The organism is Kribbella sp. NPDC026596, from assembly GCF_040638415.1.
Lineage (GTDB): Bacteria > Actinomycetota > Actinomycetes > Propionibacteriales > Kribbellaceae > Kribbella.
In genome coordinates this window covers 56343-112934 of record NZ_JBEZYF010000005.1, presented here as the reverse complement: position 1 = coordinate 112934, position 56592 = coordinate 56343, and the positions used below count along the sequence as shown (strand labels likewise).

Annotated in this window: 50 protein-coding genes, 3 pseudogenes and 1 riboswitch (2 of these 54 running past the window's edge); of the genes and pseudogenes, 27 read left to right on the top strand and 26 right to left on the bottom strand. The window is 68.8% G+C overall.

From position 1 onward, the window contains the following. Window positions 1-417, top strand: the 3' portion of a protein-coding gene (locus tag AB0E63_RS05785) for a LacI family DNA-binding transcriptional regulator (protein ID WP_360361932.1). Its footprint begins 591 nt before the window's first position; the window shows 417 of its 1008 coding nt (coding positions 592-1008); the start codon falls outside the window, past its left edge; it ends in the stop codon at window positions 415-417. A gap of 57 nt (window positions 418-474) precedes the next feature. Beyond that, window positions 475-1860: a mannitol dehydrogenase family protein gene (locus AB0E63_RS05780; RefSeq protein WP_360361929.1), complete on the top strand. Its 1386-nt coding sequence runs from the start codon at window positions 475-477 to the stop codon at window positions 1858-1860. Here the strand turns inward: AB0E63_RS05780 and AB0E63_RS05775 are convergent. Both AB0E63_RS05775 and AB0E63_RS05770 read right to left on the bottom strand, forming a co-directional pair. Then, window positions 1832-3451, bottom strand: coding sequence for a right-handed parallel beta-helix repeat-containing protein (locus AB0E63_RS05775; RefSeq protein WP_360361926.1), 1620 nt, complete (start codon window positions 3449-3451; stop codon window positions 1832-1834). The two genes, AB0E63_RS05780 and AB0E63_RS05775, sit on opposite strands and share 29 nt — an antisense overlap. Before the next feature lie 133 nt (window positions 3452-3584). Continuing rightward, complete coding sequence (locus tag AB0E63_RS05770; RefSeq protein ID WP_360361924.1) at window positions 3585-5285, bottom strand: right-handed parallel beta-helix repeat-containing protein; 1701 nt, start codon at window positions 5283-5285, stop codon at window positions 3585-3587. 52 nt (window positions 5286-5337) lie between these two features. Here AB0E63_RS05770 and AB0E63_RS05765 point away from each other — a divergent pair, with 52 nt between their 5' ends. From AB0E63_RS05765 to AB0E63_RS05740, 6 genes are all read left to right on the top strand, one after another. Beyond that, a complete protein-coding gene (locus tag AB0E63_RS05765; RefSeq protein WP_360361922.1) occupies window positions 5338-6561 on the top strand; it encodes a glycosyltransferase family 4 protein in 1224 nt (407 codons plus the stop codon). Between the two features lie 100 nt (window positions 6562-6661). Continuing rightward, the gene (locus AB0E63_RS05760; protein ID WP_360361919.1) at window positions 6662-7087 is read left to right on the top strand and encodes an adenylyltransferase/cytidyltransferase family protein; all 426 of its coding nucleotides are present in this window, start codon (window positions 6662-6664) and stop codon (window positions 7085-7087) included. Continuing rightward, window positions 7084-7809: a CDP-alcohol phosphatidyltransferase family protein gene (locus tag AB0E63_RS05755; RefSeq protein ID WP_360361916.1), complete on the top strand. Its 726-nt coding sequence runs from the start codon at window positions 7084-7086 to the stop codon at window positions 7807-7809. Before AB0E63_RS05760 ends, AB0E63_RS05755 begins: the two co-directional genes overlap by 4 nt. Continuing rightward, on the top strand, window positions 7809-8225 hold the full coding sequence (locus AB0E63_RS05750) for an adenylyltransferase/cytidyltransferase family protein (RefSeq protein ID WP_360361913.1): 417 nt from the start codon (window positions 7809-7811) through the stop codon (window positions 8223-8225). The genes AB0E63_RS05755 and AB0E63_RS05750 overlap by 1 nt, the downstream gene beginning before the upstream one ends. Continuing rightward, a complete protein-coding gene (locus AB0E63_RS05745; RefSeq protein WP_360361910.1) occupies window positions 8225-9412 on the top strand; it encodes a glycosyltransferase in 1188 nt (395 codons plus the stop codon). Before AB0E63_RS05750 ends, AB0E63_RS05745 begins: the two co-directional genes overlap by 1 nt. 238 nt (window positions 9413-9650) lie before the next feature. Continuing rightward, the gene (locus tag AB0E63_RS05740; RefSeq protein ID WP_360361907.1) at window positions 9651-10592 is read left to right on the top strand and encodes a type IV toxin-antitoxin system AbiEi family antitoxin domain-containing protein; all 942 of its coding nucleotides are present in this window, start codon (window positions 9651-9653) and stop codon (window positions 10590-10592) included. A 198-nt stretch (window positions 10593-10790) separates the two neighbouring features. Here AB0E63_RS05740 and nadA read toward each other — a convergent pair whose 3' ends face one another. Then, window positions 10791-11972, bottom strand: a complete 1182-nt coding sequence (nadA, locus tag AB0E63_RS05735; protein WP_360361904.1) for a quinolinate synthase NadA — start codon at window positions 11970-11972, stop codon at window positions 10791-10793. 82 nt (window positions 11973-12054) lie between these two features. On the opposite strand from nadA, the gene AB0E63_RS05730 reads away from it, so the two are divergent. From AB0E63_RS05730 to AB0E63_RS05690, 9 genes are all read left to right on the top strand, one after another. Next, the gene (locus tag AB0E63_RS05730) at window positions 12055-12660 is read left to right on the top strand and encodes a nucleotidyltransferase family protein (RefSeq protein ID WP_360361902.1); all 606 of its coding nucleotides are present in this window, start codon (window positions 12055-12057) and stop codon (window positions 12658-12660) included. 38 nt (window positions 12661-12698) lie between these two features. Beyond that, window positions 12699-13574 carry a MoxR family ATPase gene (locus tag AB0E63_RS05725; RefSeq protein ID WP_360361899.1) on the top strand — a complete coding sequence of 292 codons (876 nt, stop codon included), beginning with the start codon at window positions 12699-12701 and terminating at the stop codon, window positions 13572-13574. Window positions 13575-13581: 7 nt separating this feature from the next. Then, window positions 13582-14673 carry a VWA domain-containing protein gene (locus tag AB0E63_RS05720; RefSeq protein ID WP_360361896.1) on the top strand — a complete coding sequence of 364 codons (1092 nt, stop codon included), beginning with the start codon at window positions 13582-13584 and terminating at the stop codon, window positions 14671-14673. Then, the gene (locus tag AB0E63_RS05715; protein WP_360361893.1) at window positions 14666-15787 is read left to right on the top strand and encodes an XdhC/CoxI family protein; all 1122 of its coding nucleotides are present in this window, start codon (window positions 14666-14668) and stop codon (window positions 15785-15787) included. Before AB0E63_RS05720 ends, AB0E63_RS05715 begins: the two co-directional genes overlap by 8 nt. A 101-nt stretch (window positions 15788-15888) precedes the next feature. Continuing rightward, window positions 15889-16359, top strand: coding sequence for a (2Fe-2S)-binding protein (locus tag AB0E63_RS05710; RefSeq protein WP_360361890.1), 471 nt, complete (start codon window positions 15889-15891; stop codon window positions 16357-16359). Then, entirely contained in the window at window positions 16356-18740 is a 2385-nt protein-coding gene (locus AB0E63_RS05705; protein WP_360361887.1) for a xanthine dehydrogenase family protein molybdopterin-binding subunit, read from the top strand. Before AB0E63_RS05710 ends, AB0E63_RS05705 begins: the two co-directional genes overlap by 4 nt. After that, window positions 18737-19591 carry a xanthine dehydrogenase family protein subunit M gene (locus AB0E63_RS05700; RefSeq protein ID WP_360361885.1) on the top strand — a complete coding sequence of 285 codons (855 nt, stop codon included), beginning with the start codon at window positions 18737-18739 and terminating at the stop codon, window positions 19589-19591. The genes AB0E63_RS05705 and AB0E63_RS05700 overlap by 4 nt, the downstream gene beginning before the upstream one ends. Further along, window positions 19588-20220 carry an SRPBCC family protein gene (locus tag AB0E63_RS05695; RefSeq protein ID WP_360361882.1) on the top strand — a complete coding sequence of 211 codons (633 nt, stop codon included), beginning with the start codon at window positions 19588-19590 and terminating at the stop codon, window positions 20218-20220. The genes AB0E63_RS05700 and AB0E63_RS05695 overlap by 4 nt, the downstream gene beginning before the upstream one ends. A 57-nt stretch (window positions 20221-20277) precedes the next feature. After that, window positions 20278-21708 carry a serine hydrolase gene (locus AB0E63_RS05690; RefSeq protein ID WP_360361879.1) on the top strand — a complete coding sequence of 477 codons (1431 nt, stop codon included), beginning with the start codon at window positions 20278-20280 and terminating at the stop codon, window positions 21706-21708. A 3-nt stretch (window positions 21709-21711) separates the two neighbouring features. Here the strand turns inward: AB0E63_RS05690 and AB0E63_RS05685 are convergent, their stop codons facing one another. Next, window positions 21712-22104: a VOC family protein gene (locus tag AB0E63_RS05685; RefSeq protein WP_360361876.1), complete on the bottom strand. Its 393-nt coding sequence runs from the start codon at window positions 22102-22104 to the stop codon at window positions 21712-21714. Between the two features lie 61 nt (window positions 22105-22165). Between AB0E63_RS05685 and AB0E63_RS05680 the strand changes: the two genes are divergently transcribed. Then, window positions 22166-23260, top strand: coding sequence for a glycerate kinase (locus tag AB0E63_RS05680; protein WP_360361873.1), 1095 nt, complete (start codon window positions 22166-22168; stop codon window positions 23258-23260). A 150-nt stretch (window positions 23261-23410) separates the two neighbouring features. Next, window positions 23411-23767, top strand: coding sequence for an iron-sulfur cluster insertion protein ErpA (gene erpA / locus AB0E63_RS05675; protein WP_360361870.1), 357 nt, complete (start codon window positions 23411-23413; stop codon window positions 23765-23767). Window positions 23768-23821: 54 nt separating this feature from the next. Here erpA and AB0E63_RS05670 read toward each other — a convergent pair. Next, a pseudogene (locus AB0E63_RS05670) lies at window positions 23822-25288 on the bottom strand (DHA2 family efflux MFS transporter permease subunit). A gap of 103 nt (window positions 25289-25391) precedes the next feature. On the opposite strand from AB0E63_RS05670, the gene AB0E63_RS05665 reads away from it, so the two are divergent. Continuing rightward, window positions 25392-26102 (top strand): TetR/AcrR family transcriptional regulator, encoded by a 711-nt coding sequence (locus tag AB0E63_RS05665; RefSeq protein ID WP_360361867.1) that lies wholly within the window; start codon window positions 25392-25394, stop codon window positions 26100-26102. Here AB0E63_RS05665 and AB0E63_RS05660 read toward each other — a convergent pair whose 3' ends face one another. From AB0E63_RS05660 to AB0E63_RS05645, 4 genes are all read right to left on the bottom strand, one after another. Beyond that, the gene (locus AB0E63_RS05660) at window positions 26103-27113 is read right to left on the bottom strand and encodes a MerR family transcriptional regulator (RefSeq protein WP_360361865.1); all 1011 of its coding nucleotides are present in this window, start codon (window positions 27111-27113) and stop codon (window positions 26103-26105) included. It lies immediately after the preceding gene. Between the two features lie 24 nt (window positions 27114-27137). Continuing rightward, entirely contained in the window at window positions 27138-28433 is a 1296-nt protein-coding gene (locus AB0E63_RS05655) for an amidase family protein (RefSeq protein ID WP_360361862.1), read from the bottom strand. A 163-nt stretch (window positions 28434-28596) separates the two neighbouring features. Continuing rightward, window positions 28597-29811: an amidohydrolase family protein gene (locus AB0E63_RS05650; protein WP_360361859.1), complete on the bottom strand. Its 1215-nt coding sequence runs from the start codon at window positions 29809-29811 to the stop codon at window positions 28597-28599. 102 nt (window positions 29812-29913) lie between these two features. Continuing rightward, on the bottom strand, window positions 29914-30123 hold the full coding sequence (locus tag AB0E63_RS05645) for an aldehyde dehydrogenase family protein (RefSeq protein WP_360361856.1): 210 nt from the start codon (window positions 30121-30123) through the stop codon (window positions 29914-29916). On the opposite strand from AB0E63_RS05645, the pseudogene AB0E63_RS05640 reads away from it, so the two are divergent. Beyond that, a pseudogene (locus AB0E63_RS05640) lies at window positions 30106-30177 on the top strand (hypothetical protein); the annotation flags it as partial. The gene AB0E63_RS05645 and the pseudogene AB0E63_RS05640 overlap by 18 nt on opposite strands. An 83-nt stretch (window positions 30178-30260) precedes the next feature. Here AB0E63_RS05640 and AB0E63_RS05635 read toward each other — a convergent pair. Both AB0E63_RS05635 and AB0E63_RS05630 read right to left on the bottom strand, forming a co-directional pair. Continuing rightward, window positions 30261-30911 (bottom strand): GntR family transcriptional regulator, encoded by a 651-nt coding sequence (locus AB0E63_RS05635; protein WP_360361853.1) that lies wholly within the window; start codon window positions 30909-30911, stop codon window positions 30261-30263. After that, a pseudogene (locus tag AB0E63_RS05630) lies at window positions 30908-31395 on the bottom strand (hypothetical protein). The gene AB0E63_RS05635 and the pseudogene AB0E63_RS05630 overlap by 4 nt, the downstream one beginning before the upstream one ends. Before the next feature lie 281 nt (window positions 31396-31676). Between AB0E63_RS05630 and AB0E63_RS05625 the strand changes: the two are divergent. Beyond that, the gene (locus tag AB0E63_RS05625; protein ID WP_360361850.1) at window positions 31677-34802 is read left to right on the top strand and encodes an FAD-binding and (Fe-S)-binding domain-containing protein; all 3126 of its coding nucleotides are present in this window, start codon (window positions 31677-31679) and stop codon (window positions 34800-34802) included. A 60-nt stretch (window positions 34803-34862) separates the two neighbouring features. Here AB0E63_RS05625 and AB0E63_RS05620 read toward each other — a convergent pair whose 3' ends face one another. Next, window positions 34863-35195, bottom strand: a complete 333-nt coding sequence (locus AB0E63_RS05620; protein WP_360361847.1) for a metalloregulator ArsR/SmtB family transcription factor — start codon at window positions 35193-35195, stop codon at window positions 34863-34865. Window positions 35196-35597: 402 nt separating this feature from the next. Between AB0E63_RS05620 and AB0E63_RS05615 the strand changes: the two genes are divergently transcribed. Further along, window positions 35598-36509 (top strand): cation diffusion facilitator family transporter, encoded by a 912-nt coding sequence (locus AB0E63_RS05615; RefSeq protein ID WP_360361845.1) that lies wholly within the window; start codon window positions 35598-35600, stop codon window positions 36507-36509. Between the two features lie 6 nt (window positions 36510-36515). Here AB0E63_RS05615 and AB0E63_RS05610 read toward each other — a convergent pair whose 3' ends face one another. From AB0E63_RS05610 to AB0E63_RS05570, 9 genes are all read right to left on the bottom strand, one after another. After that, complete coding sequence (locus AB0E63_RS05610) at window positions 36516-37781, bottom strand: M20 family metallopeptidase (protein ID WP_360361843.1); 1266 nt, start codon at window positions 37779-37781, stop codon at window positions 36516-36518. Window positions 37782-37820: 39 nt separating this feature from the next. Further along, on the bottom strand, window positions 37821-39533 hold the full coding sequence (gene atzF, locus AB0E63_RS05605; RefSeq protein WP_360361840.1) for an allophanate hydrolase: 1713 nt from the start codon (window positions 39531-39533) through the stop codon (window positions 37821-37823). Beyond that, window positions 39530-41482 (bottom strand): 5-oxoprolinase/urea amidolyase family protein, encoded by a 1953-nt coding sequence (locus AB0E63_RS05600; protein WP_360361837.1) that lies wholly within the window; start codon window positions 41480-41482, stop codon window positions 39530-39532. The genes atzF and AB0E63_RS05600 overlap by 4 nt, the downstream gene beginning before the upstream one ends. A gap of 2 nt (window positions 41483-41484) precedes the next feature. Continuing rightward, on the bottom strand, window positions 41485-42102 hold the full coding sequence (locus tag AB0E63_RS05595) for an urea amidolyase associated protein UAAP2 (RefSeq protein WP_360361835.1): 618 nt from the start codon (window positions 42100-42102) through the stop codon (window positions 41485-41487). Then, window positions 42099-42731 carry a DUF1989 domain-containing protein gene (locus tag AB0E63_RS05590; RefSeq protein WP_360361832.1) on the bottom strand — a complete coding sequence of 211 codons (633 nt, stop codon included), beginning with the start codon at window positions 42729-42731 and terminating at the stop codon, window positions 42099-42101. Before AB0E63_RS05590 ends, AB0E63_RS05595 begins: the two co-directional genes overlap by 4 nt. Next, window positions 42728-44296, bottom strand: coding sequence for an amino acid permease (locus AB0E63_RS05585; RefSeq protein WP_360361829.1), 1569 nt, complete (start codon window positions 44294-44296; stop codon window positions 42728-42730). The genes AB0E63_RS05590 and AB0E63_RS05585 overlap by 4 nt, the downstream gene beginning before the upstream one ends. Before the next feature lie 53 nt (window positions 44297-44349). Continuing rightward, window positions 44350-44458: riboswitch (guanidine-I (ykkC/yxkD leader) on the bottom strand. A 135-nt stretch (window positions 44459-44593) separates the two neighbouring features. Then, window positions 44594-45010, bottom strand: coding sequence for an aminotransferase class I/II-fold pyridoxal phosphate-dependent enzyme (locus AB0E63_RS05580; RefSeq protein WP_360361826.1), 417 nt, complete (start codon window positions 45008-45010; stop codon window positions 44594-44596). Further along, the gene (locus tag AB0E63_RS05575) at window positions 45007-45780 is read right to left on the bottom strand and encodes a PLP-dependent aminotransferase family protein (RefSeq protein WP_360361823.1); all 774 of its coding nucleotides are present in this window, start codon (window positions 45778-45780) and stop codon (window positions 45007-45009) included. The genes AB0E63_RS05580 and AB0E63_RS05575 overlap by 4 nt, the downstream gene beginning before the upstream one ends. Window positions 45781-45784: 4 nt before the next feature. Beyond that, a complete protein-coding gene (locus tag AB0E63_RS05570; protein WP_360361820.1) occupies window positions 45785-46051 on the bottom strand; it encodes a hypothetical protein in 267 nt (88 codons plus the stop codon). 501 nt (window positions 46052-46552) lie between these two features. Between AB0E63_RS05570 and AB0E63_RS05565 the strand changes: the two genes are divergently transcribed. Next, a complete protein-coding gene (locus AB0E63_RS05565; protein ID WP_360361818.1) occupies window positions 46553-47407 on the top strand; it encodes a D-2-hydroxyacid dehydrogenase in 855 nt (284 codons plus the stop codon). Continuing rightward, window positions 47404-48981: an amidase gene (locus AB0E63_RS05560; RefSeq protein WP_360361815.1), complete on the top strand. Its 1578-nt coding sequence runs from the start codon at window positions 47404-47406 to the stop codon at window positions 48979-48981. The genes AB0E63_RS05565 and AB0E63_RS05560 overlap by 4 nt, the downstream gene beginning before the upstream one ends. Before the next feature lie 140 nt (window positions 48982-49121). On the opposite strand, the gene AB0E63_RS05555 is transcribed toward AB0E63_RS05560, so the two are convergent. Together AB0E63_RS05555 and AB0E63_RS05550 are read right to left on the bottom strand one after the other, a co-directional pair. After that, window positions 49122-50060, bottom strand: a complete 939-nt coding sequence (locus AB0E63_RS05555; protein ID WP_360361813.1) for an NAD(P)-dependent oxidoreductase — start codon at window positions 50058-50060, stop codon at window positions 49122-49124. A 72-nt stretch (window positions 50061-50132) separates the two neighbouring features. After that, entirely contained in the window at window positions 50133-51539 is a 1407-nt protein-coding gene (locus AB0E63_RS05550; RefSeq protein WP_360361811.1) for a serine hydrolase, read from the bottom strand. 60 nt (window positions 51540-51599) lie between these two features. Between AB0E63_RS05550 and AB0E63_RS05545 the strand changes: the two genes are divergently transcribed. Further along, window positions 51600-52469, top strand: coding sequence for a diacylglycerol kinase family protein (locus AB0E63_RS05545; protein ID WP_360361809.1), 870 nt, complete (start codon window positions 51600-51602; stop codon window positions 52467-52469). Here the strand turns inward: AB0E63_RS05545 and sigJ are convergent. Beyond that, window positions 52443-53309, bottom strand: coding sequence for an RNA polymerase sigma factor SigJ (gene sigJ, locus AB0E63_RS05540; RefSeq protein ID WP_360361806.1), 867 nt, complete (start codon window positions 53307-53309; stop codon window positions 52443-52445). The two genes, AB0E63_RS05545 and sigJ, sit on opposite strands and share 27 nt — an antisense overlap. Before the next feature lie 78 nt (window positions 53310-53387). Here sigJ and AB0E63_RS05535 point away from each other — a divergent pair, with 78 nt between their 5' ends. After that, window positions 53388-53759: a DoxX family protein gene (locus AB0E63_RS05535; RefSeq protein WP_360361803.1), complete on the top strand. Its 372-nt coding sequence runs from the start codon at window positions 53388-53390 to the stop codon at window positions 53757-53759. A gap of 48 nt (window positions 53760-53807) precedes the next feature. Here the strand turns inward: AB0E63_RS05535 and AB0E63_RS05530 are convergent, their stop codons facing one another. Together AB0E63_RS05530 and pulA are read right to left on the bottom strand one after the other, a co-directional pair. Then, a complete protein-coding gene (locus tag AB0E63_RS05530; protein ID WP_360361800.1) occupies window positions 53808-55817 on the bottom strand; it encodes a M1 family aminopeptidase in 2010 nt (669 codons plus the stop codon). A 199-nt stretch (window positions 55818-56016) separates the two neighbouring features. Continuing rightward, on the bottom strand, window positions 56017-56592 hold the 3' portion of the coding sequence (pulA, locus tag AB0E63_RS05525) for a pullulanase-type alpha-1,6-glucosidase (protein ID WP_360361797.1). 5121 nt of this gene lie beyond the right edge of the window; only the last 576 of its 5697 coding nucleotides appear in the window; the start codon falls outside the window, past its right edge; the stop codon is at window positions 56017-56019.

Here is a 56592-nt window from a genome sequence, read left to right as displayed (position 1 = left end):
GCTGTCGAGAAACACGGCGCCACGTTGCGTCCGGTCGGCAACTTCGCGCCGACGTACGAAGGTGGCATGGCAGCGGCGGACCAGGTCGTCGCGACCGGCGCGACCGCCGTGGTCACCTACAACGACCTGGTCGCGATCGGGCTGCTGGCCCGGTTGCACGCCCGCGGCATCTCGGTGCCCGACGACCTCAGCGTGGTCGGTGTCGACGACATCGCCATGTCCCGGATGGCCCGGCCGGCCCTGACCACGGTCCGGCTGCCGAAACAGGAGGCCGGCCGGATCGCGGTCGAGCTCCTGCTGGCACTGCTCGACGATCCCGACAGCTCGGTCGACACCCGTGGCACCCTGCACGGCGAGCTGATCGTCCGCGACTCCACCGGCCCCGCACCCGACCTTCGCCCAGCACGAACCCGGTGACACAGGACGAAGCACGAACCAGGTGACCCAGAACGAACCAGTGAAAGGTGTCCGAGCTTGAGCAGGCTGAGTCTCACCAACCTCCCCGTCGCCCCCGAGGTCGACCCGCGCGCGTTGTCGGTCGGCATCGTCCACCTCGGGCTCGGTGCCTTCCACCGCGCCCATCAGGCCGTGGTCACCGAGCGGGCCGCGGTCGTCAGCGGCGAGACGCGGTGGGGGATCACCGGCGTGAGCCAGCGCTCCGCGACGGTCCGGGACCAGCTCGCACCCCAGGATGGTCTGTACTCCGTTCTGGAGCGCGGACTGGGTGATCCGTCGGTCCAGGTGATCGGGAGCATCCGTGAAGTCCTGACCGCACCGGACAACCCCGAAGCGGTGGTCGCCCGGATCGCGGATCCGGCGGTGTCCGTGGTCACGCTGACGGTGACGGAGAAGGGCTACCGCGCGACCGGGACCGGGCTCGATCTGAACGATCCGGAGATCCAGGCGGATCTGACCGGCCGGCCGCCGCGGACCGTTGTCGGTCAACTGGCCGCCGGCCTGGCCCGGCGGGTGGAACCGCTGACCATCGTGTCCTGCGACAACCTGGTTGCCAATGGCCCCTTCTTGCGCAAGCTGGTGACCGACTACTTCGAGGCCCTGGGCAAGGTCCCCGAGGTGTTCGAGGCGACCCGGTTCCCGGCCAGCATGGTGGACCGGATCGTGCCGGCGACGACCGAGGCCGACCGCGAGGAGGCTGCCCGGCTGCTCGGCGTACGCGATGAGGCCGTGGTGGTCGCGGAGCCGTTCCTGCAATGGGTGATCGAGGACGACTTCGCCGGTGACCGTCCGGCGTGGGAGCGCGCGGGTGCGGTGCTCACCGCGGACGTGGCGCCGTGGGAGCAGGCCAAGCTGCGGATGCTCAACGCCACGCACTCGATGCTCGCGTACCTCGGTGCGCTGCGTGGCTACGAGACCATCGCCGAGGCGGTCCGCGACGAGGAGTTGTCGGCCCTGGCCCGCGCGCTGATGACCGAGGACGTCGTACCGACTCTGACGCCGCCGGACGGCCTCGACCTGGCCGCGTACGGCGCGACCGTGCTGGAGCGGTTCGCCAACCCGGCGTTGAAGCATCGGACCACGCAGGTCGCGATGGACGGCTCGGTCAAGCTACCGGTCCGGATGCTCGGAACCGTCCGGGACCGCCTGGCGGCCGGCGCCGAACCGCGGGTCATCTCGCTCGCCGTCGCCGCGTGGATGGTCTACGTGCTGACGACACCGACCGTGGACGATCCCCAGGCGGACCGGCTCAAGGCCGCCCTCGCGGGGGCGACAGAGCCGGCCGCCGTGGTCGACGCGCTGCTGGCCGTGGATTCCGTCTTCACGCCGGAGCTGCGCGACTCAGCGGTCTTCCGCGACCTGCTGATCGAGCACGTCAGCGCACTCTCGTCAGCACGCCGGTAGCGTCGTCCAGGATCGCCTTCCCGATCGTGAAGGCGCTCGAGGTGTCCTGACCCGCCTGGCGCCACTGCTGGGCGGTGTACCGCTGACCGGCCTTCTGGAACCGCTCGGCGGCCAGGCTGTCCAGGATGTAGGTGTTGCCGTTCAGCGTGACCTCACCGGCGGGGATGACGGCGCCGGCGTTCTGCACCATGCCGGTCGCGGTGGTGCCGCCGCGCATCGTCACCTTGTTGCCGGAGACAACGATGTCGCGGAGTACGTTCGTCCCCCACGGGCCGGACCCGCGGGTGCGGGACTGGATCGAGATGCCGTTCACGTTGTTCGCGACCACGTTGTCACGGACCTGCACGTTCGACGACGTGTTGACGTTGATCCCGCCGCCGTCCCACAGCGACGTCCCCGAGCCGCGGCCGGTGCCGAAGCCGTTGTCGCTGATCACGTTGTCCTCGATCACGCCGTTGCGGCCGATCTCGTAGCGGATCCCGTCCGCCACGTTGTCGAGGATCTGGTTGCTGTTGAACGTGCGGCCGTCGTCGTACGCATCGCTCCACAGTCCGACACCGCGGTTGTACTGGATCAGGTTGCCGGTCACCCAGCCACCGCTCGACCACGTGGTCTTGATCCCGCCCGACTCCCAGTCCGCGATCCAGAAGCCGTCGGTGTTGTTGTAGCTGACCTCGTTCGCGGAGATGGTCCCCTTGAGCGTGCTGTACTGCCCGACTCCGAGTTGGCCGTTGGAGTGGATGTGATTCCTCTCGAGGACGGCGCCGTCCGCGTTCACGAGCATCGCGCCGACCGCGTGGTTCCAGCGGATGTCGTTGGCAATCACCTTCCAGCCCAGGCCGAGCACCACCGCACCGCCTTGCGGCGGGGTGGCGAAGTGCTCGATCGTCAGCCCGCGCACGGTCACGCCGGTCGCGCTGGACTCGATCGCGGTCGGCGTCTTCGACATCTCCACCGCGTGCCCGGCCGGGTTGCTGCCCAGGTAGATCGCGTTCGCCGCGTAGTCGGCGTAGAAGGTGCCGGGGGCAACCTTGTCGAGGGTTGCCACCCGGGTCAGGTGCTTGCTGTCCAGGAAGAGCTGCTCGGCCAGGTAGCAGAGGTTCGCCGTGTTGTCCTCGCACTGCCCGGTCTTCGCGTACGCCGGGGGCAGGGCTCCCGTGGTCACCCAGTCACCGTTGTTCGCCGACCACTTGGTCAGCCTGACCGACCCCGTGAGTACCGCGCCCTTGTCGCTGGCGAGCACCTGGTTCGCCTTCGGGCGGATGGTCTCGCTGATCCGGTGCCAGCCGCCGGTGAAGCAGAACGTCGTCCCGGCCGGCGCGTCCTCGACGACCTGGGCGGCGTCCTGGGCGGTCGTGATCGTGACGCCCGAGCAGGCCGGCGCCTGCGACGGACCGGACCGGAAGGTGCCGTCGGCCGGGGGAGGAGTGGTGGGGGCGGGTGGTTGTGGCGTCGTCGCCGGATCGTCGGCCAGGATGCCGGGGATCACGTCGTCGGCGGAGATCGGCGAGCCGTTCGCGGGTAAGGAGGTGACGGCAACGGTCAAGGTGCCGGTCGCAACGATCGCCAGAAACGCAGTAGCTGTCTTCATAGAGCGGAGCCTCCGGTGGCACAGGTGAGCCCTGAGCGCACCCCCCATGGCGCGGCTTTGCTCCGCAGACTACTACTACCTCACGTAGTCAAGGCAATACCTTCCGCACAATTATGTTGCGTTCGGCAAGCGATCAGTTCGCGAGGAAGCTGCCGATCGTGTCGAGCCCGGCCTCGCGCCAGCCGGCCGCGGTCAGCTTCGTGCCGGCCTTGGCGAACCGCTGCGCGCCGAGCGCGTCCAGCACGTACTTGTTGCCGCTGAAAACGACTTCACCGGCCGGGATCGGGGAGCCCGAGTTCTGCACCATGCCGGTGGCCTGGGTGCCGCCGGTCATCTCGATCGTGTTCCCGGTGACGCTGATGTCGCGCAGCAGGTAGGTACCCCACGGGCCGGTGCCGCGGGTGCGGGACTGGATCGTGACGCCGTTGACGTTGCCGGACACCTTGTTGCCGCGGACGGTGACCCCGGACGAGGTGTTGATGTTGATCCCGCCGCCGTCCCACAGCGACGTACCGGAGCCGCGGCCGGTGCCGAAGCCGTTGCCGCTGATCGTGTTGTTCTCGATCGTGCCGTTGCGGCTGATCTCGTAGCGGATCCCGTCCGCGGCGTTGTCGAGGATCTGGTTGGAGCTGATCACCCGGCCGTCGTCGGCGACGTCGGCCCACATCCCGATGCCCTTGTTGGCCTTGATCACGTTGCCGCTGACCGTGCCGGACGACCGGGTCGACTTGATGCCCCCGGACTCCCAGTCGGCGATCCAGAAGCCGTCGGTGTTGTTGGAGCTGATCACGTTGCGGGTCACGGCCGCCGCGGCCGAGCTGTACTGGCCGAGGCCGAGCTGGCCGTTGTGGTGGATCAGGTTCTTGTCCACCTTGGTGTTGTTCGCCTGGACCAGCATCACGCCGACGGCGTGGTTCCAGCGGACGTCGTTCGCGGTCACCTTCCAGCCCGGACCGGACACCAGAGCGCCGGCCTGCGGGGCGCTGGCGAAGTGCTCGATGGTGAGGCCGCGCACGACGACGCCGGTCGCGCCGGACTCGATCGCGGTCGCCGTCTTCGACATCTCCACCGCGTGCCCGGCCGGGTTGCTGCCCAGGTAGATCGCGTTCGCCGCGTAGTCGGCGTAGAAGGTGCCGGCCTTGACCGCGGAGGCGCTCGCGACCCGAGTCAGGTGCGCGCCGTCGAGGAAGACCTGCTCGCGCAGGTAGCAGATGTTCGCCTTGTTGTCCTCGCACTGCCCGCTCATCCCGTACGCGGCCGGCAGTGCGCCACGCGCCACCCAGAACGCACGGGATGCGGTCCAATCGGTCAGCGGAATCGATCCGGTCAGGACGGCGCGGTCCGCGCTGGCCAGGACCTGGTTCGCCTTCGGGCGGATGGTCTGGCCGATCCGGTGCACACCGGCGGCGAAGCAGAACGTCGTACCCGCGGGCTTGGCATTGACGATCGACTGGGCGTTGTCACCGGGCTTGATCACCACCCCGCTGCACGGACCGGCGACGGCCGGACCGGCCTCGTCGGAGTCGACGGTGGGGATGGTCGGTCCGGTCGGCGTGGGGGTGGTGGTCGGCGTCGGCTTCGGGGTGCTCGGCCGCGTCGTGGTGGGCTGCTTCGACGGGGCGGTGCGCGTGGCCTTCGGAGCTGTGGTCGCCGGCGGGGCGCCGGTCGTCTTGGGGACGCGGTGCGAGGGGAGCACACCGGACACGTCCCGATCGCTGACGGCGCGCGACCTGGCCGCGGTTGTCGCGTTGTTCTCATTCGCGATGACCGGGAGTGCGACCGTAACGACAGCGAGCGCAGCGGCGATAAGCGCTGCGAACCACAACTTCCTCAATGCACTGCTCCCTGAAACCAGGTGTAGCCGCCGCGAGACTTAAGGTAGTGCCATGCGGGTCGCCATGTTGCACAACCGTTACCGGACCGGTCAACCCAGTGGCGAGAACACCGTCGTCGCGCAAACGGTTGATTTACTGCGCAACTCAGGACATGAGGTCGACCTGTACGCGCGAAACAGCGACGATATCGCCGCGATGAGCCGAAAAGATCGCGCACTGTTACCGTTCCGCTCCGTCTGGTCATTTTCGGCGGAACGCGATTTAACACTTCTATTGCAGGAACAGCGGCCCGACGTGGTGCACATCCACAACACGTTCCCGCTGTTCAGCGCGTCGGTGCTGCGGGCGGCGCACCGGCTGGACCTGCCGGTGGTGGCGACGCTGCACAACTTCCGGCTGCTCTGTGCCAACGCTGTCCTGCAACGTGACGGCGGGCCGTGCGAGTCCTGTGTCGGCAAGCTTCCCTGGGCCGCGGTCCGGCACAGTTGCTACCGCGAGTCCCGCGTGCAGACGTTGCCGCTGGCCACCAGCATCGGCGTCCACAACACCCTGCACACCTGGCAGCGGTACGTCACCACGCTGGTCGTGCCGTCCGAGTTCGTCAAAGAGCGGTACGTCGCGGCCGGCTACGACCCGGAGTTGTTCGTGGTGAAGCCGCACGCGGTACCGCACTCCGGCGCGGTGCGGAGTGGCGCGGGGGAGGCTGTGGTCTTCCTCGGGCGACTGGAGGAGGACAAGGGGTTCGCCGATCTGTTGCAGGCTTGGGATTCGTCGCTCGGGAAGCTGGTCGTCGTCGGCGACGGCCCGCTGCGGGCGGACGCCGAGGAACGAGCCAGGAACGACTCGTCGATTCAGGTGCTTGGTCAACTACCGTGGGCGGCCGGTATGGACGTGCTGCGGTCCGCGCGCGCCGCCGTCGTACCCGCGCGTTCTTATGAGACCTTCGGTCTCGTGGTGGTGGAGGCGTTCGCGCACGGCGTTCCGGTGGTCGCGTCCCGGCTCGGTGCGCTCGCGGAACTGGTGGACGACGGGGAAACCGGTGCCCTGACCCAGCCTGGCGATCCGGAAGGCTTGCGGAAGGCAATCGGTTTGGTGGCTGATCCCCAGACTTCGATAACCTTCGGCGAGCGAGCCCGACAGGTCTATCTCGACCGCTTCACCCCGGAGCGTGACCTCGCGGCCACGGAGAGGATTTACAGCGATGCGATCGCCCGGCACGCGGACAGCGGCCGGACCCGGCGGGGACGGTGGGCGGGCCGTGCGCGAACGGTATAAAGTCGCCGCTGACGTGGGGGGCCGCGTCACCTCGGGCACATCGACACAGAGCTCTCCAAGAGGGCCGCAGGGGGCTGAGTTGTTTCTGGGGGATGGAAGCTTGTCGCGGATCGGATGTCTGGCCGGGGTCTTCGACCTGTTCCACGTCGGCCACGTCGACGTGCTGGAGCGGGCCCGCCGGGTCTGCGACCGGCTGGTGGTGGGTGTGCTGACCGACGAGTGGGCGATCGACGCCTGGGGTCAGCGGCCGTTCGTGCCGCTGGTCGAGCGGGTCCAGATCATCGAGCACCTGCGGTGCGTCGACGAGGTGGTCGTGGTGGACGGCGTGCGGCCGGAGTGGCTGACCGGCGTACTGGGGGCTCGGACGATGTTCGCTGCGAGCCGCCTGGACGGCGTGCTGGGAGTGGAGGAGCTCGACGGGATTCCGGCCGAGCTGATCACCGTCCTGCCGCTCGGCCGCGACTCCCGCAGCCCGATCCTGCGCGCCGCCATCGACCAGCGCCAGTCCCGTAGCTCCGTCGCATGAGTAGGTTGGGGGAGACGGTCGGGCAGCTGTCCCGGGCCCAGAAGCCGTCGGCGGGGACGCCGGCGTACTCGCGGTTCATCAACCGGCGGATCGGCCGGGTGTTCGCCGCGGCCGCGTTCCTCGGGCACCGGACGCCGAACCAGGTCAGCGTGGCGTCCGGCCTCTGTTCGTTGGCCGGTACCGTCCTGATCGCTCTGGTCCGTCCGTCGCTGACGCTCGCGCTGGCGGTGACCGCGCTGCTGGTGCTCGGGTACGGCCTCGACTCCGCGGACGGGCAGCTGGCCCGGTTGCGCGGTGGTGGGTCGCCGCTCGGCGAATGGCTGGACCACATGATCGACTCGATCAAGATCGTCCTGCTGCACAGCGCCGTACTGATCTCGTTCTTCCGCTTCGATGCCTTCAGCAACGAGGCGGTGCTGCTGATCCCGCTCGCCTACGTCTGCCTGTCGTCGGTGCTGTTCTTCGGGCTGATCCTGATCGACCAGCTGCGCCGGCGGCACGGCGGTACCCAGAAGCCCAACGAGCGCGGGGATTCCGTCGCCAAGTCGTTGTTCATCGCACCGACCGACTACGGGGTGCTGTGCCTGGTCTTCCTGACCTTCGGTACGCCGTCGCTGTTCGTCGTCCTGTACGGCGCTCTGCTCGCCGCCAACCTGCTGTTCCTGGCCGCGGCGATCGCGAAGTGGTACCGGGAGATGTCGGCTCTGGGGGTGCCTGCCTGATGGGGACCGTCGGCTACGCGCCCGGGGTCTACGACATGTTCCACATCGGTCACCTGAACATCCTGCGCCGGGCCCGGGAGCACTGCGACCACCTGATCGCCGGCGTCGTCCAGGACGACGTGGTGGCCCGGATCAAGGGCCGGCCGCCGGTGGTCCCGCACGACGAGCGGATGGACGTCGTCCGCGCGCTCGGCCTGGTCGACGAGGTGGTCAGCGACTGGTCCAGCGACAAATTCGAGATGTGGAAACAGCTCCGCTACGACATTCTCTTCAAAGGTGATGACTGGAAGGGCACCGAGAAGGGGATGAGACTGGAGAGGCTGCTCGGTGAGGTCGGTGCGCAGGTGCACTACTTCCCGTACACCGCCTCGACGTCCAGCACCGATCTGCGCAGGCTCCTGGAGGGAATGAGCTGATGTCGGCCCGGCCGAAGGTCTTGCTCAGCGCGTACGCCTGCCGGCCGCAGGGTGGCTCCGAGCCGGGGGCCGGCTGGGCCTGGGCGAAAGCTGCCGCGCGGGACCACGACGTGTGGCTGCTGACCCGCGGCAAGTTCGCGCACGAGATCGCCGAGGAGCTGGCGATCCGGCCGGTTCCGGCGCTGACCGTCGTACCGCTCGAGCTGCCGCGGTGGATTCTGCGCTTGCGTCGGCGGCCGTCGGACGTCTATTGGTACTACCCGCTCTGGCAGGGGCTGGCGCGTCGTACCGCCCGGCAGCTCCATGCGCAGCATTCGTTCGACGTCATCCACCACCTGACGTTCGCGGTCGACTGGATGGCGGCCGGCGTGGTCGAGGAGTCGTCGGCCAAGGTGATCTGGGGACCGGTCGGCGGGTCCACGACGGCGCCGCTCTCGATGGCGCACTGGCTCGGGCCGCGCGGGGTGGTGGCCGAGCTGGTACGGCGTACGTACACCGGGCTCCGGCGTCGCGTCACGGGCCGGAAGCTGGCCCGCAGCGCCGACCTGATGGTTGCTCAGAACAATGATGTGGCCGACGCGTTCCGCCCGTACGCGCGCGAGATCGTGGTGCAGCCGAACGTGGCGATCCGGCGGTTCACGGCGTCCGGGCCGTACGAGCCGTTCGGTGCCCCGGGCATCAAGACGGCGTTGTTCGTCGGCCGGCTGATCCCGTGGAAGGGCGTGCTGCTCGGGATCAGCGCACTCGCCCGCCCGGAAGCCTCGCACTGGGAACTACGCATCATCGGCGACGGCCCCGACTGGCGCCGCGCGGAGCGACTGGCCGAGGAGCTCGGCGTCCGCGACCGCGTCGAGTTCATGGGCCAGCTACCTCGCGACGACGTCCTCGCAGCCATGTTCCGCGCCGACGCCCTCCTGGCACCCGCCCTCCGCGAAGCCGCCGGCTGGGCCGTCACCGAGGCATTGGCCTCCGGCTGCCCCGTGGTCTGCGTAGACCGCGGCGGCCCCGCCGTCATCGTCGGCCCCGGCGAAGGCGTCACCGTCCCGTGGCGAGGCGACGTCGTCGGCGAACTCGCCAAAGGCCTAGCATCCCTCCGCGGCCGCATCACCCCGGTCGACCGCTGGGGCCCCGACCGCCTCCCCGACATCCTCGCCACCTGGTACACCCCAGCCCGCGTCTCGCAGTGACCTCACCGGGCCCCGTTTCAGGGGTCAACCCCTGATCGGGTGGGTTGCGGACCCAAAATCTCCTGGCGCAACCCACACGTTGAGGGGTCAGCCCCTGGGGTTGGGACGAGGCACTCGTTCTCGGTGGGGTACGACGTTGCCCGCCGGCCGACGTACGTGGGTCAGGGGTGGGCTGGGTTATCCACAGGCGCGGCGCCGGGCAGCAGTCAGTTCAGGCCATCCTGGGTGGGTGAATCCGATGCTGAAACTGGTTGCGGCCAGTCAGGGTGGAGTGTTCAGCCGGAGTCAGGCCTTGGCATCCGGGTACACACTGCATGAGTTTCGTGACCGTGTCCGGGCCGGCCGGTGGGAACGCATCCGCCACGGCCAGTATTCCGAGGTGGTCGACCTGTCCGCATTGCAGCCGTGGGACCGGCAGCTCTATCGACACCGGCGCCTCCTGCATGCGGCGATGAACTCGTTGCGGCCCGGATCGGTTGCCGTCAGCCACCAGTCGGCGCTCGTCCTGCACCAGTTGCCGCAGTGGGGACTCGACCTGTCCGAGGTCCAGCTCAGTCGACTGGACGAGCGCAGGCACAGCGGTCCGGTGGCAGGTGTCCGGTATCACCGCGGCAAGCTGTCGCCGACCGACCTCACCGAGCGCGACGGCCTGCCCGTCACCACGCTCGCCCGCGCTGTGCTGGAGACTGCCTGTACGACGTCTTTCGAGGCCGCTGTTGTCATCGTTGATGCCGCGTTGCGGGATCACGGCCTCGGCGGCGAAGAGTTGCTGAGGCTGCTGGGCCTGACAGAGTTCTGGCCGGGGAGTCCTACAGCGCGGTCAGCGATCGAGTTCGGCGACGCCCTGGCGGAGTCCGTCGGCGAGTCGCGACTGCGGGTGCTGATGTACAACCACGGCTTGCCGAGGCCGATGCTGCAGGCCGTCTACTACGACGAGGACGGATTCATCGCCCGGGTCGACTTCGACTTTCCGGAGTACGAGACGGTTGTCGAGTTCGACGGCATGTTCAAGTACGCCGGGGGATCGGCAGACGTGCTGACGCGGGAGAAGGCCCGTGAGGACAGGCTTCGTGCTCGGGGTCTGCAAGTCGTCCGGATCACCTGGTCCGACCTCGATCATCCGTCCCGGACCATATCTCGAATCCGGGCCGCCTTCGCTCGCTCACGCCGTACCGCCTGACACCCACCCACCCGCCCCGCCCCGCCCGCCCTCCGGCGCCGCCCGCCCGCGCCGCCTGCTGACCGTTGAGGGGTTGACCCCGGAAGTGGTGGGTTCGGCAGCCGAATTACGCGGGGCCTACCCACTCCTTCCGGGGTTGACCCCTGAAACGGCAGCCCGCCGGGTCGGTGGGTCGGCGGGGTCGGTGGGTCGGCGGGGTCAGTCGCGGGCTGTTTTGCCGGGGAGGGCGAGCATGCGGTCCAGGGCTAGTTTGGCGTACTTCTCGGTGTCGGGGTCGACCTTGATGGGGTTGACGACGTGGCCGGCGACCAGGTTTTCGAGGGCCCAGACGAAGTGCGGGAGGTCGATCCGGTTCATGGTGGCGCAGTAGCAGACGGCCTTGTCGAGGAACACGATGTTCTTGTCGGGGTGCTGCTTGGCGAGGCGCTGGACCAGGTTGAGTTCGGTGCCGACGGCCCACGACGTGCCGGGTTCGGCCGTCTCGAGGGTCTGGATGATGTACTCGGTCGAGCCGACCAGGTCCGCCTTCGTGACGACGTCGTGCCGGCACTCGGGGTGCACGATCACGTTGACGCCAGGGATGCGCGCGCGTACGTCGTCGACCGAGGCTGCCGTGAAACGGCCGTGCACCGAGCAGTGCCCGCGCCACAGGATCATCTTCGCCGCGGCCAACTGCTCACGGGTCAGACCGCCACCCGGCTTGTGCGGGTCGTACACGACGCACTCGTCGAGCGAGATGCCCATCTTCAGTACGGCGGTGTTGCGCCCGAGGTGCTGGTCCGGCAGGAAGAGCACCTTCTCGCCCTGCTCGAAGGCCCATTCCAACGCGGTGTCCGCGTTGCTCGACGTACACACCGCGCCGCCGTTGCGGCCGCAGAACGCCTTGATGTCGGCGCTGGAGTTCATGTACGTGACGGGCACGGTCACGTCCGCGACACCGGCGTCGGCGAGCGCGTCCCAGGCCGCCTCGACCTGCTGGATCCGCGCCATGTCCGCCATCGAGCACCCGGCCGCGAGGTCCGGCAGGATCACGGTCTGCTGGTCGTTGGTGAGGATGTCGGCGGACTCGGCCATGAAGTGCACACCGCAGAACACGATGTACGGCGCGTCCGGCCGGTTGGCCGCGTCCCGGGCGAGCTTGAACGAGTCACCGGTGACGTCCGCGAACTGGATCACCTCGTCGCGCTGGTAGTGGTGCCCGAGCACGAACACCTGGTCACCCAGCGCTGCCTTCGCCTTCAGGGCCCGCTCGACCAGGTCCGGGTCGGAGGCCGGCGGGAGCGCTCCTGGGCACTCGACACCGCGCTCGGAGTGCGGGTCGGTGTTCTGCCCCAGGAACAGCAACGGGAGGGACTTCGCGCCATCTGCGATCGTCGTCACGTCAGATATCGTGCCACGCCGAGCGTCCGCGACCGCGTGGTACACGTCACTGCCCAGACTGTGAAATCGGTACCCTCCGAGAGTGAAGATCGCAGGACTGGTGCTCGCCGCCGGGGCCGGCCGCCGGATGGGCGGCCCGAAAGCGCTCGTCCGCGACCCGGCCGGCGTCGCGTGGGTCGTCCGTGTCGTCCGCCTGCTCGTCGCCGCCGAATGCTCGCCGATCCTGGTCGTCGTCGGAGCCGCCGCCGACCAAGTGCGGGCCGAGCTCGCCGACGAGCCGGTCGAGGTTGTTGAGGCAACCAACTGGGCGGAAGGCATGGGAGCCTCGCTGCGCGCCGGGCTGACAACCCTGCGGTCCGCTGCCGGGCCGGAGGCCGCGGGTGTGGCCGGCGCCGACGCCGTACTGGTCGTCCCCGTCGATGTTCCTGGGCTGACAATCGAGGCCGTACGCCGGGTCGCGGCGGACGACTCCGGGTTGGCGCGAGCGGTGTACGACGGGCTCCCGGGACATCCGGTGCTGTTGGCAAAACAGCACTGGGACGGGGTGATCGCGACGGCTGAGGGGGATGCGGGGGCACGCGTGTACCTGCGGGAGCATCCAGTCGTGGAGATCGAGTGTGGGGATGTCGCGGAGGGGGCTGATGTGGATGCGGTCGACCAGTTGCCGGACGGGCATCGCGCGGGCTGAACCTTGGCAATGTCGGGCGCGCGGGTGATTCTGGTCAGATGAACGCCGTCGGTTCCGCGGGTGAGCTTGCCGAGCGTCTTCGTGGGACCGGGTATCTGGCCGGTGAGGGCCTGGCCACGGTCGGCTATCTCGCGCTCGCACTGCACCGCCCGCTGCTGCTCGAAGGCGAGCCCGGCACCGGCAAGACCTCGCTGGCCGGCGCGCTCGCGGAGGCGCTCGGCGTGCAGCTGATCCGCCTGCAGTGCTACGAGGGCATCGACGCGTCCCAAGCCCTCTACGACTGGGACTTCCCGCGCCAGATCCTGCACCTGCGCACCGTGGAGGCGACCAGTTCCGACGCGGTCGTCGAAGAGGTGGAGAAGAGCCTGTTCGACGAGCGGTTCCTGCTCGCCCGCCCGGTCCTGCGGGCCCTTCGCGAGAGTCCCGCCGTACTGCTCGTGGACGAGATCGACCGCGCCGACGACGAGTTCGAGGCGTTCCTGCTCGAGGTGCTCTCGACCAACGAGGTGACGATCCCGGAACTCGGCACGATCACCGCCGACGTGCCGCCGATCGTCGTCCTCACGTCCAACCGCACCCGGGAGATCCATGACGCGCTGAAACGGCGCTGCCTCTATCACTGGATCGACCACCCCGGTCTGGCCCGCGAGGTCGAGATCGTCCGGACCCGGCTGCCGGACGTGTCGCACCGGCTCGCCGAACAGGTCGCCCGGTCGGTGCAGCGGATGCGCGAGCTCGATCTGCTCAAGCCGCCCGGTGTTGCGGAGACCCTCGACTGGGCTCGCGCGCTCGACGCGCTCGGGACGGACATCCTCGACGTGGAGACCGCGGCCGCCACGCTCGGCGCGGTGCTCAAGTACCGCGAGGACACGGACCGGGTCCGCGCGTCGCTCGACCGGCTGCTGGGGAGCTGACGCAACGATGACCGCACCGGACCTCGCGTTGGCCGGCTTCGCGTCGGCCCTCCGGCACGCGGGTCTGCCGGTCACCGCCGACCGCGTCCACCTCTTCCTCCAAGCGGTCGCCACTCTCGACGCGGCGGTCACCGCCGACGTGTACTGGGCCGGCCGGGCCGCGCTGTGCGGTGGACCCGACGACCAAGCCCGGTACGACGAGGTGTTCGCGGCCTGGTTCTCCGGCGAGCGGACCGGCGGGACAGTCCGCCGTACGCCGCAAGCCTCGGTGCAGGCCGCGCTCGACGCCGACGACACCGCCGCGGGGGAGGATGGCGACCGGTCGATCAACGTGTTCGCGAGTACTACGGAGGTCCTCCGGCACCGCGACGTAGCTGAGTTGTCGCCGAGCGATCGGGCCGAGTTGGCGCGACTGTTCGGCACACTCCGGCCGCGGATCCCGGTACGACGGGCTGTCCGCCGGCGTCCGTCCCATCGCGGCGACATCGATCCCCGGCGGACGCTCCGCGCCCAGCTGCGACAGGTCGGCGAGCCGGCCCGCGTCCACTACCGCCGGCGCGGCTCGCGCCCGCGCCGGGTCGTAGTACTGATCGACGTCTCCGGTTCGATGCGCCCGTACGCCGACAGCCTGCTGCGGCTCGCGCACACCATGGTCCAGCAAGCCCCGCGATCGGTGGAGGTCTTCACCATCGGCACCCGGCTGACCCGGGTGACCCCGGCGCTGCGTCGCCGCGATGCGGAGGTCGCGTTGCGGTCCGCGGGGGACGTCGTACCGGATTGGTCGGGTGGCACTCGGCTTGGCGAGGTGCTGAAGGTGTTCCTGGATCGGTGGGGGCAGCGGGGGATGGCGCGACGTGCTGTCGTGGTGGTGTGCAGCGACGGGTGGGAGCGCGGTGACGCCGCGTTGCTCGGTGCGCAGTTGGGGCGGCTGGCCGGCCTGGCGCATCGTGTGGTCTGGCTGAATCCGCATCGGGGCAAGCCTGGGTACCTGCCGGTGCAGGCCGGGATCGTTGCCGTCCTGCCGCATGTCGACGAGCTCGTCGCCGGTCACAGCCTGGCCAGCTTCGCGGACCTTCTGGAGGTGGTCGCCGATGCGTGAGGTGCTCGAGCGGTTGATGACGTGGTGGACCGCGGGGGAGTCGGTTGCCGTAGGCACCGTTGTGGCGACCTTCGAGTCGGCGCCGCGACCGCCAGGAGCGGTGATGCTGGTCGGTCCCGGCCTCGAGGCGGTCGGCAGTGTGTCGGGCGGCTGCGTCGAGGGCGCGGTGTACCAACTCGGCGAGGAGATCCTCGAGTCCGGCGAGCCGATCCTGCAGCGGTACGGCGTGAGCGACGAGTCGGCGTTCGCGGTCGGGCTGACGTGTGGCGGCATCATCGACGTGTTCGTGGAGCGCGTCGACAGGACGTCGTACCCGGAGCTCGCCGAGGTGGCAGCGGACATCGCCGCGGGACGTCCGGTGGCGGTGGCGACTGTGGTCGCGCATCCGGATCCGGAGCGGGTCGGGCGACGGCTCGTGGTCAGACCGGAGGGCCGGCCGGCCGCCGGGAGTCTTGGCTCGGAGCGGGCCGACGACGCGGTGGTCGACGATGCCCGCGGGTTGCTGGCGAACGGGCGGACCGAGACCTTGGAGTACGGGCCGGACGGGCAGCGGCGGGGCGAGGGGATGCGGGTCTTCGTGTCGTCGTACGCGCCGGTGCCGCGGATGCTGGTGTTCGGCGCGATCGACTTCGCGGCGGCGGTGGCGCGGCTCGGGTCCTTCCTGGGATATCGCGTGACGGTCTGCGACGCGCGCGGCGTCTTCGCGACCGCTTCACGCTTCCCGTCGGCCGACGAGGTGATCGTCGACTGGCCGCATCGCTACCTGGGCGCCGAGGCCGCGGCCGGTCGGCTCGACGAGCGGACCGTCATCTGTGTGCTCACCCATGACCCGAAGTTCGACGTACCCCTGCTGGAGGTCGCACTCCGGTTGCCGGCCGTCGCGTACATCGGCGCGATGGGCTCGCGGCGTACGCACGACGACCGCTTGAAGCGCCTCCGCGAGGCCGGTCTCACCGATGCGGAACTGACCCGTCTCTCCAGCCCGATCGGCCTCGACCTCGGCGCCCGTACGCCGGAGGAGACCGCCGTCAGCATCGCCGCCGAGATCATCGCTCACCATTGGTCCGGCTCCGGCCACCCACTGTCGGCGAACTCCGGACCGATCCACCACTGACCCGCGCCGGCGTTGACGGAAGCAACTGCGATCTCTTGTGGTCGACATCACACCGGAGCACGATCGGGGTACGGCGGTTGCTGACCATCTGGAGGCGGGGCATGACCCGGATCACGGTGAAGGTCGATGGAAGCAGCTTCACGGACGATGTGGAGCCGCGCACGCTGCTCGTGCACTATCTGCGCGAGCAACTGGGAAAGACGGGAACCGTGGTCGGCTGCGATACCGGCAACTGCGGCGCCTGCACGGTCCACCTGGACGGGCGGAGCGTGAAGTCCTGTTCACTGTTCGCGGTCCAGGCCGACGGCCACGAGGTGACCACGATCGAGGGTCTCGCGACGAACGGGCAGCTGCACCCGATGCAGCAGGCCTTCCACGAGAACCACGCTCTGCAGTGCGGATACTGCACGCCGGGCATGATCATGCAATCCCTCGATCTGCTGGCCGACAATCCGAATCCGAGTGAGGACGACGTCCGGCTCGGGCTCGAAGGCAACCTCTGCCGCTGCACCGGCTACCAGAACATCGTCAAGGCTGTCCGTGCCGCGGCGGCTGCGGGAGGTGCCTCATGACCACCACCGAGGACCGCCCGGCCACCGAGGTCGGCGCGCCGCGCCGGCGCAAGGAGGACGCCCGGCTGATCACCGGCCGGACCCGCTGGACCGACAACATCGTCCTGCCCGGCATGCTGCACGTCGCAATGGTCCGCAGCCCGTTCGCGCACGCCCGGATCACCGCCATCGACACCGAGGCGGCCCGAGCGGCCACTGGTGTGGTCGCCGTCATCACCGGTGCGGACGTCGCCGACGAGCAGGGCGCCCTGCCGAACGCGTGGGCGGTGATCCCGGACCAGAAGGCGCCGGTGCACCCGTCGATGGCGGTCGACCATGTCGCGTTCGCGGGTGAGATCGTTGCGATGGTGGTCGCCCGGAACGCGGCCGAGGCGAACGACGCCGCCGACCTGGTCGACGTGGACTACGAGGAGCTCACACCCGCGCTCGACCTGCGGTCCGCGGCCGCGGACGAGGTGATCGCCCACCCGGACCTCGGGACGAACGTGTCGGCAGTCTGGTCCTACGACTCGGCCGAGGCCGGTACCGGTAGCGACGTGGACGCTGCGATCGCGGCGGCCCGCGACGGCGGGATCGTGATCGAGAAGGAGATCCGCCAGCAGCGGCTGATCCCGGCGTTCATGGAACCGCGCTCGATCGTCGTCGATCCGACCACCGAACAGATGACCGTCTGGTCGTCGACCCAGGTGCCGCACTTCGTGAAGATCTTCATCGCGCTGGTGCTGGGTATCCCGGAGAACAAGATCCGGGTGATCGCGCCGGACGTCGGCGGTGGTTTCGGCGGCAAGCTCCAGTTCACGCCGGAGGAAGTACTCACGGTCATCGCGGCCCGCCGGACCGGAAAGCCCTGTAAATACACCGAAACCAGGTCCGAGTCGCTGATGGCCGCGCACCACGGCCGGGACCAGTGGCAGAAGCTCACGCTGGCTGCGAACGCCGACGGCACGGTGACCGGGCTCAAGGTCGACCTGATCGCGGACATGGGCGCCTACCTCGGTCTCGTCACGTCGGCGATCCCGTTGCTCGGGGCGTTCATGTACAACGGCATCTACAAGTTCCCGTCGTACCGTCTCGGCATCACCAACGTCTTCACCAACAAGACCTGGACCGACGCCTACCGCGGCGCCGGCCGGCCGGAGGCGACGTACGCGATCGAGCGGCTGATGGACGAGCTCGCGGTCCGGGTCGGCGTCGACCCGCTGGAGATCCGCGAGCGGAACTGGATCAAGCACGAGGAGTTCCCGTTCGCGACGGTGTCCGGGTTGCGCTACGACTCCGGCAACTACGAGGCGGCGACCGCGAAGGCCAAGGAGCTCTTCGGGTACGACGAGCTGCGCGCGGAGCAACTGAAGCGGCGCGAGTCCGGCGACCCGGTCCAGCTCGGCATCGGGATCTCGACGTACACCGAGATGTGCGGACTGGCGCCGTCGCGCTGGCTCGGCTCGATGGGGTACGTCGGCGGCGGCTGGGAACACGCGGCGGTCCGGATGCTGCCGACCGGGAAGGTCGAGGTGATCACCGGGACGAGCCCGCACGGCCAGGGGCACGAGACGGCGTGGAGCCAGTTGGTCGCCGACCGGCTGGGCGTCGCCTTCGAGGATGTCGAAGTCCTGCACGGTGACACGCAGATCGCCGCGCGCGGACTCGACACGTACGGCTCTCGCTCGCTGTCCGTCGGTGGGATGGCCGTGCTCGCCGCGGCCGACAAGGTGATCGAGAAGGCGAAGCCGATCGCGGCCCACCTGCTCGAGGCGAATGTCGACGATCTCGACTTCTCGGCGGGCCGGTACGGCGTCCGCGGCACCGAGTCGGGGATGACGATGGCCGAGCTCGCGTTCGCGGTCTTCCAAGGCCACAAGATGGGCGGCGCCGCGGAAGCCTGCCTGGACGCCGACGCGACCCTCGACCCGGAGGACTTCTCGTTCCCGCACGGCACGCACCTGTGCGCGGTGGAGGTCGACACCGAGACCGGAGGTACGACGATCCGGTCGTATGTGAGCGTCGACGACGTCGGGGTCGTCGTGAATCCATTGATCGTCGAGGGCCAGGTACACGGCGGTCTGGCGCAGGGCATCGCGCAGGCGCTCTACGAGGAGGCGGTGCACGACGACTCCGGCACGCTGGTCACCGGGTCGTTCGACCAGTATCTGGTGCCGGCTGCGCCCGATCTGCCCAGGTTCGAGACGGCCCGCACGGAGACTCCGGCGACGACGAACCAGCTGGGGGTGAAGGGCGTCGGCGAGGCCGGCACGATCGCGTCCACTCCGGCGGTCGTCAACGCGATCATCGACGCGGTCCGGCACCTCGGTGTGACGGACGTGCCGATGCCCTGTACGCCGTACCGCGTGTGGAAGGCGTTGCAGGAAGGAGCGCAGTCATGATTCCCGCGGCGTTCGAGTACTTCAGCCCGTCGTCGGTGGACGAGGCGGTCGGGTTGCTGCGCGAGCACTCCGACGCGAAGGTGCTCGCGGGCGGCCAGAGCCTGATGCCGGTGCTGCGGTTGCGGCTGGCTGCGCCGGAGACGATCGTCGACCTCGGGAAGATCGGCGAACTGCAAGGCGTCCGTGACGACGGGGACGCGATCGTCATCGGCGCGATGACGTCCCACAGCACGGTGCAGTCCGATCCGCTGGTCGGCGAGCATGCCCGGCTGATTTCGTTGGCAACGGCAACGGTCGGGGATCCGCAGATCCGGCATCGCGGCACGTTCGGCGGCTCGCTGGCGCACGCCGATCCAGCGGGTGATCTCCCCGCGGTGGCAGTCGCGCTCGACGCGTCGTTCGTGATCGCCGGGCCTGGCGGTCGTCGTACCGTCGCCGCGCCGGACTTCTTCCAGGGGGTGTTCAGTACGGCGCTCGCCGAGGACGAACTGCTGGTCGAGGTCCGGGTGCCGAAGTACACCGGCTGGGGAGCGCACTACGAGAAGTTCAACCGGGTCGCCCAGGCGTGGTCGATCGTCTCCGTCGCGGCGGCCGTCCGGCTGGACGGTGACTCGATCGCGGAGGCACGCGTCGGGCTCGGCAACATGGGGTCGACGCCGATCCGGGCGACCGCGGTCGAGGAGGCGCTGATCGGCCGGCCGGCGACCGCCGAGGCGGTGCGGGAGGCCGCGGCCCGGGCGGCGGACGGGACGTCTCCGGTGACCGACCTCAACGGTGATGCGGACTACCGCCGGCACCTGGCGACGGTGCTCACCCGGCGGGCGGTCCTGGCCGCGGCAGGTACCGGATGAGGCTGGAGCACAAGTTCGTCGTACCGGCTCCGATCGAGCAGACGTGGGCCGCGTTCAACGACCTCGAACGGGTGGTGCCGTGTTTTCCCGGCGCCACCCTGACGACGTACGACGGTGACGGGTTCACCGGCTCGTGCACGGTGAAGCTCGGGCCGGTGGCGTTGCAGTACACCGGGAACGGCAGCTTCGTCGAACGCGACCAGGACAAGCACCATGCTGTGATCGAGGCCAAGGGCAAGGACCGCCGCGGCAACGGCACCGCGACCGCGCGGGTCACTGCCCAGCTGACCGCATCCGGGACGGACGCCACCGAGGTCACTGTTGACACCGACCTCGTCATCACCGGTCGGCCCGCCCAGTTCGGCCGCGGTCTGATCCAGGATGTCTCCAACCAACTCCTGGACAAGTTCACCGCCTGCCTCGCCACCAAACTGGAAGAACCAGCCTCGGTCAGTGAGCCGACCACCGAATCCACCACACCTCCGGAGCCGTCTACTGAAGCATCCTCTTCCAGTGCTGGGGCGCTCAACCTCGGGGCGACGATGCTGCCCGTCCTGGCTCGACGCGCCCGCCCGTACCTGATCGGTGCGGTCGTCGCCCTCGTCCTCCGTCGACTACTCCGCCGCTGACCCCACCGCCCGAAAATCCGGTGGTCACTTCGTCGACGGGGGTCGAGAATCGGCGGAATGAGCCAGAGTCCGCTGCTGCCCCGCTCCACACCAGCTAGCGAAGGCGTCGATTCGGCCGGACTGATGGCGTTGCTGGACCGGTGGGACGAGCAGGCGCTCGAATGTCATTCGGTGGTCGTGCTCCGGCACGGGCAGGTGATCGCCGAAGGCTGGTGGGCGCCGTACTCGGCCGACCGACCACACCTGCTCTACTCGTTGACCAAGTCGTTCACGGCGATCGCGGTGGGACTCGTTGTCGACGACGGCCTGCTGGCGCTCGACGATCGGGTGGTCGACGTTCTGCCCGAGCACGTACCCGAGCCGGTGCCGCCACGGTCCGCAGAGCTCACCGTTCACCACCTGCTGAGCATGTCGACCGGCCACACGCACGACCTGCTCGAGGATGCCTGGGACCTCGAACCGGCCGATCTGGTCCGCGGCTTCCTCCGGATCGAGCCGAACGACCCGGTCGGATCGCTGCACCAGTACAACAACGCGACCACCTTCCTCCTGGCCCGGATGGTCGAGCGGGTCGCCGGCCGTACCCTGCCCGACCTTGTGCACGAGCGGCTGTTCGCACCGATGGGAGTGACCGTCGCGGAGTGGGAGCGCGTCGCCGGCGGTGCCACCTTCGGCTTCCACGGGCTGCACCTCACCACCGAGGCGGTGGCGGCGTTCGGCGAACTTCTGCTGCGCGGCGGACGATGGCGCGATCGGCAACTGGTGTCACGGCAGTGGATCGACCTGGCCACCCGCAAACACGTCGAGACCGTGCTGTCCGACGACGACTCCCGTACGGCGGACTGGCTGCAGGGCTACGGGTATCAGTTCTGGATGTCGCGCCACGGCTTCCGCGGCGACGGCGCGATGGGGCAGTTGTGCCTCGTCGTACCGAGCGCGGACCTGGTCGTCGCGATCACGGCTGCCGTGACGGACGCGCAGGCCGTACTCGATGGCGTCTGGGACTGTCTGCTCCCGGCCATAGACCAGCCGGTGGACCACGGGCTGGACTCGAAGCTCGGCGATCGAATGCGCGGACTCGCACTGCCTCTGGTCATCGGTGAGCATCGGCCGCAGGACAGCGCGATCGCGGTCGTCGACGGACCGACAGAGGATGCTGCGCTGCCCCTTGGATCGCGACTGTCGCTCGAAGCCGTGCCGGACGGTTGGTCGGTGCGGCTGGAAGCGGACGGCACCACGTTCGCGGTGGACGTCGGGCACGGTGAATGGCGGGAGAGCCGCCCGTTCGGCCGACCGGTCGTCGCGTCCGGCGGCTGGCAGGGTGGGGTTTTCGTTGCCGACCTCTACGTCATCACCACTCCCAGCCGGGTCCGGATCACCGTCGCCGACGGCCGCGCGACCGCAACGTGGAACCTCGTGCCGCTGGTCGGCGCCAGCCTGCTCTGGCAGCTGTCGCCCGACCTGATCACCCGCCCGAACAGGTCGTGACTTCTAGGGTGTCGGCGCTCCGCCAGGAGGCCATTCGACCAGTTCGAACCGGTAGCCGTCGGGGTCGGTGAGCCAGGAGGTCTTCGGGCCGTCGGGTCCTCCGGGGAGTTCGGGCGGCGCGGGCTCGAGGCCGGACGCGGCCAGGCGCTCGATGGTGGTGCTGAGCGAGTCGACCTCGATGGCGAAGTGTTCGAAGCCGCGCACCTCGACCGGTCCGTCGGCCGGCCGGTGCACCAGCTCGAGCGAGACCGCGGCTTCGTCGTCGAGCTTCAGCCACACCAGGCTGGAGCCGTCCTCGAACGGCACGGTGCCGAGTTCGGTGTAGCCCACTGCCCGGTAGAACGCGAGCGAACGGTCGAGATCGCTGACCCGGAGCGCGAACAGGATCGTCTTCATCTGCCGATCCAACTGGTGGCACCGGCGTACGTCAACGGAGGCCGTGCGGGAGGATGTCGGCATGCGAATCCTGATTGCGCCGGACAAGTTCGCGGGCACGCTGACCGCTGTGGAGGCGGCCGCAGCGATCGAGGAGGGGTGGCGGCGGCGGGATCCGCAGGCCGAGGTGCTGGTGGCGCCGATGGCCGACGGCGGTCCCGGGTTCATCGACGTACTGTCCGCGGTCGTCGACGGGACGCTGCTCTCGGTCACCGTCCGCGGGCCACTCGGCGGGGACACCCCGGCGACCGTGCTGCTCGCGGGCGAGACGGCGTACGTCGAGACCGCGCAGGCGTGCGGGTTGCACCTGGTGGAACCGAAGGACCGCCGGCCCGAGGACGCGACGACGTACGGCGTGGGTCAGCTGATCGCGGCCGCGGTGGACGCCGGGGCGAAGCGGATCATCCTCGGCCTCGGCGGATCCGGTACGAACGATGCCGGCGCCGGACTCCTGGCCGCGCTGGGCGCGACCGCAGCTGGGGGACAACTGGATGCGGGGGCTACTGGGTTGGCCGGGTTGAGTTCGGTGGATCTCGAGCCGGCTCGGACGCGGATGGCGGGGATCGAGTTCGTCGCGGCGAGTGACGTGGAGAACCCGATGCTCGGACTGCGCGGCGCGACCAACGTGTTCGGCACCCAGAAGGGGATCACCGACGACCGCAAACCCGCGGTCGACGGCTGGCTGACGCACTTCGCCGAACTGGCGGACCGGAAGACCGCGGACAAGAAGGGCGCCGGCGCTGCGGGCGGCCTCGGCTACGCTCTGTTGCTGCTCGGCGGCGAACGGGTGTCCGGCATCGACCTGGTCGCGGAGCTGACCGGGCTGAAGGAGAAGGCCTCCCGCGTCGATCTGGTGCTCAGTGGCGAGGGCGCGTTCGACTTCCAGTCCCGCGACGGCAAGGTGATCGCGGGTGTGGCGAAGGTCGCGAACGACGCGATGCGGCCGTGCGTCGTACTGGCCGGGAAGGTCCAGATCGGCTCCCGCGAGATGCGGACGATGGGCGTCGAGTCGGCGTACTCGCTGGTCGACGCGGTGGGGGAGGAGCGGGCCTTCGCGGATCCGCACGGCTCGCTGGCGGCGGTTGCGGAGCGTGTCGCCCGGACCTGGGCCCGCTGACCAGCCTGCGACCGGGGTAGTTGATCCTGGAAATTGGTGTGCGACCATGGGAATGATCACGAGTGCGGAGCTGTTGGCTCGTGATGTCAGCGGATTTTCCGTGCCCACCTGCGGTGCGAGTAGGCACTTGAGAGATGACTGGAGTCAGGAATGACTGAAGCGCAGACCGAGCAGACCGTCGCCACGGGTGTGATCCTCACCGACGGGGCCGCAGCGAAGGTGAAGGCGCTGCTCGACCAGGAAGGCCGCGACGACCTCGCGCTGCGGGTCGCCGTGCAGCCGGGTGGTTGCTCCGGACTGCGGTACCAGCTGTTCTTCGACGAGCGTCAGCTCGACGGCGACGTGGTGGCCGACTTCGACGGCGTGAACGTCGTGACGGACCGGATGAGCGCGCCGTACCTGAAGGGCGCCTCGATCGACTTCGTCGACACGATCGAGAAGCAGGGCTTCACGATCGACAACCCGAACGCCACCGGCTCCTGCGCCTGCGGCGACTCGTTCAACTGAGCTGTCCCGAAGCCCCCGGCACCAGGTGGTGCCGGGGGCTTCGTCATGCCCGGATCAGTGTGCCTGGGCGCCTTCGCGGGCCCGCTTCGGCAGCAGCCAGGTGACGGCGAGGCTGACGACGAACATCGCGATCGCGACCAGGACGGTCGTCTTGGTGGCGCCGAGGAAGGCGTGCCCCGGCAGCAGCTGGAAGAAGATCGTGCCGATCACCGCGACCCCGATCGCTCCGCCGAACTGCTGCATCGCGGTCAGTACGCCGGACGCCGAGCCCGCGGCCTGGTCGTCGATCGACGCGAGGATGATGTCGAACAGTGGCGCGAACACCAGGCCGGCACCGATCCCCGTGGCCAGGGTCGCCGGGACCAGGTTCCAGATCGTCGTCGCGTCGCCGTACGTGTGCAGGGTGAACCAGACACCGCCCATCGCCAGCGTCATCACCGCGATGCCGAGCTGCAGTGCCTTCCGCCCGAGCTTCGGAGCGAGCAGCCCGCCGGACAGTGGCGCGCCGATCGCGATCCCGAGTGAGAACGGCACCATCGCGAGGCCGGCCTTCAGCGGGCTGTAGTGCAGACCCAGCTGGGTGAACAGGTTGAAGACCAGCATGAAGCCGGACATCGCCAGGAAGAAGGTGGTGATCACGGCGAGGCCGGCGACGTACCCGCGGCTGCGGAACAGGGACGGGTCGATCACCGGGTTGCCGGAGCGCCGCTCACGCCAGCCGAACAGTACGAACGTCGGCACCGACGCGACCATCATCACGATCGTCCAGGCCGGCCAGCCGAGCTCGCGGCCCTGGACGAGCGGGTAGATCAACAGACCGGACGCGAGGCTGACCAGGATCACGCCGGCGGCGTCCAGCCTCGAGGCGCCGGGGGTCTTCAGCTCGGGCATGAACCGGAGCGCGCCGACCAGGGCCGCGATGCCGATCGGCACGTTGATGAAGAAGATCATCCGCCAGCCGGCGTCGAATCAGTTCGCATCGATCAATACGCCGGCGAGGATCGGGCCGGCCACCGCCGACAGGCCCATCACCGGGCCGAACAGTGCGAACGCCTTGCCGATCTCGTCCGCCGGGAAGACCGCCTTCAGGATCGCGAAGCCCTGCGGGATCATCACCGCGCCGAGCAGACCCTGCGCGACCCGGCTGCCGATCAGCAACTCCGGGCTTGTCGACAATCCGCAGATCGCCGAGGCGACGGTGAACCCGATCGCGCCGATCAGGAACATCCGCCGGCGTCCGACGAGGTCGCCGAGGCGGCCGAAGCTGATCAGGCCGATCGCGAACGCGAGCGTGTAGCCGGCCAGCATCCACTGCATCGCCGACTCCGATCCGCCCAGCTCGGCCCGGATCGAGGGTGCCGCGATGTTGACGATCGTCGCGTCGACAAGGTCCATGATCTCGGCGATCAGCACGGTCGCCAGCACGATCCAGCGCCACCGGTACGGCGTACTGGTGGCGGTGCGCGGCCCGGCGTGTGGGGTGGTCTGGGGTTCCGGTGGAGTGGTGGTGGAGGTGCTCATCGGTGGCTCCTGAATCGACGAGGGCGAACGGTGTTCGTTAACGAACACTGTTCTACGCACGAACAGCGTTCCTGTCAAGTACGGTGTTCGCTACAGTGGTGCTATGACCCAGTCGCCCTGGCAGCCGATCAGCCCCGCGAAACCCGTGCGTACGCCGAAGGAGCCGCTCACTCGCGAGCGGATCGTCGACGCGGCGATGCGGCTGATCGTCAAGGACGGGTACGAGGCGGTCTCGATGCGCAAGGTCGCCCAGGAGCTCGGCACCGGGCCGGCCTCCCTCTACGCGCACGTCGCGAACAAGCGGGAGCTCGACCAGCTGCTGGTCGAGCGGGCCGCCGAGCAGATGAAGCTCCCGGAGAAGGCTGACCCTGATCGCTGGCAGGAGCAGCTCAAGGACGCCATGCGCGAGATGCTCCGGGTGATGCGGGCGAATCCGGGCGTCGCTCGGGCCGCGATCGGTCAGGTGCCGCTGGGGGAGCGGGCTCTGCTCAGTACCGAGCGGATGCTCGGGATCCTCAAGGCCGGCAATCTTCCCGACCAGGCGGCTGCCTGGGCGGTCGACCTGATCCCGCTGTACGTGACTGCGATTGCTTTCGAGGAAAGCGTTCAAGGTGCGTGGGCCTGGACCGAGGAGGACGTCGAGGGTTTCGTCTCCGAACTGCGTGCCTTCTTCGGCTCCCTCCCCGCCGATCGCTTCCCGATCACGGCCGCCCTGGCCCCCGCCCTGACCTCGGGCGCCAGTGGTGACGAGCGCTTCGAGTTCGGCATCGCCGTCATCACCGCCGGCCTCGCCTCACTCGCAGCCAAGCCCTGACTACTCGATCGGTTCCTGTAGTTCGGTCACCCAGTCGGCCGGGTCGTCGGGGCAGTCGAGGTAGAGCTCACGCGCCGGCTCGCTGGATCGATAACCGTTGTCGTCGATCCAGCGGGCTAGTGCTTGCCACGCGGGCAGCACTTGATCGATCGGTCCGCGATACACCAACGTCGCCGCCCGTACCGCCGGCAAATCGATCACCTCAAGCCCATTGAGCCCGCCGCCGGCCGGATTCACGTTGCCGTCGGCCACATCCACGCGGCTGTCGGCCTTAGCCAGGTTGCCGTCAGCCCGACCCGTGTTGCCGTCAGCCCGACCCGTGTTGCCGTCAGCCCGACCCGTGTTGCCGTTAGCCCCACCCGTGTTGCCGGCTGCCTCATTCGGATTGTCGCCGGTCTGACTCGGGTTGCCTTCGGCATCGACAGCTGCCGGGACGGTCGCGCGTACGACGACTTCGTCCTCATCTGCGCTTGTCTGTGGGGCGCGCTCGTACAGACAGGTCAGGCGCCCGGTCGGGCGGACCGCGGCGTCGGGGAGGCGGCGGCCGAGCTCGGCACAGAGCGGACGAACGACCGGGGTGATGTCCTCCGGCGTGAAACTAGCGGCCGTGGTGGTCAGCCCGACCAGCCGAACCGCAGGGAGTTCCTTGACCACCACGTCGGCGGCGGGGAAGTCACCTTCGATGCCGCGCAGCCGTGACTCGACCTGCGCGAGCCGGGCATAGCTCTCGGCAACGGTCGATTCCAATTCCGCACGTCGGATTGTCAACAATGCACGCAGCTCGGCCGGACTGATGTCGTCCACGATCATCGTCCGCACCTGCTCGAGCGAGAACCCGAGATCCTTCAGCGCGACGATCCGGTTGAGGTCGGCCAGTTGCCCCGCGGTGTAGCTGCGGTAGCCGGTCGCCGGATCGACGTACGCCGGGCGCAGCAGCCCGATCGCGTCGTAGTGCCGCAACATCCGCACCGACACTCGCCCATGCCTCGCGAATTCCCCGATTGCGAACAATCCGCACTCCCTTCCGAGATGAAGTCAACCAGCCAGGAGCTCCGCGAACGTGATGGCGGTGTCGTCCTCGTGCCACGGACCGATCACCTGACCGCCGACGGGCAGCCCGCTCGGCGTCCGTCCGATCGGCATGCTGAGCGCGGGGTGGCCGGTCAGTGATGCGTGGGCGATCCAGAACACCTGAGCGTCGTACCGCTGCTCGCCGTACGACGTCGTGATCGTCCGCTCCTCGAACGGCCGGTCGTCGTGGGGGAACGCGGTGGTGAAGCTGGTCGGGCACAGGAACACGTCGACATCGTCGAAGTACTGCTGCCACCGCATCCGCGCAGCCACCCGCCGACGCTCCTGCTCGATCACCTCGACGAGACTCGCGGACGCCGGCGCGCCGCCGTGCAGCGTGAAGAACAGCCCGACCTGGAATCCGAACGCCTCGGCCTGTTCTGCCGGCTCGACTCCCTCCGGCCAGCCTTCGACGATCTTGGCGCCGCTCCGGCCGAGGCGATCGATCGTGTCGGACAGTACGTCGCCGACCTCGCTCGACACCGGTGCAGCCGGATGGTCGGTGACGACGCCTACCCGGAAGTCGGCGAGCCGTTCGCGCCGGGCCGGCCGAAGCTTCCAGGAGTACGGGGCCTCCGGCCCGCCGGTGAGCCGCAACGCCGTACGCAGGTCGGCGGCCGATCGCGCGAGTGGTCCGATTGTCGACAAGTTCGGGAACTCGTTCGGTACCGCAGGCGGTCCCGGCACCTGGAACCCGTCGAGCGGGACCAGTCCAGCGGTCGGTTTCAGCCCGTAGACACCGCAGTACGCCGCCGGCAGCCGGATGGACCCGACGAGATCCGAGCCGTACTCCAGGTAGCTCAACCCCGCGGCCAGCGCGGCCGCGCCACCTCCGCTCGATCCACCCGGCGTGCGGGTGAGGTCCGCGGGATTGTTCGTCCGGCCGTAGATCTCGTTCGCGGTCTGCCCGAAATCCGCCAGCATCGTGTGGACATTACTTTTGCCGACAATGATCGCGCCCGCCTGGCCGAGCCGTTCGACCACAGTCGCGTCCCGCTCCGCGACGTACTCCGCAAACGCCGGAACACCCCACGTCGTACGCATCCCAGCGACGTTGAAACACTCCTTGACCGTCATCGGTACCCCATGCAGCGGCCCAACCTCCCGCCCCTCCGCAACCGCAGCATCAGCCGCATCAGCAGCCCGCAACGCAAACTCCCCGCGCGTCTCCACCACCGCGTTCACGCGGTTGCCGGGCTCTGCCCCGACGTCGGTGCCGATCCGCTCGAGCAGCTCCTCCGTCACCTCCCGCGACGTCACCGCGCCACCCCGAATCCGCCCCGCAACCTCCGTAGCCGTTCTCATCATGCCGCCGGTCTACCCCCTCACACAGTGTCAGAGTCAACCGCCGACCCGCGTACCCGGAGCCAACCGCGCCCCGCCGACCCGGCGCCGCCCACCGTCACCGCCCGCCCGGCGCCCGTCACCGCGCTTGCTCGGCGTCCACCGTGACCGCCTGGTCGGCGTCAGCCGGCTGGGCGGCTACGGGGCTGCCGTTGTGGAAGACCTGGCGGATGCGTTGCTCCAGGGATGTGCAGTCCAGGTCGGTGCCGTCGAGGAGTACCAGGTCGGCGCGCTTGCCCACGCTGACCTCGCCACGGTCGTCTGCCAGACCGAGCAACCGAGCAGCATCGATCGTTGCCGCGCGCAACGCCCCGGCATCACCCAGCCCAGCCGCGGCCAGATGCCTGAGCTCCCACAGCACCTCGGTGTGCGGTCGAACCGGATTGTCCGTACCCATCGCAATCCGCACCCCCGCGTCGTTCGCGAGCCGCACCGACTCCCGATGCGCCTCGGCCGCTCCCGCCGGCACACTCTCCGGATCCGACTGACTAACAGACAGCGTCGGCACGAGCCAGGTCCCGGCCTCCACCATCGCCCCAACCGCGGCTTCGTCGAGATAGGTCCCGTGCTCGATACTCCCCACCCCGGCCCGCGCCGCGAGCTCGACCGCCCGCGCCCCGTGCGCATGCACCATCAACCGACGACCACCCTGCCGCCGAGCCTCGTCCACCAGCGCTTCCATCTCGTCGATTGTCAGCTGCAGATCATGGACACCGGTCCCGATCGCCATCGACCCGGTCGCCGCCACCTTGATCCAATCCGCCCCGGCGCGAACCATCCGCCGTACGACGGCTCGCGCCCCATCCGCACCGTTGAACACCGGATCCGGCAGCGACGGATCCTCGAAGAAATCGACCGGCCCGGTTCGCGGTGCCCACAGGTCCCCGATGCCTCCCGTCGTACACACCTGTCGCAGGCTGATCAGCACCTCAGGCCCGTCGATCCAGCCCTTCTCCACCGCCATCCGTACGCCGGCATCCGCGCCCCACGCGTCGCGCACGGTCGTCACCCCAAGACTCAGCAACGTGCGCAACACGGGTACGGCGGACAACGGCCGCACCGACCGCGGCAACCCGAACGGATCGCGCCGCGTCTCCGCAGTACACACATGCGTGTGACAGTCGATCAACCCCGGCAGCAGCAACCCACTAGAACAGTCGACCGCCTCATCCCCGTCCAGACCTGTCCCAATGTCAACAATCCGATCGTCCACGAGTACGACGTCCGCCGCACTCACCCCTCCGGACACGACATCAAAAACAGAACCTGAATGCAGCAGCAGTCGACGAGTCATCCCGGCATCCTCGCAACCCCGGGGTCCTAACCGCGGCCGACGACCGTACTCGTCCCGACCGCCCAGCAGACAGATCTTCGGCCCCGTCGCCCCTCACCTCCTTCACCACCGAGGAGGAGGTGATCGCGGCCGCCAACAGACCATGCCGTTGTCGATGGACTCGGCGACGCGGAGGGCGCGGCGGAGGTCGTTGGTAAAGACGTACGCGACCAGGCCGTACTCAGTGTCTGGCCTCAACCAGGGCGTCGTCTCCAACCCCGCCGCCCCTTCGGCGGCACCAAACAATCCGGCCTCGGCCGAGAAGGCGGCCACACGGGCATCGACGAGTTCCTCGAAACCAAATACATCGGCATCGCCCTCAGCTGACCGCAGCAGGTCTGCCCTCAGACGACCTCAACGCGCAACTTCACAGTTCATCTCCAAGGACGGACTCGCCCTGGGATGCCCGGCTACCGGGAGGTGAGGCGGGTTGTGGCGTCTTCCATGTGGGCTGCGAGGAGGTCGTCGGCGAGGAGGTGGTCGCCGGCGGTGATGGCTTCGGCTATGTGTTGGTGTTCGGCTACGCGGGCTTCGGCGCCGGAGTAGGTGGCTTCGAGGGCCTGGATGCACATCCGGGTCTCGGTGATGAGGGTTTTGTGGATGCGGCTGAGGCGGGGGCTGGCGGCCAGCTGGACCAGGAGCTCGTGGAAGGCGATGTCGGTCTCGCCGACGGCCGCCGGGTCGCCCTCGGCGTCGCTCATCTTGCGGACCAGCGTGAGGAGCTCCTTGCCGGCCGCCTCGTGATTGCCGTCGGCGACGATCTTGCTCGCCGCGGCGCGCTCGATCGCCGCGCGGGCAAGGTACATGTCTCGGATCTCGCCCAGCGTCATGTCGATGACGAACAGCCCGCGGTTGCGGATCGAGACCAGCAGCCCTTCCTGCGTGAGGCGTTGCATGCCCTCCCGGAGCGGCCCGCGGCTCACACCGAGCTGGCGAGCGAGCTCCGCCTCGGCCAGCTGAGCGCCCGGTTTGAGCTCACCGTGGGCGATCGCCCTGCGCAGCTTGTCGGCGATGATGCTCGGCGTCGACTCCTGCGCCAACGGCTCGATGTAACTGGTCACGCGTAGGTCCCCCTTGCTGAAAACAGACTGCCCAAGCTTGGCAGAGAAGGTACCGGGCCGAGCAAATCGAGCCCCTTCCACACGGTCACCTGGTTCGCGGTCAGCACCGGCTTGCCGATTGTCGCCTCGAGATCGTCGACAATCTCCAGCGTGTGCATGGCGGCGTCCGGCACCAGGACCGCCTCGGCGTCCGGGTGGTCCGCCGCCTTCACCATCGCGATCACCTGGTCCGCCGCGAGTGTGCCGACTTCCGCCGCGGTGAAGATCCCGTGGCTGCCCATCGCGACCACCTTTAGGCCGCCGCCGGTGAGAATCGGACGAAGTGCTGCGCGATCTCGTCCGGATACGACGCCGCCACCGCGACCCGCGGTACCCCGAGCGCGCGGCACGCATCCACGAACGCGAGCGACGTCGACGACGCCGGTACGCCGAGCGCCTGAGCGACACAGGATGCCTGATTGCGGGCGCCCTCGGGTCCGAACACGAAACTGCCCGACGTGCCCACATCACCGCGTCCGACTGCGCGGCCGCGAGCTCGGATGCGCCGTCGGCGAGCCGCTCGGCCCGGCCGAGGTCCAGCAGGGCATCCACCCGGTGCGCGTCCCCGCCGACCGAGGTGATCACGACCGGCAGCCGGATGGAGCCGTCGAGCCGCGCCTCGGGTGCGGGGTAGTCGTCCTCCGCGCTGGGTCCGGGGCAGAGCAGCCCTACTGTGACCATGCGGCCTCCTGGCTGACCAGCGCGCAAATCGGTAGATTGTTGACAATGCTAACCCCAGACAATCCTGCTGCTGGAAGCGTCGTTGCGCCGCCAGGCCGCGGTCTCGGGTACGACGTCGCGCGGTTGGCGACCGGCCTGCGCCGGGAACTGCGGGGTGTCGTGGCGGACGATCGACGGACCCGAGCGCTCTATGCGGCCGACGGTTCGAACTACCGCGCCGTGCCGGAGTTGGTCGTCGTACCGGCCGATGCGGAGGAACTGGCGAACGCGGTCACGTTGATCGCGGCTGCCGGGGCGCCGGTGGTGTTGCGCGGTGGGGGTACGTCGATGGCCGGCAATGCGATCGGTGGGGTGGTGATCGACGCGTCGCGGCACGTGAATCGGATTCTGGAGATTGACCCGGTGGCACGGACGGCCGTCGTCGAGCCGGGGGTGGTGTTGACGGATCTGCTGGCCGCGGCGAGGCCGTACGGGCTGGCGTTCGGGGCGGATCCGTCGTCGGCGAGCCGGGCGACGCTGGGCGGGATGATTGCCAACAATGCGTGTGGGGCGCATTCGGTGGCGTGGGGGACGACTGCCGACAATCTGCAATCGCTCGACGTGGTGCTTGCCGACGGCACCCGAATGACGGTCGATGCGGGAAACGACCAGGGCAGTAGGGGAAGCGGGCGTGGCTGTGGGGTCAGCGGGCGGGCCGGTGGGGGCGGTGGGCCTGGCGGTGGGGTCAACGGGCGGGCCGGTGGGGGAGGTGGGCCTGGCGGTCGGGTCAACGGGCAGGCTGGTGGGGGAAGCGGGCGTGGCCGTGTGGGAGGCGCGCGTGGCGGTGCGGGCTTCCTTGAGAGTTATCGGGCGGGGCTCGCTGCTCGGGCCGGTCGGGAGGGGGAGTTGCATCGGGCGCTGCAGGCGTTCGTGGATCGCAACGAACTGCTGATCAGGCGGAGGTTCGGCCAGTTCAGTCGGCAGATCTCGGGGTATGCGCTGCATCGGCTGCTGCCGGAGTACGGGTACAACGTGGCCGCGCTGCTGTCCGGGAGCGAAGGCGGTCTGGCGGCGACTCTGCGGGCGACGATGCGGTTGAGCGAGTTGCCCAAGGCAAAGGTCTTGTGTGTGCTCGGGTTCGGTGACTCGATCAGCTCAGCGGACTGTGTGCCGATCGTGTTGCGGCACCATCCGCTGACGATGGAGTCCATCAACAGCGACTTGGTCGAGCGCCTCCCGGCCGAGGTGCGCGCCGCCGCCGTACACGCCGGGTTGCCGGAGGGCCAGGCGTGGCTACTGGTGGAGATGGGCGGCGATGACGAAGTGCTGGCGGCCAGGGCCGCACAGCTGATGCTGGACGAACTGCGCGGCTCGGGCTCGGCTGCGTCGGCGTCGTTGGTGACAGAGGCGAAGGCTCAAGGAGTGTTGTGGCGGTGCCGGACGGATGCCGCTGGGCTGGCGACTCGGCGGGCGGACGGAGCCGAGGCGTGGGGCGGTTGGGAGGACGCCGCCGTACCGCCCGAGCGCCTGGGGGACTACCTCCGCGGACTCGACGAGCTGCTCGGCCGGCACGGGTTGTCCGGTGCGTCGTACGGGCATTTCGGTGAGGGCTGCATGCACATGCGGATCGACTTCGACCTGTTCAGTACGCGCGGGATCGCGACGTACCGGGAGTTTGTCGAGCAGTCGACGGATCTCGTGGTCGAGTTGGGCGGTTCGGTCTCGGGCGAGCACGGTGACGGGCGGGCGCGGTCGGAACTGCTCAGCCGGATGTACGGCGCTGATGGGGTGCGGCTGTTCGCGGAACTGAAGGAGATCTGGGACCCGGGGCGCGTGATGAACCCCGGGATGATCGTCGACCCGCCACCGCTCGATCTGGCGATCCGCCACGACGGACCGGCGAAGGACCGTCGATTGTTGACAATCTTCACGTATCCGGACGACGCGGACGACTTCGCCCAGGCGCAGCGCCGGTGTGTGGGGATCGGGAAGTGCCGGCAGAGTTCGGGCGGCGTGATGTGCCCGAGCTATCAGGTCACGCGCGAGGAACTGCACTCGACCCGCGGACGCGCGCATCTGCTGTGGGAAATGCTGCAGGGCGACGTGATCACGGATGGCTGGCGGTCGACCGAAGTACGCGATGGGTTGGACCTTTGCCTGTCCTGTAAGGGATGTTTGTCCGATTGCCCGGTCAACGTGGACATGGCGACGTACAAGGCCGAGTTCACCCATCACCATTACGCCCGCCGCCCGTGGGCACGACCGATGTCCCACTGGTCGATGGGGTGGTTGCCTCTGTGGTCCAGGCTGGCGTCGCGGGCGCCCGGCGTTGCGAATCGATTTGCACGCCTGCAGCTGACCAAGCGTTTAGGCGGGATCGCGGCCGAGCGGGAGGTCCCGGCCTTCGCGTCCGAGAGCTTCACCCACTGGTTCAACAACCGCGCCAGGTCCGCGTCGACGGGTGCGCGGACGGTCGTGTTGTGGCCGGATACGTTCACCAACTACTTGGCGCCTGAGATTGGGCGGGCGGCGGTTGCGGTGTTGGAGGCGGCTGGGTTCGAGGTGGTGCTGCCGGACAAGCCGGTCTGTTGTGGTCTGACCTGGATCTCGACCGGGCAGTTGAAGACTGCTCGACGCGTTCTCAACCGGTCGCTTGGGACGCTCGCGCCGCATCTCGCCGCCGGTACGCCGATCGTCGGGCTCGAACCGAGTTGTACGGCAGCCCTCCGGCACGACGCACCTGATCTGATTGCCGACAATCCGATGGTTGACCGGGCCGCGCGGGCGACGCGGACCTTCGCCGAGTTCCTCAGCGAGTCGGGGTGGGAACCACCGCACGTCGGGGGAGCGGCGTTGGTCCAGACCCATTGCCACCAGCACGCCGTACTGGGCTTCGACGCCGACCGCCGGTTGATGTCCGCGGCCGGCATCGACGCGACCGTGCCTGACTCGGGTTGCTGCGGTCTGGCCGGCAACTTCGGCTTCGAACGCGATCACTACGAGGTCTCGAAGGCGATCGGTGAGCGCGTCCTCCTCCCCGCCGTACGATCGTTGCCCGAAGCAACCGCCGTACTGGCCGACGGCTTCAGTTGCCGCACCCAGATCACCCACGGCACCTCACGCCGCTCGAACCATCTCGCCGAACTCCTCGCTGCGGCACTGCCGTCACAGGACGGCGGCACCGGGAGGTAGATCACGGAGTCGCCTCGGAGGGGCTGGTTGAAGAGCGGCTGAGCGCCCGCGAGGAACTCGTCAGCCGGGGAGGTCGCGGTCGAGATGGTCGGCGTGGAAGAGCGCCTGGTCGAGGAGTTTGCGGACGTGATGGTCGGCGGCCGAGTAGTAGACGAACGTGCCTTCGCGGCGGCCGCGGACGAGGCCGGCCAGGCGGAGTTTGGCCAGGTGCTGGCTGACGGCCGCCGGCGCGGCGCCGGTGAGCTCGGCCAGGCAGGCGACCGACGACTCGCCTTGCAGCAGCGCCCAGAGGACGCGGATCCGCGTCGGGTCGGCGAGCAGGCGGAACGATTCGGCGGCGAGATGTACCTGCTCCTCGTTCGGCATCTCGAAGTCCTCGATCGACGAGTGCATGGTCGACACCCTACCTAGAACCTGCCTACTTGCGTATATGCATGGTTGCGCAGATAACATGTGCTCATGAACGTACGGCGTGAGCCCGCGGCGGGTCATGGTCACCCTGCCGAACACGGGCATGGTCACGGACCCGGAGACGACGCTGGGCAGGGGCACGAGGCTGGACACGGGCACGGTGCCGGACACGGGCATGGGCACGGACCCCGAGACGACGCAGGACCCGGAGACGGTGTCGGACACGGGCACGGCGCAGGATCCGGAGACCGCGTTGGACCCGGAGGTGGCGCTGGGCAGGGGCACGAGGCTGGACCCGGGCACGGCGCTGGACACGAGCACCGGCATGGGGAGGGGCGGGCGGGCTGGGGTGGATGGCGTGGGCCGGTCGGTTGGGTGGTGCGGGTGTTCCGGCCGCATCGGCACGATGCGGCGGAGTCGGTGGACGCGGCGCTGGAGGGGAGTACCGAGGGGATCCGTGCGGTCAAAATCAGCCTTGCGGGGCTGGGACTGACGGCGATCGTGCAGGCTCTGCTCGTCGCGCTCACCGGCTCGGTCGCGTTGCTCGCCGATACAGTGCACAACTTCTCCGATGCGCTGACCGCGGTTCCGCTGTGGGCTGCGTTCGTACTGGCGCGCCGGCCGGCGACCCGGCGCTACACCTATGGGTACGGGCGGGCCGAGGACCTCGCCGGGATCTTCATCGTCGGGATGATCGCGTTGTCCGCGATGGTCGCCGGGTACGAGTCGATCCGGCGGCTGATCGATCCGCAGCCGCCGGGGCACCTGGCTGCCCTGATCACTGCCGGTTTGGCCGGATTCGCCGGCAACGAACTGGTCGCGGCGTACCGGATCCGCGTCGGCCGTCGGATCGGTTCAGCCGCCCTGGTCGCGGACGGACTGCATGCGCGCGCCGACGGGTTCACTTCACTCGCGGTGGTACTCGGCGCGATCGGCGTACTGGCCGGCTTCCCGCTGGCCGATCCGCTGGTCGGGCTGGGGATCACGGTCGCGATCCTCGTCGTACTGAAGAGTGCTTGGACCGACGTCTACCGGCGGCTGATGGACGCGATCGATCCGGAATTACTCGCCGCTGCGGAGACCACCCTGCGCGGTACGCCGGGCGTCACCGCAATCGAAGACCTCCGCCTCCGCTGGACCGGGCACCGCATCCGGGCCGAGACGAGTGTCCTCGTCGACCCGGCCTTAACCCTCGCCGACGCCCACGCGATCGCACACGACGCCCACCACCGCCTGTCACACTCGCTGCCCAAACTCCACAGCGCCACGGTCCACGTAAGCCCCGCCAACCACTAGCTCCGCTCAGGCGAGGAGGCGGAGGGCGGTGAGGGCGTACGCGCGGGCCGCGGTGAGGAGTTCGGCGATCGCGACGGATTCGTCGGCGCGGTGGGCCTGGGTGGTGACGGAGCCGGGGCCGAGTACGACGACGGGTACGCCGAGATCGCGGACGACGTACCCGCCGTCGCAAGCCGCGGTCCAACCACCCAACGGAAGATCGGGGCCACCGGCATCGACCCGGGCCGCCTCGGTGACGCGCACCAGGTCGGCGTCGGCTGAGGTTTCGAAGGCCGGTATCTCCATCGGCATCTCGAGGTCGACGGTCAGGCCGCGGTCCTCCAGCTTGAGATCCGCGACTCGCCGGCGGAGATCGTCGAGTACGGCGGCCGGTGACTCGCCGGGGAGTAGTCGGCGATCGGCGACGATGACGCATTCGGCCGGGACGATCGAGCCGCCCGTACCGCCGTTGATCTGGCCGACGCTCCAGGTCGCCGGGCCGAGCAGTGGATGGGGGTCGGCGGCAAGCATCGCGTGCAGACGTTCGATCTCCGCGACCACCGCGGCGGCGCCATAGATCGCGTTCGCTCCGTCGGCCGGGTTGCCCGCGTGACACGCACGCCCATGGATGGCGACGCGCAGATATGAGTCGCCCCGCGCCGCGATGATTGTCTGCAAGTCGGTCGGCTCCGCGGTGATGCACCCGACGAAGGGTCGCTCGGTCCCGGCGACGTACGCACGGATGCCTTTGCCCGTCTCCTCCTCATCCACCACGGCAGCCAGCTCGACTGGGCCGCTCAACCTGCTCCCGCGCAACGCGGCGAGAGCGACCAGCGCCGCCGCGAGGCCGCCCTTCATGTCGGACGCGCCACGACCATAGATCCGCCCGTCACGAACCTCCCCACCGAACGGATCCGTCGTCCACCCATCACCAACCGGCACGACATCCGTATGCCCAAGCAGCAACAACCCAGGCCCGCGACCAACAGAACCGTTGCCCTCGACACCGTCACCCCCGAACCCACCGCCGACGCTGTTGCCTGCGGACCCGTTGTGCTCGACGCCGTTGTCGCTGGCAAGGGTGATGGTGACGTTGTCACGGCCCGGCTCGACTGGTGTTGTGACTACGTCGAGGCCTAGCGCCCGGCCCGCCGCGGCGAGGACTGCGACGGTTGCGGCTTCGTCGCCGGGTGGGTTCTGGCCGCGGGCCTGCAGTAGCTCCACGGTGACCCGGACTAGTAGCTCTTCGTCGATCCGGTCCAGTACAGCCTGCTCGGTAGGCGTCACGTTCATGCCTCCCTAGCCTAGGCGGACCTCGCCGCCGGAGACGGCCTACGTCGAGTCACCGGCCAGGTATGCGCGCCAACCGCCGTATGACGTGATGTCCTGCGCCGGATCCGCGCCGTCGGCTGTGCACACGAAGCCGAGGACCTGCTGTCCGTCGGACAACTCCACTGGACCGATTGCCAGCGGTGGCGCGACCGTGGTCAGGAACCCGCCGAGTTCGGCTGCCGGCAAGCTCCAGAGCTCCACCTCGATGCCGGGGCCGTCCTGATCGGACCCGGTTCGGGTCAGGCCGGGCCGTGGTCCGTCGACCAGATACATGCGGTACGACGGAGCCGTCCGGGCGACCCGGTCGAGCTGGGCGCCCCGTCGGACGAGCTCGCCATTCAGCGGCTGGCCGGTCAGATGTGCTCCGGCGACCGCCAGCAGAATCTCGCCGTCCGTCGACACGTCACCTGCAAGTCCACCTGCGGCGGCACCACCGACGTCCAGCGGCGTGGTGTGCTCGTCGCACCACGAGGCGGCGAGGTCGATTATCGCGTGGTCGTGGCCTGCGGGTGCCAGTAGTTGTACGCCGAACGGCAGGCCGTCGGCCCGGTCTGGGCCTGGGAAGGCGACCGCGCACAGGTCCAGCAGGTTGACCATGTTCGTGAAGCGGCCGAGCCGGCTGTTCACGCCGATCGGGTCCGCCGCCACCTCGGCCAGCGTCGGATGCTCGGGCGTTACCGGTAGGAGGAGCGCGTCCAGTTGCGTCCACAGGTGTTCGCTCGCACGAGCAAGCGTCGCGAGCCGATCGAATCCGGCGAAGGCATCCGCAGCGGTCAGAGCTGCACCTTGCCGGACGATCGAACGAACGGTCGGGTCGACATCAGGATTGTCGACAAGCTTCTCGCCGAACGCGAGCCAGCGCTCGGCCAGCCACGGCCCGGAGTACAGCAACTCGGCTGCCTCGAGCAGCGGCCGTACGTCGACCTTCACCACCTCGCCGAGCCGGTGCGCCTGGTCGAGCGTCGCCTGCCACGCCTGTTCATGCAGTGGATCCAGGTCCAGCCCCACATCCGGTACGCCGATCACCGCCGCGGCCCCGGTCACGCGACCCGGCCGGGACCGTGGGAGCGATGAGGCTCGCCGTGACCAGGCGTCGTCCGGGTCGAAGGCAACCATCACGTCGAAGACGCGGCGCGCCGTACCCACCGATCGGGCCATCACCGTCACGCAGTCGAGCGAACGGCATGCCGGTACGACGCCGCGCGCAGACACGATCCCGCGACTCGGCTTAATGCCGACAATCCGATTGAAGGCAGCCGGCACCCGGCCACTGCCGGCGGTATCCGTGCCCAGCGCGAAGTCGACCTGCCCGCTCGCGACGGCGACCGCGCTGCCCGAACTCGATCCACCCGACACGTGCTCCGATGAGTAGACCGAGTGACAGGCGCCGTACGGCGATCGCGTGCCGACCAGCCCGGTCGCGTACTGATCGAGATTCGTCTTCCCCAGTGGTACGGCGCCGGCCGCCAGCAACTGGTCGACCACGAAGGCGTTGTGCGTCGCCGGCTCGCTGTTGCGTGGATCGCCGGCAGTCGTCGGCACACCGGCCAGGTCGATGTTGTCCTTCAAAGCCATCGTGAGTCCGTGCAGCGGCCCGGGCTGCGGTTCGATTGGATCCAACCGGCTGATCCAGACCGGGTTGTCGTCCACCTGGTGGATCTCAGCGGCAGCTTCGTCGTCTGCGCGGGTGATGCCTACGGCTGCGTCGCTCATGCTCCCCACCTCGCGCGTTCGGCCTCGAAGGCTGCTCGTCGTTTCGCTCGTACGGTCGCGATGTCCACGGGTGCCTCCTGCTCGATGCGGCGTACGTCGGCGATCGAGAACGTGGCCGGGGAGATCCGCAGATCCGCCCGTCCGGCCGCGATCTCGGCGCGTTCGTGGGCGAGTTGTTCCGCGCTCACCGGGGTAAATCGGATCAGGTCGAACTGCCGCAACAACCAAGGACGCTCGTCGGTTGCAGACAATCGCCAGACCGGGACGGTCCGCCCGACCAACTGGTAGCCGCCCGGTCCCTCCATCCCATACACACACAGGTAGATGCCGCCGATCCCGACCGCATTCTGCGGCGTCCAGGTGCGCGCCGGGTTGTACTTCGTCGTCACGAGCCGGTGCCGCGGATCGATCGGTACGGCGACCGGAGCGCCGAGGTACACGTCGCCCAGCCCGACAACCAGGTACGTCGCCTGCTGCATGATCTCGAACACCTCGTCACGCTGCTGCAGATCGTTGACCCGCCGGATGAACTCGACGTTGTCCGGGCACCAGGGTGCGTCCGGGCGAACCGAGGTCGCGTACCGGCGCATCGCCTCATGGGCCTCCGGGTGGTCGAATGCGATCGGCAACGTCACCTCGCGCGCCGGCAGCACCACGGTCTCCGGATCGTCCAGCCCGGCGGCGAGGAACGCGAGTCGCTCGGCGAGTTCGGTCAGCGTCAGCCGTGACGAGTCGACCGCCACCAGCATCGACCGCACACCCTCGACGATCTCCGTGACGCCAGCGGGCAGTTCGGCACGCAACGACTGGGCGAGCAGGTGGATCCAGACGCGGACGGTCAGATCGAGCTCGGCCGGTCCCGCTTCGACGAGCAGGTGCCGCTCGCCCGCACATCTGATCGTGTACGGCGGAGCCGTGGTCGTGCGCTCGGCTTGGTGCAGAGCCTTCGGACGGTCCGGGTTGCTGACCGGGGAGGTGACCTCCGCCGGGTCCTGCCGGAGATCACTCAGCCAGTGACGTCGTACCCGGATCGCCTCGGTTGCGGCCACCGGCGACACCGGGACCAACTGAACGCTGTCGCCGGCGCGGAGCTGCCCGAGCATCCACCGATCGGCTTCGATCACCACGGCCGGTACGACGAAGCCGCCGAGCGACGGGCCGTCCTTGCCGACGATGACCGGGGTGTCGCCGGACAGCATGATGCCGCCGACCGGGTACGCGGAATCGTGCACGTTGGACGGGTGCAGGCCGGCCTCTCCGCCGTCGGTCCTGGCCCAGCCCGGAGTCGGACCAACGAGCCTGATCCCGGTGCGGTCGGAGCGATGGTCGACAATCCAACTGTTGGCAAAGAAATCGTCGACACCTTCAGGCGTGAGGTGATCCGGGGCGCCGTGCGGGCCGGCGATCACCCGGACACGCCAGCTGTCGGAGAGCTTCGGCAGATCGACCGACAGCGGGGTGAGCAGGTTCTCGCGCCGGCCCAAGGGGAGTTGGTCGGCTGCCGTGAAAGCGCGGCCGTCGTGACCGCCGAAGCCGCCGAGCACGAAGGTCGATCGGCTGCCGAGGACGCGTGGGACGTCCAGCCCGCCTTCGATCGCGAGATAACCGCGCAGGCCCGGGCCATCGATCGCGCCGAGGTCGAGGACGGAACCGGCAGGCAGGCGGACGACCAGACCGGGTCGAAAGCGGAGTCCGTCGATCGTCGCATTGTTGACCGCGCCGCCGACGCAGACCAACCGGTCCTCGTCGCAGGTCAGCGTCGGTCCGGTGACCACACATTCCAGTCCGGCTGCGCTGTCTGGATTGCCGACCGCAGAGTTGACGAGTGCGAAGGTGAGTTCGTCGGCCGCGCCGGAGGGCGGTACGCCGACATCCCACAGGCCCGGCCGGCCGGCGAGGTCCTGGATCGTGGTCTGGGTTCCCGGCGTGATGATCGTGATAGCGGCCATCGTCACCACCAGCCCAGGAGCTGGATCGGCGTCGGATTCCAGCCGTTGCAGGGATTGTTGACCTGCGGACAATTGCTGATCAGCACCAGGATGTCCCGCGTCGCGGTGATTTCGACGTACCGGCCGGGGGCCGACAGACCGTCGTCGAACTGGAGGTCTCCGCCCGAGGTGACGGGGACGTTCATGAAGAAGTTGATGTTGTGGGTGAGCTGACGCTGGCCGATGCCGGCGGGTGCGCCGTACGAGAGGAAGGTCTGGCGGCAGGCGTGCTGATGCCGGGTGTGTTCGCCATACCGGATGACGTTGCTCTCCTGGGAACACGCGCCTCCGACGGTGTCGTGGCGGCCGCAGGTGTCGTCGGTGATCACCGCGAGTTCGTCGAGTCTGGTCGACAACAGGCGCGAGTCGGTGGTGAGGAAGACGGCACTTTGTTCGCGGATCGTGTCGAAGGCCGAGTATCGGTTGTCGATGTCGTGCGCGTCGTAGAGCAAGGTGTCGACCGCCTGATTGCCGTGCAGGTCGACAATCTGCAATCGACCGCCCGCCGGCACGGTGAGCAGTGCGCCGTCGCCGGGTTCCACGACGGTGTCCAGGGCGGTGCTCGTGGCGATGACGGTCATGCGATCAGCTCTCGGGTCAGTTCGAGCGCACGGATCGCTTCCTCGCGCAGCTCGAGCCCACGGGTCGCTTCCTCGCGCTCGAGCTCTTCCGTCCCGTCGGCGGTCGCGATCTGTACGGGGACTCCCGCGGCCGGGCCGTCGGAGAGTGGATGCGGTGCGGTGGAGATGAAGACCAGCAGGTCCTGCTCGGCTCGCAGCGTCACGGTGTCGCCCGAGTGAGCGTGGTCGGGAACGAACGCGAGCGAGGCGCGGGCGTCATCCGCGATGCCGACCTTCGAGAAGAAGTTGATGCAGCCGTGCAAGTCCGCTGGTCCGAAACCGTGCTTGGCCAGTTCGAGCAGCAGCAGTTGTTCAGGGCGTCCGCCGGTGAGGCAGTCGTGCCAGTCGAGGGTGGATGCGACGACTGTCGCGAGAGCCAGGCCGCGGTCGGACATGAGGACCATGCCGGTGCGGATTCGCGCGGACATCTGCGACTTGAGCGTGTCCGGGATGTTCAGCCGATCGAGCCGGTCGGCTCCGATGATCAGGACCGATGCGTTCGCGCCGTCGGCCAGTGCGGTCAGGGTGATGCTGCGCCCCGCCCGGACCGGTGCTGACCAGGCCGCGGCGGCTGGGATGTCGTGATTCATGCCCCGGCCCCTTCCGCCTCGGCGATGGAAGGCGCGGCGGCCGGCACGACGAGGCCGATCGAGGCGTGGTACGCACTGCGCTGACTCCGGTAGGCGAGCAGTCCGCCGGCGGCCACGATGGTGAGCGTGATCAGCGGCAGATAGTGCAGGTACCAACCCGCACCGGCCGGGTCGTAGACCTCAGCGCGCGGCCAACCGAGGTTGATCGCCATCGCTAGTCCGTACGAGACAGCGACGATGTTGACAATCAGACCGAACCGTCCGAGCGAGAACAGCGGCCGGCCGTCCTCGTCCGTACCAGCGGACGGTCCGCGGCCGGTCAAGCGGCGTACCAGCAAAGGTGCGGTCACCATCAGATAGGCGACGTAGAGCAGCATGATGCAGACGCTCGCCAGACCGAGGAACAGTCCGGCGTTGCCGACATTCACCACCAGGCACACGGCCGCGAGGATCCCGGGCACGATGGTCGCCGCGACCGGCGTACCGGTACGGCGGGACACCTGACGCAACTGCCGCGACCCAGGCAGGACGTTGTCGCGCGCCATCGAGAAGATCATCCGCGCGGCCGCAGTCTGGATCGCGAGCGTGCACACGCAGACAGCGAGCGCGACGTCGAGGAGCAGCAGCTTGCCGGGCGTCGTACCGAGCCGGCTGGTCAGCACGTAGGGGAGACCTTGCGTGGCGAGATCGCCGTCGGTCAGCGACGGCGCGGCCATCAGCGCGGCGATGATGAGGAACGCGCCGCCGATACCGGACGCGACGACGGCCCGGATGATCGTGCGAGGCGTGGTCGCGCGCGGCTTGTGCGTCTCCTCCGACAGTTCGCCCGCGCTGTCGAACCCGACCAGTACGTACGCCGCCATCAACGCCGAGATCAGCAGCGGTACGACGTACCCGGTGGTGCTGTCGAGGTTCGTCGTGTGCAGTACGACGGACGGACCGCGCTCGGCTCGGGTTGTCAACAATACGATGATCAACACGACGCCGATCAGCTCGCAGGTGACACCGACCGAGTTGACGACCGCGGTGATGCGCACACTGGTCGCGTTGAGGAGCGTGGTGGCTGCGAGGAGGATGCAGCCCAGGACGACGGCGTTCGCCGCGCCATCCTTCGACGAGAGCGCCGAGTCGGTCCCGACCAGCTGGAAACCGGACCAGACTGCCGGCAACACGACCTGCAGCGCGATCGCCGCGGTCGCCAGCGTGATGATCTGCGCGATCACCATCGTCCAGCCCGCGAACCAGCCGACGACAGCGCCGCCGAGCCGCCTGGCCCATTGGTAGATCGCTCCGGACAGCGGGTAGCGCGCGGCGAGCTCGGCGAAGCACAACGCCACCATCAGCTGCCCGGCGAGGACGGCGGGCCAGGTCCAGAAGAACGCCGTACCGCCGAAGCCGAATCCCAGTCCGAACAGCTGGAAGACAGTGGTGAGGATGGACACGAACGAGAAGCCGGCAGCGAACGACGCGTAGCTGCCGACCCGGCGCGAGAGCTGCTGGGTGTAGCCGAACCGGCCCAGATCTTCAGCGCTTGGCGAGGTCAGTGTTTCAGGGGTGGCTGACATTCCGGCCTCCGTCGGTTCGGCCCGGAATGCACACGGCACCCGGGGCCCTCAAGGCCTCCCGGGCTTTTGTCCCGCCGTGGAACGGTGCCGTCGCGGCGGCGCCGTCTCCCCTCTCGGACCAGTCCTGCCGATACCGGCAGCGGAACCCTAGGGGCGCCCCGCCGTGGCGGCGGGTCTCGACCAGTTCAGGGCGCGCCGGTTTCGTCGGCCGTCCTCACGTGTAACAGGTCGATTAACGAATTCTCTCACCAAGGCTGGAGTCAGTGAGAGAACAGAGAGCCCGGGCCAAGTTGTTGCCTAGGGCACCAGTTTGTCGGCGGCGCGGCGAAGCCGGGCGATGCCTTCGTGGATGCGGTCCGGCGGGGTCGATGCGAAGCAGAGCCGCAGCGCGTCGGTGAAGCGGCCGGAGGGGGAGAAGGCCGGGCCGGGGATGAACGCGACGCCCTCGGCCAGCGCGATCTCGAACAGCTCGCCGGTGTCGACGCCGTTCTCCAGCGTGACCCAGAGAAAGAAGCCGCCCTCGGGATCGGTCCAGCGGGCGATGTCGCCGAAGTTCTCCTGCAGGGCCGTGTTCATCGCGTCCTTGCGGCGCTTGTACTCGAGCCGCTGCGTGACCAAGTGTTCCTTGAGGTGACCGCCGCTCAGGAACCCGGCGAGCAACCGCTGGGCCGGCAGGTTCGTGCAGGTGTCCATCGCCTGCTTCGCGTTGATCAACAGCGGCTGCAGTTCGGGATCGGTGTCGACCAGCCGACCCGCAATCCCGGCGCGACGATCTTCGAGAACGTCCGTACGGCGAACACTAGCGGATCGCCCGCGCCGAGCTCACGCAACGTCGGCACCGGATCCCCGGCGAACCGCAGCAGCCCGTACGGATCGTCGTCGATCACCATCGCTCCCCAGGAGCGCGCGAGTTCGAGCAGCCGGTGCCGTCGTTCCAGCGAGAGCGTCGCGCCGGACGGGTTCTGGAATGTCGGGATCGTGTAGATCGCCTTCGGGCGGCGTCCGTCGAGGAGTCTTGGTAGATCGTCAACAATCATCCCGTCGACATCGACTGGCACCTCCAGCAGTTCGGCGCCGTACGACAGGGCCGTCGCACTGCCGTTCGTGTACGTCGGTGACTCGACGACGACCAGGTCGCCCGGGTCGACGAAGAGCTTGCAGAACAGGTCGAGCCCCTGCATCCCGCCTGCGGTGATGGTGAGCCGGTCGGCCGTGGTCTCGTCGCTGGTGCCGCGCAGCATCTCGAGCAGGGCGTCGTGCAGTGGCGGATCTCCCTCGGTGGCCGCGTAGTCGTACGCGTCGGGACGGCTGAGTTGCTCAGCGGCGATCGCGGCGAGGACTGCCGACGGTACGGCTTCCGCTGCGGGTGACCCCATCGCGAACCGGACGATGTCGTGCGTCTGCTTGTGCAGCAACGACGTACTCGAGTCGATCACCGATCCCACCAGTCCGGCTACACGTCCGGCGTACGGGAGAGTTCGCAATGGACTACCTCCTGATGGTGAGTTCGTGGGGGAGATCGGTCAGGCGCTCGATGCCGTCGCCGGTGACCACGATCGGCTCGGACAGTTCGTGGCCCCTCGCGGCGAGCGGGGCGTACGGCGTTCGGGTCGCGTGCAGGGAGACGTCGGCGGGGACCCGGCGCCACAGTTTGCGCTGGAGCGCGAAGTCGTACGGCGCGACGATTCCGGTGGCGGTCTGCGGCAGCGGCGGAACCGGAGCCGGCAAGGGGCAGGTGGGCGGACGCACGGTCATGCGAGTCAGTGTGCGGCTGCTGGAGGATTGTTGACAATCCTACGGACGCCTTCCTAGCCTCGACGCATGCCACCCCCCGCCGAGCGCCCCATCATCGCGGTGCTCTGCGAACGCGCCCCCACCCCGCCGGAACCCGACGATCAACTGGACGGCTCAGGGCCGGACTCGGGCGAGTCGGGAGCTGAGGCGCCTGGCTCGGTTGAGCCTGGAGACCCGGGGGGCGCGGGGTTCGGTGTGGGCGGGTCGGGTGGTGTCGCGGCTGGTGCGGGGGAGCCGGGAGTGGCGGGGGCTGGTGCGGGGGAGCCGGGAGTGGCGGGGGCTGGTGCGGGGGAGCCGGGAGTGGCGGGGGCTGGTGCGGGGGAGCCGGGGGCTGGTGCGGGGGAGCCGGGAGTGGCGGGGGCTGGTGCGGGTGTGGCGCCTGGTGGGTTGCTGGTGCCGCCGGGGCTGGAGGGGTTGGGGGTTGAGTTCCGGTTTTGTGATGCGGGTGGGCTGGCGGAGGCGGTGCGGGGGGCTCGGGGGGTGATGTTGTGGGACTACTTCTCGAAGGCGGTTCGGACTGTCTGGGGTGAGGCCGGGTCGGTGGAGTGGATTCATGTGACGGCGGCGGGGGTGGACACGCTGCTGTTCGATGAGCTTCGGGACTCGGATGTGGTGGTGACGAATGCTCATGGGGTGTTCGATCGGCCGATCGCGGAGTACGTGCTGGGTGCGGTGATCGCGCAGGCGAAAGACAGCCGGGGGAGTCTGGAGTCGCAGCGGCGGCACGAGTGGCACCACCGGGAGACTCGCAGCGTGCTCGGGACGAACGCGCTGGTTGTCGGCACGGGCGCGATCGGGCGCGAGACGGCTCGGCTGCTGCGGGCGGCTGGTCTGCAGGTTCGTGGGGCTGGGCGCGTGGCGCGGTCGGGCGATGCAGACTTCGGTGAGGTTGTTGCTAGTGGCAATCTTTCGGCTGCGGTGGGCTGGGCCGATCACGTCGTACTCGCGGCGCCGTTGACGGACGCGACCCGGGGGTTGGTCGATGCCGAGGTACTCGCGGCGATGCGGCCCGGCGCGCACCTGATCAACATCGCACGTGGTCCGATTGTCGACGAAGCCGCGCTCCTGGCGGCGTTGTCCGACGGGCGCATCGCGGCGACCCTCGACGTCTTCGACCGCGAGCCGCTGCCGCCTGACCACCCGCTCTGGGATGCGCCGAACGTGACGATCACCGCGCACATGTCCGGTGACGTGATCGGCTGGCGGGACACGCTCTCGGCGCAGTTCGCCGCCAACGTTCGGCGCTGGCTGGCCGACGAACCCTTGCTCAACGTGGTGGACAAGAAGCTCGGCTACGTCCCGACAGGAGCCCGATGACTCAACCAACTCCGGCATCCCCGACACCCCGAGAGGCGCAGTCCCTGAGACCTCGGGCGAGCGCCGCACCTCGGGCGAGCGCCGCACCTCGGGCGAGCGCGGGGTCGGCACCGAGCGTCGCACCTGGGGTGGGTTCGGGATCGGCTCCGACCGCAGGATCCGCGTCGGCATTTGCCGCGGGGCCGGAGTTCATCACGGCTAGTGAGTTGGTGGAGGGGTACCGGGCGAGGACGATCTCGCCGCTGGAGGCGACGCGGGCGGCGTTGGAGGCGATCGGGCGGTACGACGAGCAGGTGAACGCGTTCGTACTGGTGGATGCCGAAGGGGCACTCGCGGCCGCGAAGGAGTCGGAGGCCCGGTGGCAGACAGGGGAGCCACTAGGGCCCGGCGACGGCGTGCCGACATCGATCAAGGACGCCTTGTGGACAAAGGGATGGCCGACACTGCGTGGCAGCACGCTGATCGACGAGGCCGGCCCGTGGGATGAGGACGCACCGGCCGTCGCCCGGCTGCGCGAGACCGGCGCAGTGATCCTCGGCAAGACGACCACCCCGGAATACTCGTGGAAGGGCGTTACGGATTCCTCCAAGTACGGCGTGACGCGCAACCCGTGGGATCCGGCCACGACACCCGGCGGTTCGAGCGGCGGATCGGCCACCGCGGTCGCGCTCGGGATGGGGGCGTGGTCCGTCGGCACCGATGGGGGAGGGTCGGTCCGGATCCCGGCCGCGTTCACGGGGACGGTCGCCCTCAAGCCGACGTACGGGCTGATTCCGTTGTATCCGCCGAGTGCGTTCGGGACGTTGTCGCATGCCGGGCCCATGACGCGGACAGTTCGGGATACGGCCGCGCTGATGGATGTGATCACCGGGTACGACGCTCGCGACTGGTCCGCGATGCCTACGCCGGCCACGTCGTTCCTGAGTGGACTCGATGACGGCATTGTCGGCATGAGGATTGCCTTCTCGTCCGATCTTGGGATTGTTGACAATGATCCTGAGGTCGAGGAGTTGGTCCGCGCGGCGGTCAGAGTACTCGCGGAGGCCGGGGCCGAGGTGACCGAGGTCGATCCGGGGTTCGCGGATCCGATCGACGCGTTCCACGTGCTGTGGTGGTCGGGCGCCGCGAAGGTGCTGTCGGCGCACGAGGTCGACGATCGTGTCGATCCGGGACTGAGCCGGGTCGCCGCGCTCGGGGCGTCGTACTCGGCGGCTGACCTCCTGGATGCGACCAACACGAGGATGGAGCTCGGGCAACTGATGGGTCGGTTCCATCAGCGGTACGACGTACTCGTGACGCCGACGCTGCCGATCGCGGCATTCCCGGTCGGGCAGGACGTGCCGGATGGGTCCGCCTCGCCGGACTGGACTAGTTGGACGCCGTACACGTATCCGTTCAACCTCACCCAGCAGCCGGCGCTGAGTGTGCCGTGTGGGTTCACCCGAGCTGGCCTTCCGGTTGGGCTGCAGGTGGTTGCGGCGCGGCATGCCGATGCGCTCACCCTGCGCGTCGGCCAGGCGTATGAAGCGGCGACCGACTGGCACCTCCGCACCCCGACGCTCAAGGCGAAATGACGACGCCGATCGCGTACGGGTACGGGAACCTCGAAGAGTTCGCCGCGGCGTGCCAGGACCTCTGGATGGGTGGCGCCCGCGGCGAAACTCTCTCGTTCAATCGGCTCTAGAGATCGATCGACTCTAGAGACTGTGAGGCTTCAGAGACCGTTGCGGAAGCCGTCGCGCCAGGAGGCGTAGCCGGGCTGCCACCCGAACGTCGCCTTGGCCAGGCTGTTGTCCGCGCCGCGGATCTCGGTGAACGCGGCGACCCCGACGTCGCCGGCCGCGAGCCGGCCCAGCCATGCCGGCACGTGCCGCGGCGGCTTGGCCCCGAGGATGCGGGCGAACTCGGGCAACCACACCGCCGCCTGCGCCGGGTCGTCGTCGGCGATCTGGAAGACGCCGGTGGCGTCGCTCTCGATCGCCTTCACCGTCGCGTCGGCCGCGTCGTCGTAGTGGACGAACGACCACACCCCGGTCCCGTCGCCGATCACCGGCAGCTTGCGCTTCTGGATCAGCTCGACCATCGAACCGCCCTTGCCGATGTCGCCGGTCGGCCCGTAGAAGCTCGCGTACCGCAGCGCGATGCCCTCGATCCCCTCGGCGTTCGTGACCACCGACTCGAGGTGCTTGATCCCGGCCATCGTCTGCCGGGTCGCCGGCACCGGGTCGGGGTCGAGCGGATCCGCTTCGGTCTTCGTCGCGGATCCACCGTGTTGCAAGTTCCAGCCGGCGTACGACTGGACGACGAACCGTCGTACGCCGGCAGCCTGGGATGCGGCGAGCAGGTTGTCGGTGCCTTCGGTGCGGAGCCGGTTCGTCAGCGCGAAGCTGTCGTCGAAGTGCTTGAAGTCGATCCCGCTCTTGAGTGCCGTCATCTGGTGGACGACGACCTCCGGGCGGACCGACTCCACCGCGGCCGCGACCGCGCCGGCGTCGAGCCCGTCCGCGAGTACGACGTCCGCCCCGAACGCCCGCACCCCGGCCGCGCCGGACTCGGACCGGATCATCCCGGTCACCTCGTGTCCGGCCGCGACCAGCTGCGGTACCAACGACCGGCCGAGTCCGCCGGTCGCACCTGCCACCAAGACCTTCATGTCATTCCTCCGTCGTCTGTTGTTACGACCCGGAGGACACGCGCCGGCCCCAGCCTGTGACAGTGACGCCGATCACGTCTCCGAGATGATCGTGAAGGCGGTCGGGCCGAAGGACACGTTCTGGGTGACGTCGATGGTCAGCTGGTCCGTCGGTGCATGGCAGGTGAGCGTCAGCACGAACGGCGTCTCGAGGAAGCGGATCGTCGCCACGTACTTGTCGCCGTCGGCGTACGCGCTGGAGACCACCCGCTGCCGCACGTGGGGATCGGCCTCCTTGAGCACGCCGACGGAGTCGAGCGCGCGCCACTCACCCGGAGCGCAGACGATGTCAACCGGGTCGGTGGCGCCAGGCTCGAGCCCGGCGAACGTGAACGTGCCGGTCCCGTCCGGATCCAGCCGGACCGCGGTCAGCCCGGTCGCGTTGTCGTTGGCGAACCGGTAGGTCCGACCGTTCCCAGCCGTCGATGCAGGACCGCTCGGCGGCGCAAGCTCCAGCCGCTCGGGCCGCGCGACCGGGGTGACCTCCTTGCCTTCGAGGGCCGGGAGCAGGTGATCCCAGACGGTGTTGAGGATCGCCTGCATGTCCTCGGTCGCGCTGGTGACGATGAGCACCGCGTCGTACGACGGGAAGACCAGGCAGAACTGACCGAACGCACCGTCACCGCGGTAGGTGTTGTGGCGACCGCGCCAGAACTGGAAGCCATAGCCCTGCTTCCAGTCCGGATTCTCCTCGCTGTCGTTCGGCACCTGCTTCGAGGTGGCCGCCTCGTACCACTCGGCCGGGACGAGCTGCTTGCCCTCCCACACACCGCGCTGCAGCACGAGCTGCCCGAAGCAGGCGAGCGACTCGGTGTTGATGCTGAGACCCCAGCCGCCGACCGTGATGCCTTCGGTCGAGACCTGCCAACTCGCCTCGGTCGCGCCGAGCGGCTCGAACAGCCGCGGCCGCAGGTAGTCCAGCAGCTGCTCACCGGTCAGCCGCTGCACGATCGCGGACAACATGTACGTCGCGCCGCTGTTGTAGACGAACACCGTGCCAGGCTCGTGCTCGACGTCGAGCCCGAGGAACACCTTGATCATCCGGCGGTCGCGCGAGAGCGCCTCGACCGTGTCCTGCGAGTGACCGGTCGTCATCGTCAGCAGGTGCCGGATCTTCATCGCGGCCAGGTTGTCGCTGATCGTCTCGGGCAGTTCGTCGGCGTCGAAGAACGAGATCACCTGATCGTCCAGCGACAGCAGCCCGGCGTCGATCGCCAGGCCGACCCCGGTCGAGGTGAAGCTCTTCGACACGGAGAACAGCAGGTGCGGGTCGGTCAGCCGGTACGGCGACCACTCCTCCTCGAGAACGACCTGACCGTGACGCAGCAGCATCACGGTCTGGATCTCCGGCGTGGACGCGTCGAGCGCCGCGACAAACGAGTCGAGCGCTGGGGCGGACAACCCCTGGGCTTCTGGTGTACTCCGTGGAAGTCTGCTCACCCCAGGCACGCTATCTTCCCGAACGGACAAATTCAGGTGAGTTCCGCCAGACGAGCAGCTGTGATTGTCAACCCGATCAAGGTGCCCGACGAGTTTCGCAAAACCGTCGAGACCACGTTGACCGAGCGCGGCGTCGACATCGCGCTGTGGCTCGAGACGACCAAGGACGACCCGGGTGTGGCGATGGCCCGGCAGGCGATCGAGGAGGCCGTCGACCTCGTGGTGGTCGCCGGCGGTGACGGAACGGTGCGCGTCGTCTGCGCCGAGCTCGCCGGGACGGACATCCCGGTCGCCGTCCTGCCGGCCGGGACCGGGAACCTGCTGGCCCGCAACCTCGGGATCACCCTCGACCTGGACATCGCGCTGGCCGAGCTGCTCGACGGCTCCGAGCAGCGGATCGACAGCGTGCTGATCGGAGGCGACGAGCTGACCACCGACCGGTTCGTCGTGATGGCGGGGCTCGGGCTCGACGCCGCGATCATCGCGGACGCACCGGACGAGCTGAAGAAGCGGGTCGGCTGGGCGGCGTACGTCGTGTCCACGGTCAAGAACCTGAACCACCCGTTCGTGCGGGTCGAGATCGTCGTCGACGACCAGCCGCCGGTACGCCGGCGCGCGCGGACCGTGGTGATCGGCAACGTCGGCACGCTGCAGGCGAACATCCCGTTGCTGCCCGACGCGGTCCCGGACGACGGACTGATCGATGCTGTGGTGCTGTCGCCCCGACGGGTCAGCCAATGGCCGCGGTTGGCGCTGAGCTTGGTAGTGAAGTCGTGGCGCGAGCAGCACATCGAGCGGTTCACCGGGAGGCGGATCCAGGTCACGGCGGCGAAGACGGTACGACGGCAACTGGACGGGGACACCATCTCGGACGGGCGCTCGCTGAGTGCGTCGGTCGATCCGTCAGCCCTGGTCGTCCGAGTGCCCTGACGGCTGCAGGTGGGTGAGTTTGTCGGGGTTCACCATGCCGTGAATGGTCGTGATGACGCCGTCGGCGATCGCGAAGGACCAGACCGCGACGGTGCGGTTCGCGGCATCGTGCATGCGCAGCGCCGGCTGCCGGCCGACGTGGACCGGGACGACGCCTAGACCCGCGGAGGCCAGCCGGGACAAGACTCCGATTGCCATCCGGGCGACCTTGTCGCCGCCATGGATCGGCCGCGGGAACGCCTGGCCCTTTCCGCCACCGTCGCCGGTGAACGTGACGTCGGGTGCGAGCAGCTCGATCAACCCGTCGAGCTCGCCGTCCTCGGCGGCCGCGACGAAGCGGCGTACCAACTCGTCGCGCTCGTGGGGGGACGGGTCGAAGCGCGGTCGATTGTCGGCAATCCGACGACGGGCGCGGACGGCGAGCTGACGGCAGGCCGCCGGAGTCTTGCCGATGATCCCGGCGACGTCGTCGTAGGGGTAGCCGAAGACGTCGCAGAGCAGGAACACCGCGCGCTGGTCGGGTGAGAGGCGCTCGAGGACGACGAGGAACGCGGTGGACAGGGAGTCCGAGAGGGCGGCCCGGTCGGCAAGGTCGACGTACTCGTCGACGGCAGGTTCGGGCAGCCACGGGCCGAGGTAGGTCTCCCGTTGCCGGCGCGCCGAGCGCAGCTGGTCGATCGCCAGCCGGGTGGTCACCGTGGTGAGGAACGCCTTCGGCGCGTCCACTCGGTCCTCCCGGTGCAGCCGCAGGTACGCCTCCTGTACGACGTCCTCCGCGTCGCCGAAGCACCCCAGCATCCGGTACGCGATCGACAGCAGCAGTGGCCTGAGTTCCTCCATCACATCCTTCACAGACGATCGAGGCCGGTCCCCAGTGACAGTGTCACAGGATCGGATTGTCGATCGTCTGCAATCGACATGAACACGATCACCTGGATCCTCACCGCCGTACTGGCCGTGGTCTTCACGATCTCCGGTGTCGCGAAGTCGACGATGTCCCGCGACCGCCTGATCGCCACCGGCCAAACCGGCATCGCGCCGTTCCCGATGCCTGTCGTACGAGCGGTCGCGATCGCCGAGCTGTGCGCGGTCGTCGCGCTGTTCGTCCCGTGGCTCACCGACACCGCCCGCGTCCTCACACCACTGGCCGCACTGGGCCTGACCGGCGTGATGATCGGCGCGGCCACCTCCCACGCCTCCCTCCGAGAACCCAAATCAGTAGCCGCCAACACCACCCTCCTGGCCCTCGCCGCCTTCGTCGCAGCCGCCAGGTTCGCGACCCTCACGTGAGGGCCGAGGAGACCGGCCGGGTAGTGGCCGGTCTCCTCAGGTGACGCGCTAGCGGCGCAGGCCGGACTTGGTCCGACCGAGGAGGCTCAGCGCCGCGTCTGGTGTGGTGGCGGTGAGCTTGGCGGCGGTGGTGAGTACCGGTTTCGTGGTGGTGAAGAGCCAAGTCTGGAACAGGGTGTCGAGTTGCTGTCCCGAGATCTTCTCGGCCAATGCGATGAACTGGTCGGTGGTGACGTTGCCGCCGCGGTTGGACTTCGCCCAGGTCCGCAGGATGGAGAAGAAGTCGGCGTCACCAACGGCCAGTCGCAGTTGGTGCAGCGTCATCGCGCCGCGGGCGTAGACCGGGAACTCGAACAGGAAGTCCGGCCCGGGGTCGCCGATCGGCAACGTCCAGAACGGGTGGTCCGCCGGGAACAGGTTGTAGAAGAAGTCGAACGTCTCCTGCGCCGTCCCCATGCCCTCACGTTCGCCCCACAACCACTCGGCGTACGTCGCGAAGCCCTCGTTCAGCCAGATGTGCTGCCAGCGGGCCACCGCGAGACTGTCGCCGAACCACTGGTGGGCGAGCTCGTGCACTATCACGCCTTGTCCGTTGATGGTGTCGGTGAAGAAGTCCCGCGCGTAGATCGGGCGGGTCTGGTTCTCCAGCGCGAACCCGAGGCCGTCGGCGTCGTCGACGATGCCGCCCGAGGTCGTGAAGGGATAGGGCCCGAACGTGTCGGACAGGAAGCCGACGATCTCGGTCTGCCGGGCGAACGACGCGTTGACGACCTCACCGGTGGTCGGTGGTGCGTCCGCGGCCGTGCCCACGATCCAGTCGTTCGGGTTGGGTGTGCTGCCGGCCGGCGGGCCCGGCACGGTCCAGCCGTCGAACGGATCGGCGTCGGCCTCGAAGGACGTCGTACCGACTCCGGTGGAGACGACGATGTCGTCCACGACGACGCCCGGAAGCTGGACCGCGTCGTCACTGGCATAGGTGATCGAGAGCTCGACGTTCTTGCCGCCGTACGTCGCCAGGTCGACCTTCCACTGCTCGTACCCGTCACTGCGGCCGCTCGCCGCCCACCAGGCGCCGCTGGTCCCGGACGGCGTACAGGTGTCGTCGGGCTGCGCGGTCTGGTAGTGCTCGAGGAACGGGTGCAGAGACAGCCAGAAGGGGCAGACCAGGCCGGTGTCCTGGCCGGTGTGGCCATTGAGGTCGCGCAGCGTGGTCCAGTCGTCCTGGCCCACGGTGTGTGCCTCGACGAACACGTAGTCCCAGCCCGGCTCGGTGTCCCGGGTGATCCAGAACGACAGGTTCGCGCCCGTGGCCGGCACGCTGATCGTCCGGGCCAGACGCTTGTACGACGCCTCGTCGGTCGCCACCCGCTGAGACAGGGCGTACTGCTGACCGGTCCGCGGCACGGCTTCGTCGAACAGGTCGGGATCGAACGCGTCCCAGTACCGGATGCCCTGCCGCTGGTAGGCGCGCAGATCGAACTGGCCGATCGTCGCGGTGGTGAGGTAGGACGCCATCGGCTCGCGAGCGTCCCAGGTCCACGTGCTCCAGCCGCCCTTGGTGTGCTTGTCCTTCAGGACGCCATTGGCGATCGCCTCGAGCCCGGCCGGTACGGCGATCTCGAACGTGTACGCCGCCTTGTCCGTCGGATGGTCGTTGACCGGGTACCAGGTGTCGGCGACGTGTGGTTCACCGATCACCACCGTGCCGTCGTCGGTGTGGACGAACCCGCTGCCGTCCTCGAGGGTCTGCGGTACGCCGTCGTACCGGATCACCGTGGTGAAGTCCTTCGACTTGGGCAGCCCGGACCGTGGTTCGACGGTGAGCTCGTCGGCCGCGCGGGACCAGTCGGCCGGTCGGCCGTTGACGGTGATCGACCGAACGGTGAGGCCCTGCAGATCCAGGTTGAACCGCGACAGGTTCTGGGTCGCGCGGGCGCTGATCGTGGCGACCCCGGTGAGCCGGTCGGTCGCCGGCGCGTACTTCACGTCGAGCAGGTAGTGCTTGACGTCGTAGCCACCGTTCCCGTCGGTGCTGAAGTACGGATCGCCGGCTCCCACCGCCCCCGGCGTGAATGGTGGTGTGTGGTCGGACGCTGGTGCGGTCCCCGTCCCCAGACCGAGGCTCAGCGTTGTGACCAGTGCTCCTGACAACAGCAAACTCGCACGTCGGAACATCGTTCCCCCTCGGATGCGCTGTGCAATTTGTCAGCATTCGACGCTACGGAGCACAGCGCATCCTGGGAAGGGTTCAGTATGTTCAGGTCTGGATCAGTACCGCGACTGTCCGCGCTGGGACCGTCACGGTGCCGGACGACGCGGTCCAGCTGGTCTGCTTGACCACCGAATCCGAGCCCGCGGCCTGGACGGGGGACAGCGCCAGATTGGCGCCGGCCAGGCCCGGGACCTGCTGCGTCACGGTGGAGCTGGTGGAGTTGAAGACGACCAGCACGCCCTTGAGCGCCGGGTCGACATTCGGGCCGACGGTGTCGTCGATCCGCATCGTGATCACCCCGGGCGTCGTGCCGCTCAACGGGAAGGTGAGCTTCGCGTTGATCAGGTCGGCCGAGCCCAAGCGGAACAGCGGCGTCGAGAACCGCAGCTTCAGCACATCGGCTGCCGCGGCGGAGGCCGTGGTCACGTCGGCCGCGGTCGGCTTCAGCGCCGGGTTGCCCAGCAGCGGTTTCATGAACGACCACTTGGCCTCGTTGTCGGCCTTGGGTGGCAGACCGTGGCCGAAGCCGTTGTCGGCCCCGGTCCAGTCGAGGGTGTTGAACCAGTCGCCGGAGTCGTAGGAGTTGCGGTCCAGGGACTTGCTCCGGAGCAGGTCGGCCCC

What these genes read in the sequence shown, in the direction of transcription:
- AB0E63_RS05775 (WP_360361926.1), bottom strand. Translation starts at nt 3,451, where the DNA reads ATGAAGACAGCTACTGCGTTTCTGGCGATCGTTGCGACCGGCACCTTG.
- AB0E63_RS05765 (WP_360361922.1), top strand. Translation starts at nt 5,338, where the DNA reads ATGCGGGTCGCCATGTTGCACAACCGTTACCGGACCGGTCAACCCAGT.
- AB0E63_RS05755 (WP_360361916.1), top strand. Translation starts at nt 7,084, where the DNA reads ATGAGTAGGTTGGGGGAGACGGTCGGGCAGCTGTCCCGGGCCCAGAAG.
- AB0E63_RS05750 (WP_360361913.1), top strand. Translation starts at nt 7,809, where the DNA reads ATGGGGACCGTCGGCTACGCGCCCGGGGTCTACGACATGTTCCACATC.
- AB0E63_RS05745 (WP_360361910.1), top strand. Translation starts at nt 8,225, where the DNA reads ATGTCGGCCCGGCCGAAGGTCTTGCTCAGCGCGTACGCCTGCCGGCCG.
- AB0E63_RS05740 (WP_360361907.1), top strand. Translation starts at nt 9,651, where the DNA reads ATGCTGAAACTGGTTGCGGCCAGTCAGGGTGGAGTGTTCAGCCGGAGT.
- AB0E63_RS05725 (WP_360361899.1), top strand. Translation starts at nt 12,699, where the DNA reads ATGAACGCCGTCGGTTCCGCGGGTGAGCTTGCCGAGCGTCTTCGTGGG.
- AB0E63_RS05720 (WP_360361896.1), top strand. Translation starts at nt 13,582, where the DNA reads ATGACCGCACCGGACCTCGCGTTGGCCGGCTTCGCGTCGGCCCTCCGG.
- AB0E63_RS05715 (WP_360361893.1), top strand. Translation starts at nt 14,666, where the DNA reads ATGCGTGAGGTGCTCGAGCGGTTGATGACGTGGTGGACCGCGGGGGAG.
- AB0E63_RS05710 (WP_360361890.1), top strand. Translation starts at nt 15,889, where the DNA reads ATGACCCGGATCACGGTGAAGGTCGATGGAAGCAGCTTCACGGACGAT.
- AB0E63_RS05705 (WP_360361887.1), top strand. Translation starts at nt 16,356, where the DNA reads ATGACCACCACCGAGGACCGCCCGGCCACCGAGGTCGGCGCGCCGCGC.
- AB0E63_RS05700 (WP_360361885.1), top strand. Translation starts at nt 18,737, where the DNA reads ATGATTCCCGCGGCGTTCGAGTACTTCAGCCCGTCGTCGGTGGACGAG.
- AB0E63_RS05695 (WP_360361882.1), top strand. Translation starts at nt 19,588, where the DNA reads ATGAGGCTGGAGCACAAGTTCGTCGTACCGGCTCCGATCGAGCAGACG.
- AB0E63_RS05690 (WP_360361879.1), top strand. Translation starts at nt 20,278, where the DNA reads ATGAGCCAGAGTCCGCTGCTGCCCCGCTCCACACCAGCTAGCGAAGGC.
- AB0E63_RS05685 (WP_360361876.1), bottom strand. Translation starts at nt 22,104, where the DNA reads ATGAAGACGATCCTGTTCGCGCTCCGGGTCAGCGATCTCGACCGTTCG.
- AB0E63_RS05680 (WP_360361873.1), top strand. Translation starts at nt 22,166, where the DNA reads ATGCGAATCCTGATTGCGCCGGACAAGTTCGCGGGCACGCTGACCGCT.
- erpA (WP_360361870.1), top strand. Translation starts at nt 23,411, where the DNA reads ATGACTGAAGCGCAGACCGAGCAGACCGTCGCCACGGGTGTGATCCTC.
- AB0E63_RS05665 (WP_360361867.1), top strand. Translation starts at nt 25,392, where the DNA reads ATGACCCAGTCGCCCTGGCAGCCGATCAGCCCCGCGAAACCCGTGCGT.
- AB0E63_RS05650 (WP_360361859.1), bottom strand. Translation starts at nt 29,811, where the DNA reads ATGACTCGTCGACTGCTGCTGCATTCAGGTTCTGTTTTTGATGTCGTG.
- AB0E63_RS05625 (WP_360361850.1), top strand. Translation starts at nt 31,677, where the DNA reads ATGCTAACCCCAGACAATCCTGCTGCTGGAAGCGTCGTTGCGCCGCCA.
- AB0E63_RS05620 (WP_360361847.1), bottom strand. Translation starts at nt 35,195, where the DNA reads ATGCACTCGTCGATCGAGGACTTCGAGATGCCGAACGAGGAGCAGGTA.
- AB0E63_RS05610 (WP_360361843.1), bottom strand. Translation starts at nt 37,781, where the DNA reads ATGAACGTGACGCCTACCGAGCAGGCTGTACTGGACCGGATCGACGAA.
- atzF (WP_360361840.1), bottom strand. Translation starts at nt 39,533, where the DNA reads ATGAGCGACGCAGCCGTAGGCATCACCCGCGCAGACGACGAAGCTGCC.
- AB0E63_RS05600 (WP_360361837.1), bottom strand. Translation starts at nt 41,482, where the DNA reads ATGGCCGCTATCACGATCATCACGCCGGGAACCCAGACCACGATCCAG.
- AB0E63_RS05595 (WP_360361835.1), bottom strand. Translation starts at nt 42,102, where the DNA reads ATGACCGTCATCGCCACGAGCACCGCCCTGGACACCGTCGTGGAACCC.
- AB0E63_RS05590 (WP_360361832.1), bottom strand. Translation starts at nt 42,731, where the DNA reads ATGAATCACGACATCCCAGCCGCCGCGGCCTGGTCAGCACCGGTCCGG.
- AB0E63_RS05585 (WP_360361829.1), bottom strand. Translation starts at nt 44,296, where the DNA reads ATGTCAGCCACCCCTGAAACACTGACCTCGCCAAGCGCTGAAGATCTG.
- AB0E63_RS05570 (WP_360361820.1), bottom strand. Translation starts at nt 46,051, where the DNA reads ATGACCGTGCGTCCGCCCACCTGCCCCTTGCCGGCTCCGGTTCCGCCG.
- AB0E63_RS05560 (WP_360361815.1), top strand. Translation starts at nt 47,404, where the DNA reads ATGACTCAACCAACTCCGGCATCCCCGACACCCCGAGAGGCGCAGTCC.
- AB0E63_RS05555 (WP_360361813.1), bottom strand. Translation starts at nt 50,060, where the DNA reads ATGAAGGTCTTGGTGGCAGGTGCGACCGGCGGACTCGGCCGGTCGTTG.
- sigJ (WP_360361806.1), bottom strand. Translation starts at nt 53,309, where the DNA reads ATGGAGGAACTCAGGCCACTGCTGCTGTCGATCGCGTACCGGATGCTG.
- AB0E63_RS05535 (WP_360361803.1), top strand. Translation starts at nt 53,388, where the DNA reads ATGAACACGATCACCTGGATCCTCACCGCCGTACTGGCCGTGGTCTTC.